This window comes from Pseudomonas abietaniphila, from assembly GCF_900100795.1.
Taxonomy (GTDB): Bacteria; Pseudomonadota; Gammaproteobacteria; order Pseudomonadales; family Pseudomonadaceae; genus Aquipseudomonas; species Aquipseudomonas abietaniphila.
Map to the genome: position 1 here is coordinate 1 of NZ_FNCO01000026.1, position 55,267 is coordinate 55,267.

The window sequence follows — 55,267 nt, forward strand, 5'->3', positions numbered from 1 at the left end:
CCGATGGTAGTGTGGGGTTTCCCCATGTGAGAGTAGGTCATCGTCAAGATTAAATTCCGAAACCCCATTTGCGAAAGCAGATGGGGTTTTGTTTTTGCGCCCGGAAAAATCCCTTCAGCTCGTGCAGATGATTGTTCTATCTAACTGCCTGTCAGTTGCCGAAGCTCCTCGTTCTCATGCCTTTCCATCGTCGAGAGTCGTCGGGGGTGGAGGTTGCCCACATTTCACATCGCTATTTATCACGCCTCCCTTGCTGTTAAAGGTTGCCTTTAGGTTGGTATCTGTCTGTCCTAGGCGCGTACTGCGTGGGTAGATATCATGCATGTCTCTCAACAGGCGAAATAAGAATGCAGATGTTACTGAAGCTTCTGAAAGATGGAGAGTTTCACTCTGGCGAAGACCTGGGAGCGGTCATGGGGGTAAGTCGCAGTGCTGTCTGGAAAAAGCTACAGCAGCTCGAGGCTGAGACGGGACTGGAAATCCACAAGGTGCGCGGTCGCGGCTACCGGCTTGCCGACCCTCTATTCATGTTAGATGCGCAGTGGATCGAGAAAAATCAGGCGGACGCGGATTGGGCTGTTCATGTTTACGACAGCATCGACTCCACTAACGCCCAGGCCATGCGTTTGATTGAAAGCGGGGAGCCGTTACCTCTCCTGGTTCTTGCAGAGCGGCAGACGGCAGGTAGAGGCCGGCGAGGTCGCAAATGGGTGAGTCCGTTTGGCGAAAATCTCTATTACAGCCTGGCAATGCGTGTCGATGGCGGGATGCGTCGTTTGGAGGGTTTGAGTCTCCTTGTTGGTCTGGCTGTTGTCAAAATGCTACGAGAAATGGGAATAAACGGAGCAGGATTAAAGTGGCCTAATGACGTACTAGTGGGCGGTCGCAAGCTGGCTGGCGTCTTGCTGGAGCTGACGGGGGATCCAGCGGATGTTTGCCATGTGGTGATAGGCATTGGTATCAACGTCAACATGCGCGCCTCTGAGGAGGTTGATCAAGCCTGGACGTCTATGTTGCTCGAATATGGTGGCGTTATAGATCGTAACGAAATCGTGGCGCGCCTGAATAAAGAGCTAAGTGCCTATTTGTCTGCTCATCGCGAGGCAGGGTTCGGTGCTTTCCAGGCAGAGTGGGAAGCCAACCATCTTTGGCAGGGGCGGCCCGTGACACTGCTCGCAGGTTCGAGCGCGGTGGAGGGTGTGGTTGTCGGGATTGATGCAGTCGGTGCGTTGCGCCTGAAAGTAGGCGCTGAAATTCAAAGCTTCAGTGGTGGAGAGCTGAGTCTTAGGCTGCGCGCTGCCCCCGAAACGTGATTTGATTTTATTTAAGGGTGGCGAGGCCGTTGTGGCAGCCTTGAGTGCCGTATCGCTGTTGTTTGGGTCGTGATGAGGTTGCTATGCGCTGGTTTTTTTTGCTCTTGGTAATGTTGAATGTCTTTTACTACGTATGGCATCAGCAAGAAGCGCCCTTGAGGCCGAAGGAGGTGGCGCCTCTGTCGCTGTTCAAGGGCGCTCAGCAGAATATCCGTCTGTTGAGTGAGTCTGGCGCCCAGTCCTCCGACTCGTTTCCCCGCCAGGCTGACAACCAATGCCTCTATCTCGGCGGTGGCGTTGCGCAAAGCGAAGCGAAGACAATCGAACAACGCTTGACGAGCCTGGATATCCGTACTCGATTTGGCAGGCGGTCGGATGATCTGGGCGCTATTTATTGGTTAAAAGTTGAACCTGACAGTCGTCGTCTTGTGGACGATGTTTTGCTAGGTGGGTTGAAGCAGGACTTCCCGCAGTTAAAAAGTAAAATAATGTCATGTGAAGGCATTGCAACTGCAGATTAGTTTGCATAGAATGGCGCCCGCTTCGCAGTGCAGGACAAATTGAAATGCACGTGAAGCAAGAGTCAACGTTTGTAACCTCAAGTTTTTATTGAGAAAATGGTTGACAGAAGGGCGGCATGAGATAGAATGTCGCCTCGCTTAGGAGGGGTTCCCGAGCGGCCAAAGGGATCAGACTGTAAATCTGACGTCTACGACTTCGAAGGTTCGAATCCTTCCCCCTCCACCAAATTTCGAGCGTAAGCAACATGCTCGGCGGGTATAGTTTAGTGGTAGAACCTCAGCCTTCCAAGCTGATGATGCGGGTTCGATTCCCGCTACCCGCTCCAAGTTTTGTTGGTTGTGCAATGCGTTTCGCTCTTGTAGCTCAGTTGGTAGAGCACACCCTTGGTAAGGGTGAGGTCAGCGGTTCAAATCCGCTCAAGAGCTCCATTACTAAGGCAGATATGAAAGTATCTGCCTTTGTTTTAGGTGGTTTGTCAGGGGCGGTGTTTCGGCTAGAGGCCTGGTTCTGATTGATCGCTGGCAGTATTCGATGGTGTCGGAAGGTTGGGCTTGTCGAATAGCTGTTGAAATCTTCCTGTCAGGCCAGCATAATGGTCGGCCTGATTTTGCTTTTAGGTCAGTAGCTCAATTGGCAGAGCGACGGTCTCCAAAACCGTAGGTTGGGGGTTCGATTCCCTCCTGACCTGCCAGATTCGCGTAACGTTTCTGGCTTTCTTTTCACAGGATTTTAGTAGATGAATCCAAAGGCTGAAGCCCAAGACTCCCGTTTTGATGTCGTAAAGTGGCTCGTAGTAGTCCTTTTGGTCGTTGTGGGTGTTGTTGGAAATCAATACTACTCGGCGCAGCCAATCCTGTATCGCGTACTTGCTTTGCTCGTAATTGCAGCTGTTGCAGCCTATGTGGCGTTGCAGACAGGCAAGGGCAAGGCTTTCTTCGTGTTGGCCAAGGAAGCTCGCGCCGAGATTCGTAAAGTCGTATGGCCTACTCGTCAAGAAACCACCCAGACTACCCTCATCGTGGTAGCTGTGGTTCTGGTTATGGCGCTGCTGCTGTGGGGTCTAGATTCCCTGCTCGGCTGGCTTGTTTCCTTGATCGTCGGCTAAGGGTGTCCCGTGGCTAAGCGTTGGTACGTAGTGCATGCCTACTCGGGTTACGAGAAGCATGTTATGCGCTCTCTGATCGAGCGTGTAAAGCTGGCAGGCATGGAAGATGGTTTCGGCGAAATTCTGGTCCCTACCGAAGAAGTGGTAGAGATGCGTAACGGCCAGAAACGCAAAAGCGAGCGTAAATTCTTCCCTGGTTATGTGCTGGTCCAGATGGACATGAATGAAGGTACTTGGCACTTGGTCAAGGACACTCCTCGTGTCATGGGCTTCATTGGTGGGACGGCAGACAAACCTGCCCCGATCACCGATAAAGAAGCTGAAGCAATTCTCCGTCGTGTTGCTGATGGCAGCGACAAGCCGAAACCGAAGACGTTGTTCGAGCCGGGTGAAGTGGTTCGCGTTACCGATGGTCCGTTCGCGGACTTCAACGGTACGGTTGAGGAAGTTAACTACGAAAAGAGCCGGATCCAAGTGGCTGTGCTTATTTTCGGACGCTCTACTCCGGTGGAGCTCGAGTTCAGTCAGGTCGAAAAGGCATAACTGAGCTAGAAATCCCATACCCCGCAGCCTTGGGCTGTGGGGTTTTTTCGTCACTGGGATAAACGCGCAAGTAACCGGGGAGCCTTTCGAGGCGTTTGAACCCGTAATTGGAGTGCCTCATGGCCAAGAAGATTACCGCTTACATCAAGCTTCAAGTGAAAGCCGCTCAGGCTAACCCAAGCCCACCTGTTGGTCCGGCTCTGGGTCAGCACGGCGTGAACATCATGGAATTCTGCAAGGCTTTCAACGCCCGTACTCAGGGTCTTGAGCCAGGTCTGCCGACTCCAGTGATCATCACTGTTTACAGCGACCGTAGCTTCACTTTTGAAACCAAAAGTACCCCTGCTTCGGTTCTGTTGAAAAAAGCAGCTGGCCTGACCAGCGGCTCGGCTCGTCCGAACACCGTCAAAGTTGGCACCGTTACCCGTGCTCAGTTGGAAGATATTGCGAAGGTTAAAAACGCTGATCTGACCGCTGCTGACATGGAAGCTGCCGTGCGTACCATCGCCGGTTCTGCTCGTAGCATGGGCCTTAACGTGGAGGGTGTGTAATGGCTAAGCTGACCAAACGCCAAAAGGCAATTGCTTCCAAAGTTGAAGCTGGCAAGTCCTATAGCTTCAATGACGCCGCAGCTCTGCTGACCGAGCTGTCGACCGTTAAATTCAGCGAGTCCGTTGACGTTGCTGTGAACCTCGGTGTTGACCCGCGTAAATCTGACCAGGTTGTTCGTAGCGCTACCGTGCTGCCACACGGCACTGGCAAGACCGTTCGCGTCGCTGTCTTCACTCAGGGCCCAGCTGCTGAAGCTGCTTTGGCTGCCGGTGCTGATCGCGTTGGTATGGACGACCTGGCTGCCGAAATGAAAGGCGGCGACCTGAACTATGACGTCGTTATTGCCTCCCCGGACGCAATGCGTGTTGTAGGTCAGCTGGGTCAGATCCTCGGTCCACGTGGTCTGATGCCAAACCCGAAAGTCGGTACCGTTACTCCAGACGTAGCTAACGCGGTCAAAAACGCTAAAGCGGGTCAGGTTCGTTATCGCACCGACAAAAACGGCATCATCCACACTTCCGTAGGCAAAGTTGGCTTTGATGCCGACAAGCTGCGTGAGAACGTTGAAGCACTGATCGCTGATCTGAAGCGTATCAAGCCAGCTTCCTCGAAAGGTATCTATGTCAAGCGCGTTACCCTGAGCACCACCATGGGTCCAGGCCTGGTCATCGACCAAGGTTCGTTGAACGCGTAAGACCGGCAGGGTGCGGGTAACCGCACCTTTGCAAATATTGGGGTCCCTGCCTGGCGGGGGCTATCCAAGACCGTAGGCGGCGCAAGTCTTAAAACACAAGCCTACGCAGATGGTGCTCCCGGTTCCTTACCGAATCAGACACCAAAACGACATCAGGCTTCGGCCAGATGAAACGGTAACAAGCAGGAGTTAAACCCGTGGCAATTAAACTCGAAGACAAGAAGGCCATCGTCGCTGAAGTCAACGAGGCTGCCAAAGTCGCTCTGTCCGCTGTCGTGGCTGATGCCCGTGGCGTAACAGTAGGCGCGATGACCGGACTCCGTAAAGAGGCTCGTGAAGCTGGCGTTTACGTACGTGTCGTACGTAACACCCTGCTCAAGCGCGCCGTTGCTGACACTGAATACAGTGTCCTCAACGATGCGTTCACCGGCCCGACCTTGATCGCGTTCTCCAACGAACATCCAGGCGCTGCTGCCCGTTTGTTCAAAGAATTCGCTAAGGGTCAGGACAAGTTCGAGATCAAGGCAGCTGCGTTCGAGGGCAAGTTCCTCGCAGCTAATCAGATCGACGTACTGGCAACCTTGCCGACCCGTGACGAAGCAATTTCTCAGCTGATGAGCGTGATTCAAGGCGCTACCAGCAAATTGGCTCGTACGCTGGCGGCAGTTCGCGAACAGAAAGAAGCTGCTGCAGCCTAAGGCCGCACACCTCTTCTCGCGTATTTTTGTTTATTTCGAAGGCCGCCTAGGCCCTCACACAATTCAGGAATTAGAGTCATGTCTATCTCTCAAGACGATATCCTCAACGCCGTAGCTGAAATGTCCGTTCTGCAGGTTGTTGAGCTGATCAAAGCTTTCGAAGAAAAATTCGGCGTTAGCGCTGCTGCTGCCTCGGCTGGTCCAGCTGCTGCTGCCGCTGTTGTTGAAGAGCAAACCGAATTCAACGTCATGCTGACCGAAGCTGGCGAGAAGAAAGTTAACGTTATTAAAGCAGTTCGTGAACTGACCGGTCTGGGCCTGAAAGAAGCCAAGGCAGTCGTTGACGGCGCTCCAGCAATGGTTCTGGAAGCAGTAGCAAAAGACGCTGCTGACAAAGCCAAAGCTGCTCTGGAAGAAGCAGGCGCTAAAGTCGAGCTGAAGTAAGCATCGACCTTGCGTCTCCAGCCCAAGCGTTAAGCGAAAGGCTGATGGCTGGTGGCTTCTGCCACCGGCCTTTTTCCGTTATTGGCGACCGATCAGGTCGGTGCCACTAACGTGCTTCAACCACCTCGAACGGTGGCGCAAACCATGGGGTTTGCAAGATTTTCTGGTCACTCCCGTCGGGAGAGGCCAAACAAGCAGGTGACCAAGCTGGGGAACGCTGATGGCTTACTCATATACTGAGAAAAAACGTATCCGCAAGGACTTTAGCAAGTTGCCGGACGTCATGGATGTGCCTTACCTCCTGGCCATCCAGCTGGATTCGTATCGTGAATTCTTGCAAGCGGGAGCGACTAAAGATCAGTTCCGCGACGTGGGCCTGCATGCGGCCTTCAAATCCGTTTTCCCGATCATCAGCTACTCCGGCAATGCTGCTCTGGAGTACGTTGGTTATCGCCTGGGCGAACCGGCGTTTGATGTCAAGGAATGCGTGCTGCGCGGTGTGACGTACGCCGTACCTTTGCGGGTAAAAGTGCGCCTGATCATTTTCGACAAAGAATCGTCGAACAAAGCGATCAAGGACATCAAAGAGCAAGAAGTCTACATGGGTGAAATCCCCCTGATGACTGAAAACGGTACCTTCGTAATCAACGGTACCGAGCGTGTCATCGTTTCCCAACTGCACCGTTCCCCGGGCGTGTTCTTCGACCACGACCGCGGTAAAACGCACAGCTCGGGCAAGCTGCTGTATTCCGCTCGCATCATTCCTTATCGTGGTTCGTGGCTGGACTTCGAGTTCGATCCTAAGGACTGTGTATTCGTCCGTATCGACCGTCGCCGCAAGCTCCCTGCATCGGTTCTGCTCCGTGCACTGGGCTACACCACTGAAGAGGTGCTGGACGCGTTCTACACCACCAACGTTTTCCACGTTCATGGCGAGTCCCTGAGCCTGGAGTTGGTGCCTCAGCGCCTGCGCGGTGAAATTGCCGTTCTGGACATCCTGGACGACAAGGGCAAGGTCATCGTCGAGCAAGGGCGTCGTATCACTGCGCGCCACATCAACCAGCTCGAGAAAGCCGGCATCAAGGCGCTCGAAGTCCCGCTGGACTACGTATTGGGTCGCACGACCGCCAAGGCGATCGTCCACCCGGCTACTGGCGAGATCATCGCTGAGTGCAACACCGAGCTGAACACTGAGATCCTGGCGAAAATCGCCAAGGCTCAGGTTGTCCGTATCGAAACGTTGTACACCAACGACATCGATTGCGGTCCGTTCATCTCTGACACCCTGAAAATCGATTCGACTGGCAACCAGCTGGAAGCTTTGGTCGAAATCTATCGGATGATGCGTCCTGGCGAGCCGCCAACCAAAGATGCTGCCGAGACCCTGTTCAACAACTTGTTTTTCAGCCCAGAGCGTTACGATCTGTCGGCTGTTGGCCGGATGAAGTTCAACCGTCGTATCGGCCGTACCGAGATCGAAGGTTCGGGTGTTCTCTGCAAGGAAGATATCGTTGCGGTTCTCAAGACCCTCGTCGATATCCGTAACGGCAAAGGCATCGTCGACGACATCGACCACCTCGGTAACCGTCGTGTTCGTTGCGTAGGTGAGATGGCTGAGAACCAGTTCCGTGTAGGTCTGGTGCGTGTTGAGCGTGCGGTCAAAGAGCGTCTGTCGATGGCAGAAAGCGAAGGCCTGATGCCTCAGGACCTGATCAACGCCAAGCCAGTCGCCGCCGCGGTAAAAGAGTTCTTCGGTTCCAGCCAGCTGTCGCAGTTCATGGACCAGAACAACCCGCTGTCCGAGATCACCCACAAGCGTCGCGTTTCCGCACTCGGCCCTGGCGGTCTGACCCGTGAGCGTGCGGGCTTCGAAGTTCGTGACGTACACCCGACGCACTACGGTCGTGTTTGCCCGATCGAAACGCCGGAAGGTCCGAACATTGGTCTGATCAACTCGCTGGCAGCCTATGCCCGCACCAACCAGTATGGCTTCCTGGAAAGCCCGTACCGTGTGGTGAAAGAAGGCCTGGTTACCGACGAGATCGTCTTCCTGTCCGCCATCGAAGAGGCCGATCACGTGATCGCCCAAGCTTCGGCGACCATGAACGACAAAGGTCATCTGATCGATGAGCTGGTAGCTGTTCGTCACCTGAACGAGTTCACCGTCAAGGCGCCGGAAGACGTCACCCTGATGGACGTTTCGCCGAAGCAGGTTGTTTCGGTTGCAGCGTCGTTGATTCCGTTCCTCGAGCACGACGACGCCAACCGTGCGTTGATGGGTTCGAACATGCAGCGTCAGGCTGTACCGACTCTGCGGGCCGACAAGCCGCTGGTGGGTACCGGCATGGAGCGCAACGTTGCGCGTGACTCCGGTGTTTGCGTCGTTGCCCGTCGTGGCGGCGTCATCGACTCCGTCGACGCAAGCCGTATTGTTGTTCGCGTTGCTGATGACGAAGTTGAGCCAGGCGAAGCCGGTGTCGACATCTACAACCTGACCAAGTACACCCGCTCGAACCAGAACACCTGCATCAACCAGCGTCCGCTGGTGAGCAAGGGTGATCGCGTTCAGCGTAGCGACATCATGGCTGACGGTCCGTCCACCGACATGGGTGAACTGGCTCTTGGTCAGAACATGCGCATCGCGTTCATGGCCTGGAACGGCTTCAACTTCGAAGACTCCATCTGCCTGTCCGAGCGTGTTGTTCAAGAAGACCGTTTCACTACGATCCACATCCAGGAACTGACCTGTGTGGCTCGTGATACCAAGCTTGGTCCAGAGGAAATCACCGCTGACATCCCTAACGTGGGTGAAGCAGCGCTGAACAAACTGGATGAAGCCGGTATCGTTTATGTGGGTGCTGAAGTCGGCGCCGGCGACATTCTGGTCGGCAAGGTCACTCCGAAGGGCGAGACCCAACTGACACCAGAAGAGAAGCTGCTGCGTGCGATCTTCGGTGAGAAGGCCAGCGATGTTAAAGATACCTCCCTGCGTGTGCCGACCGGTACCAAGGGTACGGTCATCGACGTACAGGTCTTCACCCGTGACGGCGTAGAGCGTGACGCTCGTGCTCTGTCGATCGAGAAGAGCCAGCTGGACGAGATCCGCAAGGATCTGAACGAAGAGTTCCGTATCGTAGAAGGTGCAACCTTCGAACGTCTGCGTTCCGCGTTGGTTGGTCGTACGGTTGAAGGTGGTGCCGGCCTGAAGAAAGGTCAGGAAATCACCGACGAAGTACTCGACGGTCTTGAGCATGGCCAGTGGTTCAAGCTGCGCATGGTTGAAGACGCGCTGAACGAGCAACTCGAAAAAGCCCAGGCTTACATCGTTGATCGTCGCCGTCTGCTGGACGACAAGTTCGAAGACAAGAAGCGCAAGTTGCAGCAAGGCGATGACCTGGCTCCAGGCGTGCTGAAAATCGTCAAGGTCTACCTTGCCATCCGTCGCCGCATTCAGCCGGGCGACAAAATGGCCGGTCGCCACGGTAACAAAGGTGTGGTCTCCGTGATCATGCCGGTTGAAGACATGCCGCACGATGCCAATGGCACGCCGGTGGATATCGTCCTCAACCCGTTGGGTGTACCTTCGCGTATGAACGTTGGTCAGATTCTCGAAACCCACCTGGGCCTCGCGGCTAAAGGACTGGGCGAGAAGATCAACCGTATGCTCGAAGAGCAGCGTAAAGTCGTTGAGTTGCGCAAGTTCCTGAACGAGATCTATAACGAGATTGGCGGCCGTCAGGAAAGCCTGGACGACCTGTCTGATCAGGAAATTCTGGATCTGGCGAAGAACCTGCGCGGCGGCGTTCCGATGGCAACCCCTGTTTTTGACGGTGCCAAGGAAAGCGAAATCAAGGCGATGCTGCGCCTGGCGGACATGCCGGACAGTGGCCAGATGCAACTGTTCGACGGTCGTACCGGTAACAAATTCGAGCGTCCGGTAACTGTTGGCTACATGTACATGCTGAAGCTGAACCACTTGGTGGACGACAAGATGCACGCGCGTTCCACTGGTTCCTACAGCCTGGTTACCCAGCAGCCGCTGGGTGGTAAGGCGCAGTTCGGTGGTCAGCGTTTCGGGGAGATGGAGGTCTGGGCGCTGGAAGCATACGGCGCGGCATACACTCTGCAAGAAATGCTCACAGTGAAGTCGGACGATGTGAACGGTCGTACCAAGATGTACAAAAACATCGTGGACGGCGATCACCGTATGGAGCCGGGCATGCCCGAGTCCTTCAACGTGTTGATCAAAGAAATCCGTTCGCTCGGTATCGATATCGATCTGGAAACCGAATAACACGTGACGCGAATCGAGGGTGGGTCGGTATGACCACTCTCTGCTCCGCCAGGAGGAAAGGCCTTGAAAGACCTACTGAATTTGCTGAAAAACCAGGGTCAAGTCGAAGAGTTCGACGCCATCCGTATCGGATTGGCATCGCCTGAGATGATCCGTTCGTGGTCGTTCGGTGAAGTTAAAAAGCCGGAAACCATCAACTACCGTACGTTCAAACCTGAGCGTGACGGCCTGTTCTGCGCCAAGATCTTTGGCCCGGTAAAGGATTACGAGTGCCTGTGCGGTAAGTACAAGCGCTTGAAGCATCGTGGCGTGATCTGCGAGAAGTGCGGCGTTGAGGTTGCACTGGCCAAAGTCCGTCGTGAGCGCATGGCTCACATCGAACTGGCGTCCCCGGTTGCCCACATCTGGTTCCTGAAATCGCTGCCGTCCCGTATCGGCTTGCTGATGGACATGACCCTGCGTGATATCGAACGCGTTCTCTATTTCGAGAGCTATGTCGTTATCGATCCAGGCATGACCACCCTTGAGAAAGGTCAGCTGCTGAACGATGAGCAGTACTTCGAAGCCCTCGAAGAGTTCGGTGATGACTTCGACGCCCGCATGGGTGCCGAGGCTGTCCGCGAGCTGCTGCACGCTATCGATCTGGAACACGAGATTGGCCGTCTGCGCGAAGAAATTCCGCAAACCAACTCCGAGACCAAGATCAAGAAGCTGTCCAAGCGCCTGAAGTTGATGGAAGCCTTCCAGGGTTCCGGCAACCTGCCTGAGTGGATGGTGTTGACCGTTCTGCCGGTTCTGCCGCCAGATCTGCGTCCACTGGTTCCACTGGATGGCGGTCGTTTCGCGACGTCTGACCTCAACGATCTGTATCGTCGAGTGATCAACCGTAACAACCGTTTGAAGCGCCTGCTGGACCTGTCCGCTCCGGACATCATCGTGCGCAACGAAAAACGTATGCTGCAGGAAGCTGTGGATGCGCTGCTCGACAACGGTCGCCGCGGTCGTGCCATCACTGGTTCCAACAAGCGTCCTCTGAAATCCCTGGCTGACATGATCAAGGGTAAGCAGGGTCGTTTCCGTCAGAACTTGCTCGGTAAGCGTGTTGACTACTCAGGTCGTTCGGTCATTACCGTAGGCCCGACCCTGCGTCTGCACCAGTGCGGTCTGCCTAAGAAGATGGCGCTCGAGCTGTTCAAGCCGTTTATTTTCGGCAAGCTGGAAATGCGTGGTCTGGCGACCACCATCAAAGCTGCGAAAAAGATGGTCGAGCGCGAACTGCCGGAAGTGTGGGACGTTCTCGCAGAAGTCATCCGCGAACACCCAGTGTTGCTTAACCGTGCGCCAACCCTTCACCGTCTGGGCATCCAGGCGTTTGAACCGGTTCTGATCGAAGGTAAGGCCATCCAGCTTCACCCTCTGGTCTGCGCGGCTTACAACGCCGACTTCGACGGTGACCAGATGGCCGTTCACGTGCCGCTGACGCTGGAAGCCCAGCTGGAAGCGCGCGCGCTGATGATGTCGACCAACAACATTCTGTCGCCAGCCAACGGTGAGCCAATCATCGTTCCGTCGCAGGACGTTGTACTGGGTCTGTACTACATGACCCGTGAAGCGATCAACGCCAAAGGCGAAGGTCGTGTGTTCGCGGATCTGCAGGAAGTCGACCGCGTATTCCGCGCCGGCGAAGCTGCTCTGCACGCCAAGATCAAGGTTCGTATCAACGAAACCGTGAATGATCGTGATGGCGGCAGCGTGACCAATACCCGCATCGTCGACACGACCGTCGGCCGTGCGTTGCTGTTCCAGGTGGTACCGGCTGGCCTGTCGTATGACGTGGTCAATCAGCCTATGAAGAAAAAGGCGATCTCCAAGCTGATCAACCAGTGCTACCGCGTGGTGGGTTTGAAAGAGACCGTCATCTTCGCTGACCAGCTGATGTACACCGGTTTTGCCTACTCGACGATTTCGGGTGTTTCCATTGGTGTTAACGACTTCGTTATCCCGGATGAGAAAGCACGCATCATCGACGCGGCGACCGAAGAAGTTAAAGAGATCGAAAGTCAGTACGCCTCCGGCCTGGTAACCCAGGGCGAGAAGTACAACAAGGTCATCGACCTATGGTCCAAGGCGAACGACGAAGTTTCCAAGGCGATGATGTCGAACCTCTCCAAGGAGAAGGTTGTCGACCGCCACGGCGAAACCGTGGACCAAGAGTCGTTCAACTCGATGTACATGATGGCTGACTCGGGTGCGCGGGGTTCCGCAGCACAGATTCGTCAGCTGGCCGGTATGCGTGGTCTGATGGCCAAGCCGGACGGCTCTATCATCGAGACGCCGATCACCGCGAACTTCCGTGAAGGTTTGAGCGTACTCCAGTACTTCATCTCGACTCACGGTGCTCGTAAAGGTCTGGCGGATACCGCGTTGAAAACCGCGAACTCCGGTTACCTGACTCGTCGTCTGGTTGACGTGGCACAAGACCTGGTTGTGACCGAAGTGGACTGCGGCACCGAACAGGGCCTGGTCATGACGCCGCACATTGAAGGCGGCGACGTGGTAGAGCCTTTGGGCGAACGTGTACTGGGTCGTGTCATCGCCCGTGACGTGTTCAAGCCTGGCACCGAGGACGTCATCGTTCCGGCCGGTACCCTGGTAGACGAGAAGTGGGTCGAATTCATCGAGCTGAACAGCATCGACGAAGTGATCGTACGCTCGCCAATCAGCTGCGAAACCCGTTACGGCATCTGCGCCAAGTGCTACGGTCGCGATCTGGCCCGTGGTCACCAGGTGAACATCGGTGAAGCTGTCGGCGTTATCGCTGCTCAGTCGATCGGTGAGCCGGGTACCCAGCTGACCATGCGTACGTTCCACATCGGTGGTGCGGCAAGCCGTACTTCCGCTGCCGACAGCGTTCAGGTGAAAAACGGCGGTATCGTCCGTCTGCACAACCTGAAGCATGTAGAGCGTCTCGACGGTAACCTGGTCGCTGTATCGCGTTCCGGTGAGCTGGCGATCGCTGACGAGTTCGGTCGTGAGCGTGAGCGTTACAAGCTGCCTTACGGTGCAGTGATCTCGGTGAAGGAAGGCGACAAGGTCGACGCTGGCTCTATCGTAGCCAAGTGGGATCCGCACACTCACCCGATCGTTACCGAAATGAAAGGTACCGTGACCTACGTGGGCATGGAAGAAGGTATTACGATCAAGCGCCAGACCGACGAATTGACCGGTCTGACCAACATCGAAGTACTCGACGCCAAAGACCGTCCTGCTGCAGGTAAGGACATCCGTCCTGCCGTGAAGATGGTTGGTATCGATGGCAAGGATCTGCTGCTGCCGGGTACTGACGTACCGGCTCAGTACTTCCTGCCTGCTAACGCCCTGGTCGGTGTTGCGGACGGCGCTCAAGTGGGCGTGGGTGATGTTATCGCCCGTATTCCGCAAGAGACTTCCAAGACCCGTGACATCACCGGTGGTCTGCCGCGCGTTGCCGACTTGTTCGAAGCGCGTCGCCCGAAAGAAGCGTCGATCCTGGCAGAAGTCAGCGGTACGATCGCCTTCGGTAAAGAGACCAAGGGTAAGCGTCGTCTGGTGATTACACCGAACGACGGTAGCGATCCGTACGAAGAGCTGATTCCTAAGTGGCGTCACCTGAACGTCTTCGAAGGTGAGCAAGTGAACCGCGGTGAGGTTATCTCCGACGGTCCTAGCGATCCGCATGACATCCTGCGTCTGCTGGGTGTCAGCGCTCTGGCGAAATACATCGTCAACGAGATTCAAGACGTTTATCGCCTGCAGGGCGTGAAGATCAACGACAAGCACATCGAAACGATTCTTCGTCAGATGCTGCGTAAGGTCGAGATCTCCGAGTCGGGTGATTCGAGCTTCATCAAGGGCGACCAGATGGAGTTGACGCATGTACTGGTTGAGAACGAGCGCCTTGCGGCGGACGAAAAATTCATCTCGAAGTTCACTCGCGTGTTGCTCGGTATCACCAAGGCATCGTTGTCCACCGAATCGTTCATCTCGGCGGCCTCCTTCCAGGAGACCACTCGCGTACTGACCGAAGCGGCTGTAACCGGCAAGCGCGACTACCTGCGCGGCCTGAAAGAAAACGTGGTCGTGGGTCGTTTGATCCCGGCTGGTACCGGTCTGGCTTATCACAGCGAGCGTAAGCGTCGTCGTGATGCTGACAAGCCGTTGCGTGTGAGTGCGAGCGAAGTTGAAGCCGCGCTGACCGAAGCGTTGAACTCAAGCAGTAATTGAGAGTAGGGCCCTGATCTCAATGTCCGCCCAAAACTGACAGGTTGTTTGCTGTGAGCGGGTGGGCATTGAGGTCGGGGCTTTGCCTTGACTGGGGGCAGGATCCTCTTTAGACTCTTGTACCCCTAAATTTGGCGGGACGTGTGTCCTGCCATTTTGCTTTTCTTGTAAGACAATAGCGTCGCAAGACAACAGTGGAGCTAGTAGATGGCAACTATCAACCAGCTGGTACGTCAGCCGCGTAAGCGTATCGTCGAGAAATCCGACGTACCTGCGCTGCAGAACTGCCCGCAACGTCGTGGCGTGTGCACTCGCGTGTACACCACTACGCCGAAAAAACCTAACTCGGCACTGCGTAAAGTATGCCGTGTGCGTCTGACCAACGGTTTCGAGGTTTCCTCGTACATCGGCGGTGAAGGCCACAACCTGCAAGAGCACAGCGTGGTCCTGATCCGTGGCGGCCGTGTAAAAGACTTGCCAGGTGTTCGTTACCACACCGTTCGCGGCTCCTTGGACACTTCCGGCGTTAAAGGCCGTAACCAGGGTCGTTCGAAGTACGGTACCAAGAAGCCTAAGTAGTAGCGGCTTTTTGTAAAACTGAATCATCTTATTTTCTGAGTCGATAAGAGTAAGGTCGGAGGCGTCCCGTAAGGGCACCGATTCCGAGCGAACCTGAAGACCGTTTGAGGGCTTATCCATGCCAAGAAGACGCGTAGCAGCCAAGCGCGAAGTGCTTGACGATCCAAAATACGGAAGCCAGATCCTGGCGAAGTTCATGAACCACGTGATGGAAAGCGGCAAGAAAGCCGTTGCCGAGCGTATCGTTTATGGCGCGCTGGAGAAGGTTAAAGAACGCAAGAACAGCGACCCCCTGGAAATCTTCGAGAAAGCTCTCGACGCCATCGCTCCGCTGGTCGAAGTAAAGTCGCGCCGTGTAGGCGGTGCTACTTACCAGGTTCCGGTCGAAGTTCGTCCGTCCCGTCGTAATGCTCTGGCAATGCGTTGGCTGGTAGACTTCGCGCGCAAGCGCGGTGAGAAGTCTATGGCTCTGCGTTTGGCTGGCGAACTGCTGGACGCCGCTGAAGGCAAAGGTGCTGCGGTCAAGAAGCGTGAAGACGTGCACCGTATGGCTGAGGCCAACAAGGCTTTCTCGCACTACCGCTTCTAATTTCAGCGTCACTAATTTTGCGAGGGCTTTATGGCTCGTACTACTCCGATTAACCGCTACCGTAACATCGGTATCGTTGCTCACGTGGATGCTGGTAAAACCACCACCACCGAGCGCGTCCTTTTTTACACTGGCAAAAGTCACAAGATGGGCGAGGTGCATGACGGCGCCGCGACCACAGACTGGATGGTTCAGGAGCAGGAGCGTGGTATCACCATTACTTCTGCTGCTATTACCGCCTTCTGGCAGGGCTCTCAGAAGCAGCACAAGGACCAGTACCGTTTCAACGTCATTGACACCCCGGGCCACGTAGACTTCACCATCGAAGTTGAACGTTCCCTGCGTGTGCTTGACGGCGCGGTCGTCGTGTTCTGTGGTACTTCCGGTGTAGAGCCGCAGTCCGAAACCGTATGGCGTCAAGCCAACAAATACGGTGTTCCGCGTATCGTTTACGTGAACAAGATGGACCGTGCTGGCGCCAACTTCCTGCGTGTGATCGCTCAGATCAAGCAGCGTCTGGGCCACACTCCGGTGCCTATCCAGTTGGCTATCGGTGCAGAAGACAACTTCCAGGGTCAGATCGATCTGATGACCATGGAAGCGGTTTACTGGAACGACGCTGACAAAGGCATGGCTCCACGCCGTGAGCCAATTCCTGCAGAACTGCAGGATCTGGCTGATGAGTGGCGCAGCAATATGGTTGAGGCTGCTGCCGAAGCCAGCGAAGAGCTGATGAACAAGTACCTCGAAGGCGAAGAGCTCACCAACGAGGAAATCAAGGCCGCTCTGCGTCAGCGTACTATCGCTGGTGAGATCGTTCTGGCTGTTTGTGGTTCTTCGTTCAAGAACAAGGGTGTTCCCCTGGTTCTCGACGCCGTTATCGACTACTTGCCTGCTCCGACCGACATCCCGGCCATCAAGGGTTCCGATCCTGATGACGAAGAAGTCCAGATGGAGCGTCATGCAGACGACGAAGAGCCGTTCTCGGCTTTGGCGTTCAAGATCGCAACCGACCCATTCGTGGGTACTTTGACCTTCGTCCGCGTTTACTCGGGCGTGTTGGCATCCGGCGACGGCGTGATCAACTCGGTCAAGGGCAAGAAAGAGCGCGTGGGTCGTATGGTGCAAATGCACGCTAACGCCCGTGAAGAGATCAAGGAAGTTCGCGCTGGTGACATCGCGGCCTTGATCGGCATGAAGGACGTCACCACTGGTGAAACCTTGTGCAGCGCCGACAAGCCAATCATCCTCGTGCGGATGGACTTCCCGGAGCCGGTTATTTCGGTTGCGGTTGAGCCAAAAACCAAGGATGACCAGGAAAAAATGGGTATCGCACTGGGCAAACTCGCTCAAGAAGACCCTTCTTTCCGCGTCAAGACTGATGAAGAGACTGGTCAAACGATCATCTCTGGCATGGGCGAATTGCACCTGGACATCCTGGTTGACCGGATGCGCCGTGAGTTCAACGTCGAAGCCAACATCGGTAAGCCTCAGGTTTCGTATCGTGAGCGCATCACGAAAAACTGTGAAATCGAAGGCAAGTTCGTTCGTCAGTCCGGTGGTCGTGGTCAGTTCGGCCACTGCTGGATTCGTTTTGCACCTGCTGACGAAGGTCAGGAAGGTCTGCAATTCGTAAACGAAGTAGTGGGTGGTGTGGTTCCTAAGGAATACATCCCGGCTATCCAGAAGGGTATCGAAGAGCAGATGAAGAACGGCGTAGTTGCCGGCTATCCGCTGATCGGCCTGAAGGCTACCGTGTTTGATGGTTCTTACCACGACGTCGACTCGAACGAGATGGCGTTTAAGGTGGCTGCCTCCATGGCGACCAAGCAACTGGCCCAGAAGGGCGGTGGTGAGTTGCTTGAGCCGATCATGGCGGTAGAGGTTGTTACGCCTGAAGACTATATGGGTGACGTGATGGGCGACCTTAACCGTCGTCGCGGCATGATCCTGGGTATGGAAGACACGGTTTCCGGCAAGGTAATTCGCGCTGAGGTTCCGCTGGGTGAGATGTTCGGTTATGCGACCGATGTCCGCTCCATGTCCCAAGGTCGCGCAAGCTACTCTATGGAATTCAAAAAATACAATACAGCGCCGTCGCACATCGTCGAAACTGTAACCAAAAAACAAGGCTGATTCAGCGCCTTTAGGCTAGGAGTTATTTGTCGTGGCTAAAGAAAAATTTGAACGTAACAAACCGCACGTCAACGTTGGCACTATCGGTCACGTTGACCACGGTAAAACCACTCTGACCGCTGCTCTGACTCGCGTCTGCTCCGAAGTTTTCGGTTCGGCTAAAGTCGACTTCGACAAAATCGACAGCGCGCCAGAAGAAAAAGCTCGTGGTATCACCATCAACACCGCTCACGTTGAATACGATTCGGCCGTTCGCCACTACGCGCACGTTGACTGCCCAGGTCACGCCGACTACGTAAAAAACATGATCACCGGTGCTGCTCAGATGGACGGCGCTATCCTGGTTTGCTCGGCCGCTGATGGTCCGATGCCACAAACCCGTGAGCACATCCTGCTGTCCCGTCAGGTTGGCGTTCCGTACATCGTTGTCTTCCTGAATAAGGCTGACATGGTTGACGACGCTGAGCTGCTGGAACTGGTTGAAATGGAAGTTCGTGATCTGCTGAGCACTTACGATTTCCCAGGCGACGACACTCCGATCATCATCGGTTCGGCTCTGATGGCTCTGAACGGCCAAGACGACAACGAAATGGGTACCTCGGCCGTTAAGAAGCTGGTTGAGACTCTGGACAGCTACATCCCAGAACCAGTTCGTGCTATCGACAAGCCATTCCTGATGCCAATCGAAGACGTATTCTCGATCTCGGGTCGCGGTACTGTTGTAACTGGCCGTGTTGAGCGTGGCATCATCAAGATCCAGGAAGAAGTCGAGATCGTGGGTCTGCGTGACACCACCAAGACTACTTGCACTGGCGTTGAGATGTTCCGCAAGCTGCTGGACGAAGGTCGTGCTGGCGAGAACTGTGGCGTACTGCTGCGTGGCACCAAGCGTGACGACGTTGAGCGTGGTCAGGTTCTGGTTAAGCCGGGTACCGTTAAGCCTCACACTCAGTTCGAAGCTGAAATCTACGTTCTGAGCAAGGAAGAAGGCGGTCGTCACACTCCGTTCTTCAAAGGCTACCGTCCACAGTTCTACTTCCGTACTACCGACGTAACTGGTAGCTGCGAACTGCCGGAAGGCACCGAAATGGTTATGCCAGGTGACAACGTTAAAGTTTCCGTCACTCTGATCAAGCCAATCGCAATGGAAGACGGTCTGCGTTTCGCTATCCGTGAAGGCGGTCGTACCGTCGGCGCTGGCGTCGTAGCCAAAATCATCGCCTAAGCGTTGATTTGAGAAAAAGCCCCCGCTTGCGGGGGCTTTTTTATTGGGTTGACACTCTGTTAGCTCGTCTATAGAATTGCGCCTCCTTTTAACGGGCGTATTGCGCTCGGTGGGAAGTAGCCTGGAGTCTGAAATCCAATGCAAAATCAGCAAATCCGTATCAGGTTGAAGGCCTTTGACCATCGCCTGATCGACCAATCCACCCAGGAAATCGTGGAAACCGCGAAACGTACTGGTGCTCAAGTGCGTGGTCCAATTCCACTGCCTACCCGTAAAGAGCGGTTCACCGTTCTGGTCTCCCCGCACGTCAACAAAGACGCGCGTGACCAGTACGAGATCCGTACTCATAAGCGCGTTCTGGACATCGTCCAGCCAACGGATAAAACCGTTGATGCACTTATGAAGCTTGATCTTGCGGCAGGTGTGGAAGTGCAGATCAGCCTCGGCTAAGACTTGGGTCTTAGTCGTGTAACGCTCTGAAATGGGCGGCCATAGCGGGTGAAAGCCCCGTACACTCATGAGGTTTACAACATGACTATTGGTGTAGTCGGTCGTAAATGCGGTATGACCCGTATTTTCACCGAAGAAGGTGTCTCCATTCCGGTCACGGTCATTGAGATCGAGCCGAATCGCGTCACCCAGTTCAAAACCGAAGAAAGCGATGGCTATCGTGCAGTGCAAGTCACTGTCGGTGAGCGTCGTGCTTCGCGCGTGACTGCTGCTCAGGCAGGTCACTTCGCTAAAGCGAACGTTGCCGCTGGTCGCACTGTTCTGGAATTCCGTCTTGAAGAAGGCGAGTACCAGGCTGGTGATCTGATCAATGCAGAAATCTTCGCCGCTGGTCAACTGGTCGATGTGACTGGTCAGTCCAAGGGTAAGGGTTTCGCAGGTACTATCAAGCGCCACAATTTCCGTGGTCAAGATAATACTCACGGTAACTCCGTTTCCCACCGCGTCCCGGGCTCTATCGGCCAGTGCCAGACTCCTGGTCGTGTATTCAAGGGCAAAAAAATGTCCGGTCATATGGGCGCTGAGCGCGTGACCGTGCAGTCCCTGGAAGTGGTGCGCGTGGACGCTGAACGCAATCTGTTGTTGGTCAAGGGTGCTGTTCCTGGCGCTACTGGCGGCAATGTGGTTGTACGTCCAGCAGCCAAGGCTCGCGGTTAAGGGGAAGCTGACATGCAATTAAATGTAAATGACGCTCAAGCGATCGAAGTTTCCGAACTGACATTCGGTGGCGAGTTCAACGAGACGCTGGTTCACCAAGCAGTCGTTGCCTACATGGCTGGCGGCCGTCAGGGCAGCAAGCAGCAAAAGACCCGTTCCGACGTTTCCGGTGGCGGCAAGCGCCCATGGCGTCAGAAGGGTACTGGCCGTGCTCGTGCCGGTACTATCCGTAGCCCAATCTGGCGTGGCGGTGGTACTACCTTCGCAGCGCGGCCTCAGGATCACTCTCAGAAGCTCAACAAGAAGATGTATCGCGCAGCACTGCGCTCCATCCTTGCTGAACTGGTGCGTACTGATCGTCTGGTCGTGGTTCAGGATTTCGCCGTTGAATCGCCGAAAACCAAAGACCTGCTGGGCAAACTGAACGACATGAGCCTGACCGACGTTCTGATCGTGTCGGACGCTGTCGACCAGAATCTGTACCTGGCTGCTCGTAACCTGCCGCACGTAGATGTACGTGATGTTCAAGGTTCCGATCCAGTTAGTCTGATCGCATACGACAAAGTGTTGATCACTGTGTCGGCCGTGAAGAAATTCGAGGAGCTGCTGGGATGAACCAGGAACGCGTATTTAAAGTTCTGCTTGGCCCGCACGTTTCCGAGAAGGCTACGGTTCTGGCAGACAAAAAAGGTCAGTTCGTTTTCAAGGTTGCTACTGACGCAACCAAGCTGGAAATCAAGAAGGCCGTCGAAAGCCTGTTCAGCGTGAAAGTAGAGCGCGTGACTACCCTGAATGTTCTGGGTAAGACCAAGCGTACTGCTCGCGGCCTGGGCAAGCGTAATGACTGGAAGAAGGCAGTTATCTCCCTTCAGCCAGGCCAAGATCTCGATTTCAGCAGCAGTGCTGAGTAAGGAAGGGGTGCATCATGGCAATCGTTAAATGCAAACCGACTTCCCCTGGCCGCCGTTTTGTGGTCAAGGTGGTCAACCAGGAGCTGCATAAAGGCGCTCCTCACGCACCGCTGCTCGAGAAAAAATCGAAGTCTGGTGGTCGTAACAATAATGGCCGTATTACCACTCGTCACGTTGGTGGTGGTCATAAGCAGCATTATCGTCTGGTCGATTTCCGTCGCAACGACAAAGATGGCATCGCTGCCACTGTCGAGCGTATCGAATACGATCCAAACCGTACTGCTCACATCGCACTGCTGCTGTACGCAGATGGCGAGCGTCGTTACATCATCGCACCTAAGGGTGTGAGTGCTGGCGACCAGCTGATTGCAGGCGCTTTGGCTCCAATCAAGCCGGGTAACGCTCTGCAACTGCGCAACATCCCAGTCGGTTCTACCGTTCACGGTATCGAGCTCAAGCCTGGTAAAGGTGCTCAGATCGCTCGCTCCGCTGGTGCTTCGGCTCAGCTGATCGCTCGTGAAGGTGTCTACGTGACTCTGCGTCTTCGCTCCGGTGAAATGCGTAAAGTCCTGTCCGAATGCCGTGCAACTCTGGGTGAAGTTTCGAACTCCGAGCACAGCCTGCGTTCGCTGGGTAAAGCTGGTGCCAAACGCTGGCGTGGCGTTCGCCCAACCGTTCGTGGTGTTGCCATGAACCCGGTTGACCACCCACATGGTGGTGGTGAAGGTCGTACCTCTGGTGGTCGTCATCCGGTATCGCCGTGGGGCTTCCCGACTAAGGGCGCGAAGACTCGTGGTAATAAGCGTACCGACAAAATGATCGTCCGTCGTCGCAAGTAAATAGAGGGATACGACAGTGCCACGTTCTCTGAAAAAAGGTCCTTTTATTGATCTTCACCTACTGAAGAAGATCGAAGTGGCGGCGGAAAAGAACGATCGCAAACCAGTTAAGACCTGGTCGCGTCGTTCGATGATCCTGCCACAAATGGTCGGTTTGACCATTGCTGTGCATAACGGTCGTCAGCATGTTCCTGTTCTCGTGAACGAAGACATGGTCGGCCACAAACTGGGCGAGTTTGCCGGTACCCGCACTTATCGTGGGCACGTGGCAGACAAGAAAGCCAAGCGTTAAGGGGTAAGGAACGATGGAAGTAGCCGCTAAGTTGTCGGGCGCTCGAATCTCCGCCCAGAAAGCCCGCTTGGTCGCCGACCAGATCCGCGGGAAGAAGGTGGGCGAAGCGCTCAACCTGTTGGCTTTCAGCAGTAAGAAAGCCGCCGAGATCATGAAAAAAGTGCTGGAGTCGGCCGTAGCCAACGCCGAGCATAACGAAGGCGCAGACGTTGATGACCTGAAGGTCTCCACCGTTTTCGTCAACGAAGGGCGTTCGCTGAAGCGCATCATGCCACGTGCCAAAGGCCGTGCTGATCGCATCGTCAAGCGGTCTTGCCATATCACTGTCAAGGTTGCTGACAAGTAACGGAGTCGAAGAGATGGGTCAGAAAGTACATCCCATTGGCATTCGCCTGGGAATCGTCAAGGAGCACACCTCCGTCTGGTACGCAGACGGTCGGACTTATGCGGACTACTTGTTCGCTGATCTGAAGGTGCGTGAGTATCTCCAAGACAAACTAAAAAGCGCGTCCGTAAGCCGTATCGATATCCATCGTCCGGCTCAAACTGCACGTATCACCATCCACACCGCTCGTCCCGGCATCGTGATCGGCAAGAAAGGTGAAGATGTTGAGAAACTGCGTCAGGACCTGACCAAGCAAATGGGTGTGCCTGTGCACATCAATATCGAAGAGATCCGCAAGCCGGAGCTCGACGGTATGCTGGTTGCGCAGAGCGTAGCTCAGCAGCTGGAGCGTCGTGTAATGTTCCGTCGCGCTATGAAGCGCGCAGTACAGAACGCCATGCGCATTGGTGCCAAAGGCATCAAAATCCAAGTGAGCGGTCGTCTCGGCGGTGCTGAAATCGCACGTACTGAATGGTATCGCGAAGGTCGTGTGCCACTGCACACCCTGCGTGCCGACATCGACTATGCCAACTACGAAGCTCACACCACCTACGGTGTGATCGGTGTAAAGGTTTGGATCTTCAAAGGCGAAGTAATCGGTGGTCGCCAAGAAGAGCTGAAGCCACAAGCACCAGCGCCTCGTAAAAAAGCTGCTAAGTAAGGGGTACGCCAAATGTTGCAACCAAAGCGTACGAAGTTCCGCAAGCAGATGACCGGCCACAACCGTGGTCTGGCATTGCGCGGTAGCAAAGTCAGCTTCGGCGAGTATGCGCTGAAGTCTGTTGCTCGTGGTCGTCTCACCGCTCGTCAGATCGAGTCAGCGCGTCGTGCTCTGACCCGTCACGTAAAACGTGGTGGCAAGATCTGGATCCGTGTATTCCCGGACAAGCCTATCTCCAAAAAGCCCCTCGAAGTTCGTATGGGTAAAGGTAAGGGTAACGTCGAATACTGGGTTGCCCAGATTCAGCCAGGCAAAGTCCTGTATGAAATCGAGGGTGTTTCCGAAGAGTTGGCGCGTGAGGCTTTCGCCCTGGCTGCTGCAAAGCTGCCGCTCGCCACCTCCTTTGTTAAGCGGACGGTGATGTGATGAAAGCGAATGAACTTCGTGAAAAATCAGCACAGCAACTGAACGAGCAACTGCTCGGCTTGCTGCGCGACCAGTTCAATCTGCGTATGCAGAAGGCAACTGGCCAGTTGGGGCAGTCTCACCTGCTCTCGCAAGTTAAGCGTGACATCGCTCGCGTGAAGACTGTGCTCAACCAGCAGGCAGGTAAGTAATCATGGCTGAAGCCGAAAAAACCGTCCGTACGCTGACTGGCCGTGTTGTCAGCGACAAGATGGACAAGACCATCACCGTTCTGATCGAGCGTCGCGTTAAGCACCCGATCTACGGTAAATACGTTAAGCGTTCGACTAAGCTGCACGCGCACGACGAAACCAACCAATGCCACATCGGCGACAAGGTCACGATTCGTGAAACTCGTCCGATGGCCAAGACCAAATCTTGGGCGCTGGTTGATGTTCTCGAACGCGCTGTGGAAGTCTAAGGGCTAGGGGTCGGAGAAATTATATGATTCAGACTCAATCCATGCTCGATGTGGCCGATAACAGCGGCGCTCGCCGCGTTATGTGCATCAAGGTGCTTGGTGGCTCTCATCGTCGTTACGCTGGTATCGGTGACATCATCAAAGTAACCGTCAAGGAAGCAATTCCTCGCGGCAAGGTGAAAAAAGGCCAAGTGATGACTGCTGTTGTAGTCCGCACTCGCCACGGTGTTCGTCGTGCAGACGGCTCCATCATCCGCTTCGATGGCAACGCTGCTGTTCTGTTGAACAACAAGCAAGAGCCGATTGGCACCCGTATCTTTGGGCCAGTGACCCGTGAGCTTCGTACTGAGAAGTTCATGAAGATCGTCTCGCTCGCCCCAGAAGTGCTGTAAGGAGATCCGACATGCAAAAGATTCGTCGTGACGACGAGATCATCGTGATCGCCGGCAAAGACAAAGGTAAGCGCGGTAAGGTGCTCAAGGTTCTCGCTGACGACCGTCTGGTCGTTGGTGGGATCAACCTGGTGAAGCGTCATACCAAGCCTAACCCGATGTCGGGCGTACAGGGCGGTATCGTCGAGAAAGAAGCGCCACTGCACGCTTCCAACGTCGCCATTTTCAACGGCGCAACCAACAAGGCTGACCGCGTTGGTTTCAAAGTTGAAGACGGCAAAAAAATTCGTGTCTTCAAGTCGACCCAAAAAGCGGTTGATGCTTGAACACTGCTAGGTAGAAGACCATGGCACGACTGAAAGAGATTTACTGGAAGGAAATCGCACCCAAGCTTAAGGAAGAGCTTAAGCTTGCGAACGTGATGGAAGTTCCACGCGTAACAAAGATCACCCTGAACATGGGTCTGGGCGAAGCGATCGGCGACAAGAAAGTCATCGAGCACGCTGTTGCTGACCTGGAAAAGATCACCGGTCAAAAAGTCGTTGTGACTTACGCTCGGAAATCCATCGCTGGCTTTAAAGTCCGTGAAGGTTGGCCGATCGGCGTCAAAGTGACTCTGCGCCGCGATCGTATGTACGAATTCCTGGATCGTCTGTTGTCGATCTCCCTGCCTCGGGTTCGCGACTTCCGCGGCCTGAATGCCAAGTCCTTCGATGGTCGTGGCAACTACAGCATGGGCGTGAAAGAGCAGATCATTTTCCCGGAAATCGACTACGACAAGATCGATGCTCTCCGCGGTCTGGACATTACCCTGACCACCACTGCCAAGAACGATGACGAAGGCCGCGCTCTGCTGCGTGCTTTCAAATTCCCGTTCCGCAACTGATTGGAGTAGGAAAATGGCCAAGAAGAGCATGAAGAACCGTGAGCTGAAGCGTCAGCTCACCGTTGCCAAGTACGCCACCAAGCGTGCAGCACTGAAAGCAATCATCGTAGATCTGAACGCAAGTCCAGAAGCTCGTTGGGAAGCTACCGTCGCGCTGCAGAAGCAACCACGTGACGCAAGCGCTTCGCGCATGCGTAACCGTTGCCGCCTGACTGGTCGTCCGCACGGCGTTTACCGCAAGTTCGGCCTCGGCCGTAACAAGCTGCGTGAAGCTGCAATGCGTGGTGACGTTCCAGGTCTGGTTAAAGCCAGCTGGTAAGTCGTACTTCTCGTTCTGCGCTGATCGGGCTCTCCGGAAACCGACCAGCGTAGGACCTGAATTCGAATCAAGCCCCTTTTGGGGCTTGATTCGTTTCTGGGGTGCGTCTAGAATTGCCGGCTCGCCAGAGCCCGTGTTTTTACGTGGACGAGTTTTTTGGCGACAAGCAGTAGCCGCAAGGCTAATTATTTTGTATTAGGAGCGTCTAGCCCATGAGTATGCAGGACCCGTTAGCGGACATGCTAACTCGTATCCGTAATGCCCAGATGGCTGAAAAGCCCGTCGTAAGCATGCCATCCTCCACTTTGAAGGTGGCTGTAGCTAAAGTCCTGAAAGACGAAGGCTATATTGCGGGTTATCAGATCAGCAGTGAAACAAAGCCCTTGCTGTCTATCGAGCTGAAATACTTCGAAGGCCGTCCGGTCATCGAAGAAGTCAAGCGCGTTAGCCGTCCAGGTCTGCGTCAGTACAAGTCCGTCGATGATCTGCCAAAAGTTCGTGGCGGTCTCGGTGTGTCTATCGTCTCCACCAACAAAGGTGTGATGACGGATCGTGCTGCGCGCGCTGCCGGTGTCGGCGGCGAAGTGCTTTGCACTGTGTTCTAAGGGGGGATAAGCATGTCACGCGTAGCTAAGAACCCCGTTAAGTTGCCAGCAGGCGTCGAAGTCAAACTCGTCGGCCAGCAGCTTTCGGTGAAGGGTGCCAAGGGTACTCTCGACCTGAACATTCACTCGTCCGTTGAAATTGTTGAAGAAGCTGGTGAGCTGCGTTTCGCTGCTCGCAATGGCGATCAACAAACTCGCGCAATGGCCGGTACCACTCGTGCGTTGGTAAACAACATGGTCCAAGGCGTAAGCCAAGGCTTCGAGCGCAAGCTCCAGCTGGTCGGTGTTGGTTACAAAGCGCAAGCAAAAGGCACGGTGCTGAACCTGGCCCTTGGCTTCTCGCACCCAGTGGACTACGAATTGCCAGCAGGCATCACCGCTGAGACCCCCAACCAAACCGATATCTTCATCCGTGGTATCGACAAGCAGTTGGTTGGTCAAGTGGCCGCTGAGATCCGCGACTTCCGCCGTCCAGAGCCATACAAAGGCAAAGGCGTGCGTTACGCGGACGAAGTCGTCCGTCGTAAAGAAGCCAAGAAGAAGTAGGGCATAGCAAATGACCGTCAAAAAAGTTACCCGACTGCGTCGCGCTCGCAAAGCACGCCTGAAAATGCACGAACTAGAAGTCGTGCGTCTCTGCGTGTACCGCTCTTCGCAGCACATTTATGCCCAGGTCATTTCGGCCGACGGCAGCAAAGTCTTGGCGAACGCCTCGACTTTGGACAAAGAACTGCGTGATGGCGCCACTGGCAACATCGACGCGGCCACTAAAGTTGGCCAGCTGATCGCTGAGCGTGCGAAAGCCGCAGGCGTATCGCAAGTGGCTTTTGATCGTTCTGGCTTCAAGTACCACGGTCGCGTCAAGGCGCTGGCTGATGCTGCTCGTGAAGGCGGGCTGGAGTTCTAAGTTATGGCAAATAACGACCAAAAACGCGACGAAGGCTACATCGAGAAGCTGGTTCAGGTTAATCGCGTAGCAAAAACCGTAAAAGGCGGCCGTATCTTCACTTTCACCGCGTTGACCGTGGTTGGTGATGGTAAGGGCCGTGTTGGCTTCGGCCGTGGCAAGTCACGTGAAGTGCCTGCTGCCATCCAGAAGGCAATGGAAGCTGCTCGCCGCAACATGATCCAGGTTGATCTGAACGGCACCACTCTGCAGTACGCCATGAAGTCCGCCCACGGCGCTTCGAAGGTTTACATGCAGCCTGCTTCTGACGGTACTGGCATCATCGCCGGCGGCGCAATGCGTGCTGTCCTGGAAGTTGCTGGTGTCCAGAACGTTCTGGCCAAATGCTACGGTTCGACCAACCCAGTCAACGTTGTTCACGCGACGTTCAAAGGTTTGAAGGCCATGCAGTCTCCTGAGTCCATCGCTGCCAAACGCGGCCTGAACGTGCAGGAGATCATCTGATCATGGCTACCGTAAAAGTTACTTTGATCAAAAGCATGACCGGCCGTATCCCTAACCACAAACTGTGCGTTAAGGGTCTGGGTCTGCGTCGCATCGGTCACACTGTAGAAGTCGTTGATACCCCGGAAAACCGTGGAATGATCAACAAGGCTTACTACATGCTGCGAGTCGAGGGTTAATCGATGAAACTCAATGATCTGAGTCCAGCGCCGGGTTCCCGTCGCGAGAAGCATCGTCCGGGCCGTGGTATCGGTAGCGGTTTGGGTAAGACCGGTGGCCGCGGCCACAAAGGTCAGACCTCCCGCTCCGGTGGCACCATTGCTCCGGGCTTCGAAGGCGGCCAACAGCCGTTGCACCGTCGTCTGCCTAAGTTCGGCTTCGTCTCTTTGAAAGCGATGGATCGTGCAGAAGTTCGCACCTCCGAGCTGGCTAAAGTTGAAGGCGTTGTAACTGTGCAGTCCCTGAAGGATGCCAACGTGATCAACCAAAACGTACAGCGCGTGAAAATCATGCTGTCCGGTGAGGTTACTCGCGCGGTCACCCTCAAAGGTATCGCAGCCACCAAAGGTGCGCGTGCGGCTATCGAAGCAGCTGGCGGCAAGTTCGAGGAATAAATGGCTAAGCAAGGTGCTCTCTCAGCGCTCAGCAAAAGCGGCGGGTTGTCCGAGCTCTGGGCTCGACTGCGTTTCCTGTTCCTGGCGATTATCGTCTACCGGATCGGTGCGCATATCCCAGTTCCAGGTATCAACCCTGACCGGCTGGCGGACCTGTTTCGACAGAATGAGGGGACCATTCTTAGCTTGTTCAACATGTTTTCCGGTGGTGCGCTGGAGCGCATGAGCATTTTTGCACTGGGGATCATGCCGTACATCTCGGCATCGATCATCATGCAGCTCATGACCGCTGTCAGCCCACAGCTGGAGCAGTTGAAGAAGGAAGGTGAGGCTGGTCGTCGTAAGATCAGCCAATACACCCGCTATGGCACCGTCGTCCTGGCACTGGTTCAAGCTATTGGCATGTCCATTGGTTTGGCCGGTCAGGGCGTTGCTTTCTCTGCAGATATCGGCTTCCACTTCGTGGCGGTCACCACCTTTGTGGCTGGTGCGCTGTTCATGATGTGGCTGGGCGAGCAGATCACTGAGCGCGGTGTTGGTAACGGTATCTCGATGTTGATTTTTTCGGGTATCGTCGCCGGTCTTCCGAGAGCGATCGGGCAGTCTTTCGAGTCTGCACGTCAGGGTGATATCAACATTTTCGCTTTGGTCGCCATCGGTTTGCTGGCAGTAGCGATTATCGGTTTCGTGGTGTTCATTGAGCGTGGTCAGCGTCGTATCGCTGTTCACTACGCCAAGCGTCAGCAGGGCCGTAAGGTCTTCGCTGCGCAGACCAGCCACCTGCCGCTGAAAGTGAACATGGCGGGTGTTATTCCAGCCATTTTCGCAAGCAGCATCTTGCTGTTTCCGGCTTCGTTGGGTGCCTGGTTCGGTCAGTCTGAAGGTATGGGCTGGTTGCAGGACATCTCACAGTCGATCGCTCCTGGTCAGCCGTTGAATATTCTGCTGTTTAGTGCAGGGATTATTTTCTTCTGCTTCTTCTATACGGCGTTGATGTTCAATCCGAAAGACGTAGCGGAAAACCTGAAGAAGTCCGGTGCCTTTATTCCGGGCATTCGTCCTGGTGAGCAGTCGGCGCGCTATATTGATGGCGTTCTGACCCGTCTGACCATGTTCGGTGCTCTATATATGATGGCCGTGTGCTTGCTGCCCCAGTTCCTGGTGGTTGCTGCAAACGTGCCGTTCTACCTTGGCGGGACCTCGTTGCTGATCGTGGTCGTGGTTGTGATGGACTTCATGTCCCAAGTGCAATCTCACCTCGTTTCGCACCAGTATGAATCCCTGATGAAGAAAGCCAACCTGAAGGGCTACGGCAGCGGCATGCTGCGCTGAAGCACCCATAAGGTTCGAGGAGTTGGTGATGAAAGTTCGTGCATCGGTGAAAAAGCTGTGCCGTAACTGCAAGATTATTCGCCGCGAAGGTGTTGTTCGAGTAATTTGCAGCGCGGAACCACGTCACAAGCAGCGCCAAGGCTGAGTGTGATCTGTGCTAAAAGCCCAGCAGCTAGTGCGCTGCTGGGTTGATTATTTGTTATTACAGCGATATTATCTCGCGCCCTATTTCTTGGCTTCCGGGGCGTAGGTAGCTGTCAATTGGAGTCCCACTGAATGGCCCGTATTGCAGGCGTTAACATTCCAGATAACAAGCATACTGTTATCTCGCTGACCTACATCTATGGTGTTGGTCGCACGACTGCACAGAAAATCTGTGCTACCACCGGGGTTAACCCGGCGGCAAAGATCAAAGATCTGAGCGACGAGCAGATTGAACAGCTGCGTGGCGAAGTCGCGAAGTTCACCACTGAAGGTGACCTGCGTCGCGAAATCAACATGAAAATCAAGCGCTTGATGGACCTCGGTTGCTATCGCGGTCTGCGTCATCGTCGTGGTCTTCCAGTACGCGGTCAGCGTACCAAGACTAACGCGCGTACCCGTAAAGGTCCGCGTAAGCCGATCCGCAAGTAATCGCCCCAGCGAATCGACAGGAATTAAATCATGGCAAAACCTGCTGCTCGTCCTCGTAAAAAAGTTAAAAAGACAGTGGTTGATGGCATCGCCCACATCCATGCATCTTTTAACAACACCATCGTGACCATTACCGACCGTCAAGGTAACGCTCTTTCCTGGGCTACCTCCGGTGGTTCGGGTTTCCGCGGTTCCCGCAAGTCCACCCCGTTCGCTGCTCAAGTAGCTGCTGAGCGTGCTGGTCAAGCTGCGCTGGAATACGGCCTGAAAAACCTCGACGTTAACGTCAAGGGTCCAGGTCCAGGTCGTGAATCTGCAGTTCGTGCTTTGAACGGCTGTGGCTACAAGATCGCCAGCATCACCGACGTGACGCCAATCCCGCACAACGGGTGCCGTCCGCCGAAGAAGCGCCGCGTGTAATCCAGGAGATTGTAAAGAATGGCTCGTTACATTGGTCCAAAATGCAAACTCGCTCGTCGCGAAGGCACCGATCTCTTTCTGAAGAGCGGCGTGCGCGCGATCGAATCGAAATGCAACATCGAAGCTGCACCAGGTATCCACGGTCAGCGCCGCGGTCGCCAATCCGACTACGGTACCCAGCTGCGTGAAAAGCAGAAAGTCCGTCGTATCTATGGCGTTCTCGAGCGTCAGTTCAGCGGTTACTACAAAGAAGCTGCCGGCAAGAAAGGCGCTACTGGCGAGAACCTGCTGCAACTGCTCGAATGCCGTCTGGACAACGTCGTATACCGTATGGGCTTCGGTTCTACTCGTGCCGAATCGCGTCAACTGGTATCGCACAAGTCGGTTAGCGTAAACGGCAAAACCGTTAACGTTCCGTCCTACCAGGTTCGTGCTGGTGACGTAGTCGCTATTCGCGAAAAAGCGAAAAACCAACTGCGTATCGTCCAGGCTCTCGATCTGTGTGCCCAACGTGGCCGCGTAGAATGGGTAGAAGTAGACACTGAGAAGAAATCTGGCGTTTTCAAAAGCGTTCCAGCTCGCAGTGATCTGTCCGCCGACATCAACGAAAGCCTGATTGTCGAGCTCTACTCCAAGTAAGGGCTAGAAAATAGGTGCATCCATGCAGATTTCGGTAAATGAGTTCCTGACACCCCGCCACATTGATGTGCAGGTTGTCAGTCCAACCCGCGCCAAAATCACACTCGAGCCTCTCGAGCGTGGTTTCGGCCATACCCTGGGCAACGCGCTGCGCCGCATCCTGTTGTCCTCCATGCCCGGCTGTGCAGTAGTCGAGGCCGAGATTGACGGTGTACTCCACGAGTACAGCGCCATCGAAGGTGTACAGGAAGATGTCATTGAAATCCTGTTGAACCTTAAAGGTCTGGCTATCAAGCTGCACGGTCGAGACGAAGTTACGCTGACCTTGTCGAAGAAGGGTTCGGGGGTGGTTACCGCTGCCGATATTCAGCTGGATCATGATGTCGAGATCGTTAACCCCGATCACGTAATCGCTAACCTGGCGTCTAACGGCGCCCTGAACATGAAGCTCGTTGTAGCTCGTGGTCGCGGTTATGAACCAGCAGACTCGCGTCAGAGCGACGAAGACGAAAGCCGCAGCATCGGTCGCTTGCAGCTTGACTCCTCGTTCAGCCCGGTTCGTCGTATCGCATACGTGGTGGAAAACGCCCGTGTCGAACAACGTACTAACCTGGACAAACTGGTTATTGATCTGGAAACCAACGGTACTCTGGATCCTGAAGAGGCAATCCGTCGCGCTGCAACCATTCTGCAACAGCAGCTGGCTGCGTTCGTCGACCTCAAAGGTGACAGTGAGCCAGTGGTAGTCGAACAGGAAGACGAGATCGATCCGATCCTGCTTCGTCCGGTTGACGATTTGGAACTGACCGTACGTTCGGCCAACTGCCTTAAGGCGGAGAACATTTACTACATCGGCGACCTGATTCAGCGCACCGAAGTAGAACTGTTGAAGACTCCGAACCTGGGCAAGAAATCCTTGACCGAAATCAAGGACGTTCTGGCTTCTCGTGGTCTCTCCCTCGGCATGCGCCTCGACAACTGGCCGCCTGCAAGTCTTAAGAAGGACGACAAGGCGACTGCCTGATCGTCGTAATCACCGAACGTTGTGTTTGGTAAGGAATGAACCATGCGTCATCGTAAAAGTGGACGTCACCTGAGCCGTACCAGCTCTCACCGCAAGGCCATGTTCCAGAACATGGCGGTGTCGCTGTTCGAGCACGAGCTGATCAAAACTACCCTGCCGAAAGCCAAGGAACTGCGCCGCGTTGCCGAGCCGCTGATCACCCTGGCCAAGGTTGATAGCGTCGCCAACCGTCGTCTGGCATTTGACCGCACCCGTTCGAAAGAAATGGTCGGTAAGCTGTTCAACGATTTGGGCAAGCGTTATGCAACTCGTGAGGGTGGCTACCTGCGCATCCTCAAGTGCGGTTTCCGCGCTGGCGACAACGCGCCAATGGCGTACGTCGAACTGGTTGATCGTCCTGTCGGCGGCTCTGTAGAAGCTGCTGAATAAGACGTCACTCGTTACAAAGAACCGGGCCTAGTGCCCGGTTTTTTGTTTTTCGCATTTGACGAAATACAACGCGTTATCAGTTACTTTGCGCAACTATTGCGCTAAGTCTAAGTGATAAACGGAACTCTCCTCATTTAGCCGCGTTTTCAGCACCAAATGTCAGAAATTCACGGTATTTCTTCGTTTTTCTGCCTTTGATCGAGTGACCTGTCCGTGATGTTGGTTCAAACTATCGACTTTCACGAAGGAGATTCACGGCGATGCAAGGCCACCCGGACGTCATCGATTACCTCAACACGCTGCTGACCGGCGAATTGGCTGCGCGCGATCAATACTTCATCCATTCCCGGATGTATGAGGATTGGGGTTTCAGTAAGCTGTACGAGCGTATCAATCACGAGATGGAAGAAGAGGCACAGCACGCTGATGCGTTGATGCGCCGGATTCTGATGCTTGAAGGTACGCCGCGCATGCGCCCGGACGATCTTGACGTCGGCACCACGGTGCCTGAGATGCTCGCCAGCGACCTTCGTCTCGAATATAAGGTTCGTGCGGCGCTGTGCAAGGGTATCGCGCTCTGTGAGCAACACAAGGACTACGTCAGTCGCGACATCCTGCGTGTCCAGCTCGCTGACACCGAAGAGGACCACACCTACTGGCTCGAAAAGCAGATGGGTCTGATCAAGTCCATTGGTTTGGAGAACTACCTGCAATCGCAGTTCTGACGCCTACTCAACAAAAAGCCCCTGTCGTGATCTTCACGGCAGGGGCTTTTTGTTGGTGTTGCGATTTACTGATTACGCGCGATCACGCTCGAGCAACGGCTTCAGGTAGTGGCCTGTGTAGGATTGCTTCATCTGCGCCACTTGCTCTGGTGTCCCCGTCGCGATGATCTGGCCACCTTTGGAGCCGCCTTCCGGGCCAAGGTCTACCAGCCAGTCAGCGGTCTTGATCACGTCCAGGTTGTGCTCGATCACCACCACAGTGTTGCCGTGGTCGCGCAGGCGGTGCAACACGTCCAGAAGCTGCTGGATATCGGCGAAATGCAAACCTGTGGTCGGCTCATCGAGGATATACAGCGTCTTTCCTGTGTCGCGTTTGGAGAGCTCTCGGGAGAGCTTAACCCGTTGTGCTTCGCCGCCTGACAGTGTGGTCGCTGATTGGCCGAGCTTGATGTAGGAAAGCCCCACGTCCATCAAGGTTTGCAATTTGCGCGCGAGGGCAGGCACGGCATCAAAGAAAGCTCGCGCTTCTTCAATGGTCATCTCCAGCACCTCGTGGATGCTCTTGCCCTTGTATTTGATCTCCAGGGTTTCGCGGTTGTAGCGTTTGCTCTTGCACACATCGCACGGAACGTAGATGTCAGGCAGGAAGTGCATCTCTACCTTGATCAGCCCGTCGCCCTGGCACGCTTCACAACGCCCGCCTTTAACATTGAATGAAAAACGCCCGGGGCCGTAACCGCGTGAGCGCGACTCGGGCACACCGGCGAACAGTTCACGGATGGGTGTGAACAGGCCGGTGTAGGTCGCCGGGTTGGAGCGCGGCGTGCGGCCAATCGGGCTCTGGTCGATGTCGACGACTTTGTCCAGGTGCTGCAGCCCGTCGATGCTGTCGTGCGTCGCGGCTTCCAGCGTTGTCGCGCCGTTCAGCGCGGTGGCGCTGAGCGGGAACAGCGTATTGTTGATCAGCGTCGATTTGCCTGAACCCGACACCCCGGTCACACAGGTCAGCAGGCCAATCGGGATTTCCAGATCGACGTTGCGCAGGTTGTTGCCGCGAGCACCCTTGAGTTTTACAGACAGTTTCTTGTTGCGCGGCGTCCGCTTGGCAGGCACTTCGATCTTTACGCGCCCCGAAAGGTATTTGCCCGTCAGCGAGTCTGGATGCGCCATGACATCCTGTGGCGTCCCCTCGGCGACGATGTGACCGCCGTGCACGCCAGCGCCCGGGCCGATGTCTACCACGTAGTCGGCCAGCCGGATAGCGTCTTCGTCATGTTCAACGACAATCACGGTGTTGCCGATGTCGCGCAGGTGGCGAAGGGTGTCCAGGAGTCGGTCGTTGTCACGCTGGTGCAACCCAATGGACGGCTCGTCCAGAATGTACATGACACCGACCAGGCCCGCGCCGATCTGACTGGCCAGACGGATGCGCTGAGCCTCGCCGCCCGAGAGCGTGTCAGCACTGCGATCCAGCGTCAGGTAATCCAGCCCCACGTTGACCAGGAACTGCAAACGCTCGCGGATCTCCTTGAGAATCTTGTCGGCGATTTCGCCGCGACGCCCGGTGAGCTTCAATCCGCCGAAATAATCGGTAGCGTCGCCGATCGGGAGGTTGGTCACGGCAGGCAGCGTTTTCTCACCGACCCAGACATGTCGCGCCTCGCGACGCAGGCGGGTACCGCGGCAGTCCGGGCAGGGCTGGGTGCTGAGAAACTTGGCGAGTTCCTCGCGCACGGTCGCAGATTCTGTCTCGCGATAACGGCGCTCGAGGTTCGGGACGATCCCTTCGAACGGGTGCGCGCGTTTAACGATGTCGCCACGGTCGTTCAGGTAACGGAAATCGACGTTCTGGGAGCCGCTGCCATTGAGCAGGATTTTCTGCTGATCTGCAGGCAATTCCTTGAACGGCACTTCCAGGCTGAAGCCATAGTGCTTCGCCAATGAGCCGAGCATCTGGAAGTAATAAACGTTGCGCCGGTCCCAGCCACGAATGGCACCTTCGGCGAGCGTCAGTTCGGCATTGACCAGCCGCTTGATGTCGAAGAATTGCTTCACGCCCAGACCGTCGCAGGTCGGACACGCACCGGCAGGGTTGTTGAACGAGAAGAGCTTGGGTTCCAGTTCACTGATCGCGTGGCCGCAGATCGGGCAGGCGAAGCGGGCGGAGAAGATCATCTCTTCACCGGGCTCGTCATCCATCGGCGCAACCAGGGCGATGCCGTCGGCCAGCTTCAGTGCGGTCTCGAAGGATTCGGCCAGACGCTGTTGCAGGTCGGCACGCACCTTGAAGCGGTCGACCACCACGTCAATGGAATGCTTCTTCTGTTTGTCGAGCTTCGGCAACTCATCGAGCTCGCACAGCTTGCCGTTGACCCGTGCGCGCACGAAACCCTGGGCGCGCAGTTCTTCGAACACGGCAAGGTGTTCACCTTTACGCTCACGCACCACCGGCGCCAGGAGCATCAGTTTGCTGCCTTCAGGCTCCGCGAGTACCAGGTCGACCATCTGGCTGACCGTCTGCGCTTCCAGGGGAATATCATGGTCCGGGCAACGCGGCTGTCCGACGCGCGCATACAACAGACGCAAATAGTCGTAGATCTCGGTGATGGTGCCGACGGTCGAACGCGGGTTGTGCGATGTCGATTTCTGTTCGATGGAGATCGCAGGCGAAAGGCCTTCGATCGTATCGACGTCAGGTTTCTCCATCATTGAAAGGAACTGACGCGCATAGGCTGACAGCGATTCGACGTAGCGACGCTGACCTTCGGCATACAGCGTGTCGAATGCCAGCGATGACTTGCCTGAACCGGATAGACCGGTAATCACGATCAGCTTGTCGCGTGGCAGGGTCAGGTCGATGTTTTTCAGGTTGTGGGTTCGAGCCCCACGAATCAGGATCTTGTCCAAAGTGGCCTCGCACGGCGGGCGTCAAAACGAAGGAGTATACGGCGAAATACTGGATGGATGCACACTATCGGCTTGCACGTCGCCAGGCATGGGGAAAAGAAAATTCCTGCGATGCGCGGCAAAGCGTCGTATGTGCTGTACATCGATGGGACTGGTAGAATCGCCGCCGGTTCACATGAGGTTCTTCCATGCACGATTCTCACAGCGAGCGCATGAGTGGCAGCGAAACCCGCGCGGCGGGCGGTCTGGCCCTGGTCTTCGCGTTCCGTATGCTCGGCATGTTCATGGTTCTGCCGGTCCTCGCGACCTACGGCATGGATCTGGCTGGCGCGAGCCCGGCACTCATTGGTCTCGCGATTGGCGCATACGGCCTGACGCAAGCGGTGCTGCAAATTCCCTTCGGGATTATTTCCGACCGCATCGGTCGTCGTCCGGTCATTTATCTGGGGTTGGTGGTGTTCGCCCTCGGGAGTGTTCTGGCCGCCCAGTCGACCTCCATCTGGGGCGTGATCGCCGGTCGTATTCTGCAAGGGGCCGGCGCAATTTCCGCCGCAGTCATGGCGCTGTTGTCTGACCTGACCCGCGAGCAACATCGCACCAAGGCAATGGCCATGATCGGCATGACCATCGGCGTCTCGTTTGCCATTGCAATGGTGATCGGACCGATTCTGACCAGCGCGTTTGGTCTGTCGGGATTGTTCCTGGCCACAGGCGCGATGGCGCTCATCGGTATTGTGATTGTTGCGTTCGTCGTCCCCAAATCGACGGTGACGCTGCAGCATCGCGAGTCTGGCCTTGCGAAGCAGGCACTTGGCGCGACCCTCCGCCATCCGGACTTGTTGCGCCTTGATTTAGGTATCTTCGCGTTGCACGCGATGCTGATGTCCAGTTTCGTCGCATTGCCGTTGGCGTTGGTCCAGAAAGCCGGTTTGCCCAAGGAGCAGCACTGGTGGGTCTATCTGACCGCACTGCTGATTTCCTTCTTTGCCATGATCCCTTTCATCATTTACGGCGAGAAGAAGCGTCAGATGAAGCGGGTTTTGCTCGGCGCCGTCCTGGTTCTGATGCTCACTGAGCTATTCTTCTGGGAGTTCGGCGACACGCTTCGGGCGCTGGTCATTGGCACGGTGGTGTTCTTCACCGCGTTCAATCTGCTGGAAGCCTCGCTTCCGTCGCTGATCAGCAAGGTGTCTCCGGCCGGTGGCAAAGGCACGGCGATGGGAATTTATTCCACCAGCCAGTTCCTCGGTTCTGCCGCTGGCGGCATCCTCGGCGGGTGGTTGTTTCAGCACGGAGGGCTGGGCGTGGTGTTCCTTGGCGGTGCCGGTCTGGCCGCCATTTGGCTCGCGTTTGCTGTTACCATGCGCGAACCTCCGTACGTGACCAGCCTTCGCTTGCCGTTGTCGCCCGAGGCTCAACGCGACACAGGCCTGGCCGATCGCGTGTTGGCCGTACGTGGAGTAACAGATGCAGTAGTGGTCGCCGACGAGGCTGCCATCTATATCAAATTTGACAAAGAACTGTTGGATCGGGCGTCTTTCGACGAAGTGGTCAATCCAGCGTCGGAAACGTGTGAAGCCTAGGAGAACGTTATGGCCCGTGGGGTTAACAAAGTCATATTGGTCGGCACATGTGGCCAGGATCCCGAAGTTCGCTACATGCCTAACGGTAATGCTGTGACCAATCTGAGTCTGGCAACTAGCGAGCAATGGACCGACAAGCAAACCGGTCAGAAAGTCGAAAAGACCGAATGGCACCGCGTTTCGATGTTCGGCAAGGTCGCAGAGATCGCCGGCGAGTACCTGCGTAAAGGTTCGCAGGTCTACATTGAAGGCAAGCTGCAAACCCGCGAGTGGGAAAAAGACGGCATCAAGCGTTACACCACCGAAATCATCGTCGACATGCAGGGCACCATGCAGCTGTTGGGCGGCCGTCCGCAAGGCGAAGGCGCTCCACAGGGTCAAGGCGGTGGCGGTTATCAGAATTCCGCACCTCGTCCACAGCAACAATCGCGTCCGCAGGCAGCTCCTCAGCCACAACGCGAATCACGTCCAGCTCCGCAACAGGCGCCACAACCAGCGCCTGATTTCGACAGCTTCGACGACGATATCCCGTTCTAGCCCGGATAAAACCTTGCATTGTAAAGCACGGTTCCATTAGTCATTGCTTTTAAACAAGTTTTGTCCAGAAAAAAACTTCTCGATCTGTAAAGGAACGAGAAGTTTTTTTTTGAGCGTGTAAAGCACCGAAATAAAAACGGACAAACGGCTTTTGACAAGAAAAGGAAACGGGCTAAACCAAATGTAAAGATCGGAGGGGACGTGCCATGCGAATCGAGCAGGTTATTCTTGGTACGGGTGAACGCCTGCCGATGCTTGTGGATGACGACGGTCTGCCGCTGGTGCACGCATGCGAGTGGCTGCTTGCGCGCCGTCTACGCGAATTTGCCACCTTGTCTCGCAATGCAAGCGAGCTTCTGGTTGCTCAGCGTTGGGCAGCGAAGCGTCACCTAGATATTTATGAGCGCATTCGCTTAGGTCGACCGTTCAGTGAGGCCGACCTGACAAGCTTGATTGAACATCTCGGACGCCCTCAGCCTACCAGCCATAAGGTTGCCAAACTTGCTGTCTCTCCTGACACGCACAATAAGCGACTGAGCACTACCCATCGGCATTTGCTTTGGTATATCGACGAATTGATTGCCGACCCGAGCACGTCGAAAGAGCGTGCTGAGCAGCTCGTCGCTCAGCGCGCCAAAATAGATAAGATCTTTTTGAGTGCGTTCAAACGTACTGAAGGAGATCGAAAACACCATAAGCGATTAACGCTTAAGCAGGCACAATTTCTCCAAGATGCGTTAGATCCCGACGGAACCATCCGCTTCGGACGAGATGCGAGGGGTCGACTTCGCAATTTCCTGATGGTTTCCCTGTTGATTTTTCTGGGGCTGCGAACCGGCGAACTGCTCAGCCTCCGCGTCCATGATGTGCATTTTGGCGCCATCACCACTATTACAATCCAGAGGCGCTCGATGAGCAAAATCGATCCGCGCAGACGACCGCCCAGGGTGAAGCGACTCGGGCGTAAGTTACCAATTGATTCGTCGCGTCTTGGGATCTTGCTTGATGACTACATAAATAATGAACGGCAGTGGTGCCTCAAACACGGTAAGGCTCAGGAAACTGGATTCCTGTTTCTCAGCGATGAAGGGATGCCATTGTCGGTCGACCGCCTGCAACAGCTGTTCAAGGATCTTCGTCAACGCTTTCCGAAGGAGCTACCACCGCATCTTACCGCCCATTCTTTACGGTACACATTCACCGATACGATCTACAAAGAATTGCGGAAGCAAGGGGTTGAAGAAAGTCGTATCGAAAAAATTCTTATGTGGCTCCGTGGTGATAGCTCACCAGAGTCTCAGGACGCTTACATCGATTTCGGTGCGATGGCAAACGAAGCGGTCGCAAATTTCCAGTCACTGATGGCAAGCAAGGGGAATGCAAACGATGTCCCTTTTTAGCGCGTGTTTACAGCTGGAGCAACTGGTCTCTGATAATGATTGGGCTGATATCCCCGAGCAGTTTGTGACCCGTGAGGGAAGGCTTGCCATCATCAACGAAGGAGCCTGGTATTTGCCGTGCGAGACGCAGTCAGGTCGAATTAACACCATCCGATTTGGCTCGCCGATCCTGCAATGGGTGGCGACCAAATACATGATCCATCTGGCTCAGACGACCTCATCGATCCACGCACTAAATTCCATAAACCAGACCTTCGCGTTGCTGAATCATCGTAACTTTTTCATGAGGTCGACGTACTGTTTCGATCCAGATCTGCTCAAGCTTGCGTTGATCGAGCAGATGCGGATCATGATTGCTCAGGTGAAAAAGGATCGGAATCTTTGGACTGCCTACAGGCCGGTGCGTTGGTACATCTGGGGGGCTGAGACATACCCCGAATTGGGATTTTGCGAGGAGTATGCGAGCGAGCTGGACGCTATCAAAATTCCTGGAGGGCCAAAGGGCGAAGCCGTTCGCTCTCAGGATCCAGAGCAAGGGCCATTGCATCCCCATCTTGAGATGTCGCTTATTACCAATGCACTGAGAACGGACAAAGGTACTGAGTTTGAACACTACCAGCAGCGCGCTGCGATAGCGCTTTGTAAGTCGTACGGGCGCAATTGTGCAAATTTCATCGCTCTGCGTGAAGAGGATATGTTCGACGCAGTGGAAGACCCTGAGGAACCCGAATGGATGCTGAAGATTCCTCGCATTAAAAAAGGGTTCCGATCCGCTCGCTCAGACTTTCTGCTGGAGCCAATGGATGATGATGTAAGGACGCATGTGCAGGCCCTGATTACACGCAACCAAACCTTCGAAAGTCTGGTGGAGGTCAACGACAAACTTATCCCATGCGCTCGTCCGCTTTTCCGTCGATTGGACGCAAACCATGAGCGGCTTCAAGTTGGTGATTATGAGTCGGCTTATCATATCTACACTACTCACTTCGGTAAGCTGTTGCGAGACTTTGCGACGCGGATGGGGTTATTTTCTCCGATAACTCAACAGCCGATGCTGCTGAGTGCGCGCAGGTTTCGGTACACGGTTGGAACGACCTATGCAGCGATGGGGGTCTCACGCAAGGAGCTTGCTCGGCGACTCGATCATTCTGATCTGCAGCATGTACAGGTTTATTACGACATCCTCGACGTCCTGACGTATGCATTGGATAAGGCAGCCGTCCTGGAATACTCTCGTTTCGTCCGACTATTTTTGGGCGGAAGTGCCGTGCACGATCTTTCAGACATTGAACCACAGCGGCTGATTATCACTGACGCACACTCCCATCCAGGAGACGTTGCTTCAGTTGGTGCTTGCGGACTTGACGCGCTCTGTCACAAATATCCCCCTTGGTCATGCTATCTCTGTCCCAAATTCCACCCATATAAATCACCCATCCATGAGTACATCTTGGAGTTTCTGGTGCGTGCGCACAACGAGCGGCCTGAGTCCCAGACTATAGGGGTGCATCGGGTGGATGTGATTTTGGCCGTGGGACAGGTTGTGAGGATGTGTGAGGAGAGCGCATGAGCCGATCAAAAAACACTTACAAGCGCCGTAAGCGCGGCGCGCTCAAGCGTGTAGATCGGTCGGATCCAACCGGAAATCTTCATGCTCTCGTCGAGCGGTTGAAAGATTGCCTGCCAGGGTTAGGAGTGAGCCATGAATGGGGCGAAAGTGTGTGGAGTCTATGTCCCAAGCTTTTTGCCTTAACCGGCAAACACGTTGAAACGGTGAGCCTCAATTTCGATCAATCGAACGACCCCGTTGGGATGGATAATGGCTGGGGGGATGTCGCTAGAGGGTTGTTTGTTGTTCGGGAAAGCGAAAGTCACAAGTCAATCTCTTCCCATCGCACTTTCGTCGCTGTCATCGCATGCATTAGCTCAGTCGCTCAAGGAAGACATCCGGAGCGATTAACTCCGGCCATTCTCGACGTGGCATGTGAAACCATCGCAAGCAACCACAGCGAGGGCGAGGCCTACAAGCGGCAGAACATGGTTTGCGAGGTTGCTCGGCGGTGCAGCGAGCTGGGGCTGTGCAGGGTTGATCTTACTGGCTACAGGTTTCACGGTCACTCAAGGCCTAATAATTATGGGGGGATTTCCGACCGCAGATTGGACGACCCTTCCATTATCTATGAGCGCCCGCCGAGAACGTTGGCAGAGTCGACATTCAAAGTGTTGGGCCAGTTATTCCAAAATGTGCCTCGCGATCACGCTTATCGTGTTTATCTCCTGATTATTACAGTATTGATCTGCCTCGGGCGGCGGTTGAGTGAAGTCACATTGCTTCCCCGGCAAGGCCTGATCAAAAAGCCATCGGGGTACTATTTTCGCTATCTCAAGCTCAAGGCAGCATACGGCAGCCAGCAGTATCAGATGGTCGAGATGCCAGTCATACCCCTCGTTCTGCCGCTTTTACAGAAGGTGTTGGAGGAGCTGGCCGAATGCAGTCATGAGGTTTATGCCTGCGCGGAGGAGATGTGCCGCACCAACGGGCCTGACCTCCGATTCCTGGAAGGAATAGCTGATGAAGAGCCGCTCTACCTAACTCGCCTAGTGGAAATGGGGTTGCCAACGAGCGTATTTTTTACCACCAGCTGGTTTTCCCAACGTGGGTTGGTCAAGCGAGTCTCCTCTGATCCGGAGCGCTTCCGCATACGCTCATGTCTCTTGAGGAGGGACGTAGAGCTTTACTGCCAATCGCATTACCAAGAGCGCATGACGCGTCCATTGTACGTTGCCGGTGGCCAGCCTTTTTACATTAAAGATATGCTTTTCTTGAAATGGCTGGGTACATCTTCAGGGCACTATGTGCGATGGATATCTGACACCTGCACTCCAACCAATTTCGATAAGTTTCTGCTCCAGCTAGCCTCGCTCTGCGAAAAATACGCATCCAATCAGTTCGATCATAAATTTACCTCACATGACTTCCGGCACACGATGAACGATGCGCTGGATAGAGGAGGGCTGCCAGATGTCATGCAGACGGAGTATTTTGGTCGAAAAAATCCTGTAGATACCAAAGCCTATCAGCACACCTCTCCGGAAAAGAAAGCGTTAGAGATTCGCGAGCTGATCAAGCTTGGACAGGTTGGGGGGAAGGTGGCCGAAAGGTACATGCGGTTGCCTGTTGACCGGAGAGAAGCATTCATTGCCAGCAAGGTCAGGGCGGTTCACGACCTCGGCAATGGAATGTGCTTTCATGCTTGGGAGTCAGGCCCATGTGAGAGACATCTGCAATGTGATGGCGAAGGTGGGTGCGATCTCTTTGCTTGGATGAGGCAGCCGGCAGACCCAGCAGAGACTATGGAGGAGCTGTTACATCAAGCCGCGCACCATTTGATTCAACTTGAGATGGGAGAGAGAGTCTTTCCTGACTCATCAGAGCAGCGCGCAAACTGGGAATACCATATTTGCTTAAAGTTTCAGCATTTGCTGGAACGGGGGGCGGAGATGTTGCCGGGTTTTGACTATGACAAGATTTCTGAGTACATAAATACAGGTGGTTTTGATAAGTATTTAGTACCGCAGTTGCTTGAAAATGTAGGCAAAGGTTACGAGCTCTACATGAAGTGTCGAGAATCTATGTATGAGGATGCTCTGGATTATGAGCGGTTTATATTTAAGGATGCTGCTAAAGCAGTTCCGTATGCTCCTGTTAGAGAACGTCCTAAGCAAAACGGGTGAGCTATGACTTATCGAAAAATGACCGAAGGGGACATAAGGTTGATTTTGGCTTTTGTTCAGAATTTTGAGCCAGAATCTAATGTGTTGCGCTGGCGAGATGTGGAGGCGCATTCTAATTTTACTCGGCAGGCCCTTCAGGCCCATCCCCAGATTAAGTCTGCATTTCTGGCTGCAAAAGAACGTCTGATTCAAAAGCGGCCAGAAAATAAAGAACTTGATAGCTCGAGCGCGTCAGTGCCTTCGTCGGAGAAAGTGAGAGCGCTCACCGAAAAAATAGCGCTATTGGAGCATCAGCAAGAGATTTGGCGAAGACGGTGGTATTGCATTGCTTATCATATTCGTCAGCAAGGTATTCAAATGTTCGATGTTGATAAGCCTGTACCCCTTGGCAGGCAAGCCCTGACTACAAAAGATGTGAGAAAAATCCTAGAGCCATTTGACCAAGACATGCCACCAACTCCCGCTCATCGCGGATAGGACAGCGGTTGATTCCCAAACTCGCTGGGCTCATGGCGAGCCCAGCGCAACGTCCCTATCGATATGAATTGTCTAATCCGAAGCACCACGTTCAGTTCTGGCATTGGAATCTGGCAAAGTCAGAGCTGCCTCGACCTTCGCACGACCCGCATCGTACATTGCAAATGCGTTGAACTCAGATTCAAGGTACGCGTCCGGCGAAGTCACCTAGCCGATCAGGGCTCATGGCTAGGCGCATACCTGAGCGAGCTTGATCAGAAAGGGCTGAGCGGCAGGCGAGCGTTATTGATGGCTAAAGGTCAGTGCCCGTGGTGGCAAAATCACAGGGTGACGATGGGCTTCACGGGAGCGTCAGTTCAGAGGTTTACCTGCCCCAACCGGGATGAATCATTCATTCCTTAGACCCAAACATGTTCACATTAAAGCCTACGTCACTTCCCGTTCTGAGAATCCTGATCCAGTAGCCGTTTCCACATGCGATTCACCACGGTCGCCGAAAATCCCAATTCCCTCGCGATCTCCGCTTGCGTCATCCCCTTATCCCTCAGCTCACGGACAGCCTCGAGCTTGTCTGGATCAGTCGGCTTCCCTCGGCCCCGATGAACGAGTTCCTTGCCAACAAACTGCTCGGCTAATACCTCAAGCCCACCCTCTGCCTCGAACTCGCGGATGTGCTTTTTGGCAGAGTCGAGAAGGGAAGAGCTGGGGACGCCATGGCGCGCTGACATGCACAACACCATTAGCGCCACAGGATCGATCTGCAGACTCTCCGCCAGGCTCTCGAATTTTTCGAGAGTGATACTGGTTTCAGCACGTTCTAGGGCGCTGATTTTTGATCTTCCGCTGGCGTCGGAGAGACTTTCGTAACGGAGGCGTCGGTGCAGGCGTAACGCGCGGAGAACGCCAGCGAGTGCGATTTTAAGCTGCATGGCTCTGCCAAAAGTCAGGATATAGCCACACAGGAGGTATTTCGATAAACATCAATTCGAGGTATTATTGTGTATAGCGGGGATCTGGCCTTAGGGCTGCGCCCATCATGAGCGCTCTCTGCCCCCTAGCATGGTGGCCGAGGCCAAGCGGTCTGCGCGTGTCAATTTCCGAGTAATCGTGAGTAGGGGTTGGGGGAGTGGACGATTCCATGAATGACGGCCTGCTGGGTGATCCAGGTGTAGTAACTGCAGGGTCTGACCTCAGCCTCGAAGACCTCTTGGCACACGCCAAAGCCCGTTACCGCCGGATGCCTTGTTGTGTTGTTGAGGACTGGATCATTTTCGACGTGGTCGTGACCGAGGATGAACTCGCCAAGGTTCATGCCGCAGGCTGCCTGCCCATGATCCTGTACGCGCACAACGTTAGGCACGACGAAAACCGGAGGTTTGAACCTGGCTCCTGGGTTCGGTCGACCATCGCGACGAAGCTAGACGAAGGGTTCCTGTTCGTCACTCGAAACACCGTGTACGTACTGAAGGGCAGCGGCCATCGTAAGTCGGCCTCTTTGAAAGCCATCTACGCAATTCACTAAATCGCTCGCTCCGAAGGGGCGCTTGAGATTGAGACACCACAAATGTTCTGCACGCATGAAAGTGAAAAGGCTGGCTCGGTTGGGATGTTCGGAGACGGGCTGGCTCATTGGCATGGCGTTTCCAGAGCGCTGAAAACCCCTTGGTATCACGTTAGTGTGAAGCGCTGGCAGGACGACCGTTTTGTCTCAGTCGAAGAGTTCGTGAATGACGAAACTCGGCTGTATGAGCTCCTGAGCCAGCAAGACGAGACACTCAAAGTCTCTGAGGTGCAAGTAGTCACTCCGTGGTGGGTGAACGGTGGAGAGTCTTGGAAAATGGAGCGTCTTCGATCTCTGAGCATGGGTTGCGACCCCCATGACGTACCAATCTGCATTTTGGAGGTCGAGAGTGGAGCTGTGTATCACGACTCTCACGATCCGGAGTTCGATGAGGCCGCTCTTCGGAAAGTCCGAGTGATTTACCAAAGCCCGTTGGCTAGCCGCTGAGCGAAGTCGGGCTGACGCCAGATAGACAGGCCGCTCAGGCTTAAAAAACATTGTGAAGGCAAGGAGGCATGCGGTGAGCGTAGAGAACGAGTTGACTGCGGAGTTGCACAGCAGGCGCTTTACGGATTTTGACCGGCGTCGAATCCATAGAGCTCAAAGCCAGATATATGAGCACGAAATTACCGCATATCTGGTCAACTCTCAGATTGTCGGCTCTTCACTGGTGGGCGTGGTTTTTGGCCACATCAATAAAGGCCCTCACGGGCGCTATGCGGACGGACATTTCATCAGAACGTCCTCGCTGACTGAACTAACAAAGGTCGGAAGGTTTTGGGTAGCCACGACCCTGAACTCGCGCTATGTCATCGCGTCTTTCAGGAAGGAAAATGGTCGAGCGGTGCTCCTGGAGCTTTTGAAAAATCGTAAGGCAAACGCTGGCTTCATCCATTGAGCAGATAGGGTACGTCCTACAAAGATGTTCTGAGCTCGCAGAAAGCTACGCCATTGTGGCGTGCCGCATTTGCGGACGGCTGTCGTGAACCAAGCCGCATCACTTCGTGTGCGTCTTGGCCCTAGCGGGCTTCCATCCTCACGCCTATGGCCCTTCGGGCCGGCGCGCTCCGCTTGCTTAAGGCGCCATACGAGGATCCCAGTATTCTTCAATGATCCAGGAGTAGCCTTTGACCAATGATCTTTTACCCTCACTACGCGAGCGATATCCTGAGGTTCTTGAGGATGCTCAGTTGAGAGAGATTGCGTGCCTACCGGGTTGGCTCGATCTGCTGGATAAACTTTGTAAAACTCTAGAATTGCATATGCAGGCGCACCCTGAGATCACGCCACTGAAGGTCGTGCGTATTAAAGAAAAGTGGGGCGGCCTACGCTTTAGCTACAACGGGGGCGACGATTTCTGTCGACAGACAGTTGATGCTGCTCAGGTCGCGTCACTGACTATCTGCGAAATCTGCGGTGCCCCAGGAGTGCTTGGTGGAATCCGATATTTCACTGTCCGTTGTCCTTCGCATGTCGACCTGGCGACGGACGATGCTCGATAGGAGCAGGGCGGTGATGGCTGAGCTCAGGTGGGCGTCACTGGCACCGACTGCGCCACTACTGTTCGCAGGTTTCGATGCATTCACCTTTGCTGAGTTGAAGGTATTGATTAATGGCTTGGCCCGTAAGAGCTGCGACGGCTCTCACTAAAACCTAAAACGCGCGGGAGGTCAAAGTGGCAAGGCTTCTGATCCTAAAAGGGGAGATGCTGTGCATAGCGCATGGCGTCTTCGAAGGATACGACCGGCAAGGGCCGTTTGTTGCCAATGAAGACATTGACGTCAATGCGTTAATGGACGCTGAGATTGGATCGTCCGCTGAACCATTGGATGTTGAAGCAACAATGCGAAACATTGGCGCACGACTGCTGAACCGAGGAGTGATTAGTGAGCTTCCCTGTCGTAATGTCTATCTGGGCTCATTCGGTGAGGTCGGAATCAAGGAGGAGGATCTGCAGAGCTACGGGGAAGATTATTAGGCGGGTCGATCACCAGTAACCTTTATATCCGTATCTTCATGCTGGTTGCTCTCGTCTGCACCTTTCATGTTGACACCGCGATCTCAAACAACTTCTAACGGCATAATTAGGGCGCCCCCTGCGGGGCGGTTGTCGTGAACCAAGCCAAGCCACGCCACTGCGTGCTGTCTTGGCTCTTCGGGCATCCATCCTGGCGCCTGCGCTCAGGACTAAACCAACACCAGAGTTGTGCTCCACCACATACGAAAATTTCCGCCTGACCAAGTTCAGAGCCTAACGTGTGCATATATTTTTGAGTACATGGCTAGGACGACCTGAGGGCCGGCAGTTTACCCCAAGCTGCTTTACTCTGTGTTGTCTGGGCCCTTTAGGTTGTATCTTGCCTATGGACGCCCGCGCTGCTGATCCAATTCTACCGCCTTGATTGTTGTCTATCTTCTCCTCCTTTGAGTGATTGGTAATGCGCAGGCCAGTGTTCCAAGCGCTCGATCTATCTGCCTCAACGATGTGTTCAAACGAGTTGTTACGTCCGATAGCTTTGATGGTTAAACTGATAAGAAGTCATACATGCAAGCGGGAGTCTGGGAATAGCTCCTCCCCTTGACCGGCACTTGCACTATGCATCCATATGCTATGCGTGCTTTCCTAGTCAATGATAGATCTTGTCGTTTATACGGTGAATTCCATCGGATTATGTGTTCCCAAATAGCGCGCTGTCGTAGACCTCAATAACAAGACCGAGGTACGGAGCGCGCCATTTTCTTGCTCCCCTTTATCAGTTCAACCCTTGCCGCTTAAAGGCCCTTGGATTTTTCGTGTGTTTCTCCAGCCTCAGGCAGCCGTCCCGCCGGATGATCTTGACAGATGAATTATTGCGGCTAAGGTAAAGCAAGCGGCCTGACATGGTATCAATAGACCGCTTTCCCGCCTGTAGTTTGATCGTAGGCTCAACCTCCTGCTGCCCTGGTACCATAATCAGAGCTTTTCAGGGAAGATGCCATGCGAGATTCATATCGTGTCCTCGCCAGAGTCTTGTGCCCAGTGGTGGCCATATTATCTACTGTCGTCTCAGTCTCTGCAGCCCCCGCAGGCTCCGGGACATCACTCCGTGTAATTATTCGACTTAATTCTTCTCCTGACGCTACGCCAGACTCAGCTTCCGGATTATCCAAGCCTGCAAGCTACATAAAGAAAGAGTATCCATCCGCGATCTCCGCCAAAGTCAAGTCTCTAGACATACCTGATGTTGTGGTAACTCAAATAGCTAAAGAGGATTTGCAGCTTGTAATAAATGATCCAAACGTTGCCGAGGTCTTTGAAGACACTCTTTCAAAACCTTCAGCAGATATAGGCGCTTCGTTGCCAGAATACGAAAAGCCAGTTCCTCCATATTCCGAATCTAAAGACGGTACAGTGATAGCTATTATTGATACCGGCATTGATACCAAACATCCATATCTAAAAAACAAGATTATAGCTGAAGCGTGTTTTTCCAGCTCTAGCTCGGAGGGGATAAAGTCTCACTCTCTATGCCCTAACGGCAAGGATAAACAAATCACTTCAGGGGCGGCGATTGATTGCGATCTCCATATTTCTGGATGTGGGCATGGAACTAACGTCGCTGGAATTGCGGCTGGCGGGCCTGCGACTTCCGATGGAAAGATATTACAGGGAGTCGCTCCTCGCGCTCAGCTGATTGCTATACAAGTTTATAGCAGATTTGATTCGGCAGATGTATGTGGTAATAAGCTGCCTTGCGCACTCAGTTATGCCTCTGATCAACTCAGTGCTCTAAATTACCTGTATGAGTCTCGAAATAAATTTAAATTGTCAGCCATAAATATGAGCTTAGGGCAAGGAAAGTTCTCGCAGCCCTGTGATAAAGATCTCTTATTTAACACGGTGAAAAAGCTTAGGGAGGCCGGTATTGCCACAGTGGTATCGAGTGGTAATGAAGGTTTAACGGGGTTCTCGCCGTCGCCAGCCTGCATTCCTGGTGTGATCTCCGTAGGCGCAGTTGATGCGTCCAAAAATATCGCCAAATACTCGAATACGTCAGATATGGTCACGATTCTCGCCCCAGGGGAGGACATTATCTCTTCTCAGGAAGAAGGAAAGTACGGCAAACAGAGTGGAACCTCTATGGCGACTCCCCAAGTAAGTGGTGCGTTATCGCTGATACGCGCGCAGTCCCCTAATGCTAAGTTGCAAGATTTGATCGACAATCTAGTGGCTGGAGGCACTCGAGTAGAAAATTTGCGGACGAAGAAGCTGCTCGTATCGCTTGATATCCAGAAAACCATGAGCCTGTTAGCTATTGCGAAAGCTAGTAAGCAGCCGATTAATATTAGTGCAGAGCAGCCGCTGAAGTGGGATGGAGTTTCGCCAACTCGGGTCGTGGTCGTACCCGCTGAAGACAATAATCACGACAACTCGCACAAAGCGACCGCCTATTTGGAATCATCCACTGGAAAAGCTACAGCTGTCATCAATAAAGAGGGGTTCTATGTTATCGAGATGAAAGAGGGAATCAATGAGAATGACAAGGCCGCGATACAGGCAGTGTTTGGCGAAAAGTCGAAAATATCACATGAGACGCTCAGCGCTCCTCAGGAGCGTTAGAGGCAACAATAATCTAACGAGTGATGTAACCCATGAAACCATATTGTCTTTTAATCGTGCCTCTAATTTCCTCAGGATGCTCTAGCTTGGAGTCAGTGCCAGCGGAGTCAGAGAAGCACTCGGACGGGCTTATCTACTTTATGCCCAAGAAGGACTTTTTAGTTAAGATGATCGTTGTCAAAAATAAAGTGACGTCGGTAACTCTAGAAACTACTGCTGCCTACCCAGATAAGTCGAAGGCATACCTATTACGCTATAAGGGGAATTTAGCGGGTAAGAATGTTGGCAATGTTGGTATTGACACTAATGGATTGCTGGTTTCGTCGAAATCAACACTTACGAGTGGCGTGTCCGGGGCTTTTCAAAGCATAGGGGAAATCGCTGGATCCTTTAAATTTAGTAAGCCTGCAGGCTTGGCTGAGCAACAATGCCAAGACGGTACGCATTCGTTTATTTTGGAAACAACGTCAACCCGTTACCAAAATGGTGGTGCTTGTGGTCTCAGCATAGTTATAACAAAAAAAATGCCTACAGCTACAATGCTCATTAGATCTTCTTCAAGTACATCGGGAATATATTATCGGCAGGCAGAACCTTATCAGATTGATGTGAGCGGGGGGTATGATACTTCAGCGATACTCTTTTCGCCTTCCGAGTCTCCCACGGCGTTTCTCCCGATATCAAAAAGTTTTTTTGCAAATAATGATGCTGATTTCGGTTTTACGGATGGTATGCCAACAAAATATGATCAGTCAACTGATGGTGAAGTAGTAGGTCTGTTAACTATTCCGGCAACTGTTCTGGCAGCCTATTTCTCGGCGGTTGGTAAAATATTTGACAGCTTTAAAAGCAATGATGACAAACAATCAGAGGCTCTTTCAGCCTCAACTAAGCTTGAAATGGCGAAGATTAAGTATGCCGCTTGCTCTGACGCTATAACGTCGGGAAAAGACGACTCTACTTTGGAGAAGCTCGGATGCGGGAATTAACAGAAGTGTCGAGATAGTCTCGAGTCGTGGTTATCTAGCCAGTCTATCTTGGTAGTTGCTTCACTTCATCGGCACTCCTTCGCACGTTAGTCGTGATACGTCAGTCCTAAGTATTGTCGATAAAAGCCCTTACGCTCATATTCAGCGTTAGAGAGACACGTGCTGCCGATCATCATACCTTTAGAACGGACGGAAGCATATCCAATGTTGCCCTTTGACAACAAAGCTGCCATCAGGCGTTTTTAGATTCATAAGCTACCCGTTTTCTCCTCAAACCGTTCTGATTCGCCCTGCGTAGTTTGAACAAGCGGCCAAACCGCTACTAGGCTGTATTGCCCTTTGTGAGATTGGTAGAGGCCAAACCGGTCAGCTCGGAGAAAGAAGTCTGGCGGGATTCCTGCCTCTGGAACTGGAGACTGATAGTCACGCGCCAAGGTCAAGTGAGGTCTAAATTCTTTATTTTCCTGATCGTGCCCAAACCGCAACATCGCCTGCTCAAGCGCATACGACAGTCGCATCAGCTCTGGCGGAGCATCGTCTGGGGTAAGCACCAATGCCTTTGATTTTCGCCATACCTCCAGGCGGTCAAGGGCTAGCGTAATCGGCTTCCCTGGCGCCTTAATCTTCGATGCGGCTGCGCAAATGTCTGCGATCTGAGCCTGATCAACTGATCCTAGAAAAAGCAGCGTGAGATGGAAATTAGCAGAGGGAACCGGGCGCCCCGCGCGGAGCGAGAGAAGCGCACGCCATTGGGAGATCGCCTTTCTTAGCGGAGCTGAGCATGTGAGCGCGAAAAACAGTCGCGATTGCGGTTCATTGATCAACGTCATACCTCGCTCCACACCAGGTTACTGTTCCTCTGGGCCTTCATGCTTGACTTCAACGGGCTCAATCAGATGCGGCCCCTGATTACGCACATTGCCGACCTCTGTTCCTACTTTGTACCAGTGGAAATCCGCGACGGGGCGGCAGTGCTCGATTGCGATCTCAGCCGCACGCTCGGATGATGTCTCAGGGTCTACCCATTCTCTCGCATGCTCAGGTGCAAGCACCAACGGCTTGCGATCATGGATGTCGACCATCCCCTGATCGCTCGCAGCAGTGATGATGACGAAGCCGTCGCGCTCATCCGGCTCAAGGCCTTGGTGAACCTCAGCCAACCCCGCAAAAAACATCGGCATCTGTTCTTTTAACGTGATGAAGTAAGGCTGTTTCTTCTTCGGATCGATGGGATCTTTGACCCATTCGTACCATCCGTTGGCCGGTGCCAGAATGCGTCCGTTCGGCCAGAGCTGTTTGAAGAACTTTCCCGTCATGACCGTCTCGACCCTGGCGTTTATCGGATCAGGGCGCTTGCCTTTAGCCCAGAACGGGGCCCATCCCCATTTCACCTTGGCGACACTCAATCCGCCCGCAGTTGGACGGATGATCTCCACGCGTGTTGTCGGCGCGACGTTGTAGCGTTCAATTGGCCAGAGGTCGTATCCATTGATCACCAACTGCTTTGGAGCAAGCTCCTTGAGGTAGTGATCCATCGATTCGTAGATCGAGTAGCGTCCGCACATGATGTCACCTGTCGAATTTTCTCTCTTATGAGATTGACCGCAAGCCGAGTAGAACGTTAACTGTATATACGTACAGTAAACCACGACAAGGCTTGCATCATGAGCATCACAATCCTCGGCCCACTGGAAAATGGCGGCGAAAAGCTGCCTCTATACTCGTTCAAAGTGCCGGCAGGCTTCCCATCGCCAGCTGCTGATCACATCGAGAAGCACATTTCACTGGACGAGCTGTTCGATATCCGTGCACCTCATGTCTATCTGGTGAAGATTGAAGGCGACAGCATGCAAGGCGCTGGAATCTACAACGGCGACATGGTGATCGTTGACCGCAGTTTGTATGCGGAGCACGGGGACATCGTCATCGCAGCCCTCAACAGCGAGCCGGTCTGCAAGCGCCTAGACATGCACGGTAACTCGGTGATCCTGAGATCTGAGAACCCCAAGTACCCACCTCGCCATGTGATGGAAGGCGACGAGTTGGTGATCTGGGGCGTTGTGAAATACAGCATTCGCGATCATGACAACACCTGAGCCTGTCTTTGCGCTGATCGACTGCAACAGCTTCTATGCGAGCTGTGAGCGCGTTTTTAGGCCAGATCTTGCTCGGACTCCCATCGTCGTTCTTTCCAACAACGATCTGAGGGGGGGAAATCGTTAGTAAATCCTGTAGAGTCCGCGCCACCTTCTGAACCCCTCTGGAACAACAGTTTCCAGGCTTCATAAGGCCATCCATTGGAAGTGGTTTAGGGCAGCGGTATGAGGCTGGTATTCGCAACAAAAGACCTAGCATTAGCAGGTCGATCCTTTGAAAGCTTTCCCTGACTACTACATCCGCATCAGGTGGTCGTTTAGTTTGAGACCTTGTGCCTGAGGTATCGGCCATCGCCAAGGCGCTTGATTACCGCTTAAAGCACTGGATAGCGCTGACGCGCTATCTTGATGATGGTGCTGTACCCGTCGACAATAATTGGTGCGAAAACCAGATCCGACCATGGGCCCTTGGACGCTCGTACTGGCTGTTCGCCGGCTCGCTACGCAGCGGCAAACGTGCGGCGGCGATCATGAGCTTTATCCAGTCGGCGCGGATCAACGCGCATGATCCACATGCATATTTGAAGGATGTGCTGACGGGTCTGCCGACACAGTGGGCGAGTGAGGTTACGGAGTTGCTTCTGCATAAGTGGACGCCCGTCTAACCACGCAAGGTGTGTTGGGTGGACGCTTACCGATGTTCAGACCACCCCAGCCATAAAGTAAGAATTTCCAGCTCATTGGCGCAACAGCCTCAAGCCATTGCCAACGACGAGCAAGCTGGCCCCCATGTCCGCGAACACAGCCATCCACATGGTCGCGTGACCCGTGAAGGTGAGCGTCAAAAATACTGCCTTGATGCCAAGGGCCAGCACAATGTTTTGCATCAACACCTGCGCCGTTGCACGCGACAGACGCACGAAAGTCGGAATCTTGCACAGGTTGTCATCCATCAGGGCCACGTCGGCGGTCTCGATGGCGGTATCTGTGCCAGCCGCTCCCATGGCAAAGCCGATGTCCGCACGCGCCAAGGCCGGGGCATCGTTGATGCCATCACCGACCATGCCGACCTTGCCGATTTTGGCCAATTGCTCAACTTCGCTCCGTTTGTCCTCTGGGAGCAGGTTGCCTTGGGCACGGTCGATTCCAGCTTGTGCCGCAATGGCCTGTGCCGTATGGGGGTTGTCGCCAGTCAGCATCATGGTGTTGATGCCCAGTGCATGCAACTCGGCGATGGCGTTCCTGCTGCTGTCCTTGATGGTGTCCGCGACGGCGAATAAGGCATGTACCTCTTTTGCGCCTACCAACATCACGACGGTCTTGCCTACGGTTTCCAGCGCTGCGATGTGCTGTTCCAGCTCTGGCGTGCACTGTCCCAGCTCTTTGAGCATTCGGTGGTTGCCAAGATGGTAGGTCTCACCGTTGATTTGGCCTTGCACACCCCGACCAGGCAGCGCGCTGAACTCGGCCACTTCGAGTAAGACAATCGCATCAGTCTGCGCGGCCTGTGCCACCGCTTTGGATACAGGATGGTCGGAGCGGGCGGCCAAACTAGCAGCGATGCTGCGGCTGTCTACGGCGAGTGCATTGCCCCATGTGACAAAATCGGTCTGAGCCGGCTTGCCGTGCGTGATCGTGCCGGTCTTATCCAGAGCCAGCCAACGTAGCTTGTGGCCCTCTTCCAGATAGACCCCGCCCTTGATGAGAATGCCGTGGCGGGCGGCAGCGGCTAAGCCGCTGACAATGCTGACTGGCGTAGAAATCACCAGTGCGCACGGGCAGGCGACTACCAGCAGAACCAATGCTCGGTAAATCCAGTCGAGCCATGCCGCCCCCATGAACAGCGGCGGTAACAATG

The 55,267-nt window shown here is 54.3% G+C and carries 61 protein-coding genes, 4 tRNA genes and 2 pseudogenes (1 of these 67 cut by a window edge); 62 read left to right on the forward strand and 5 right to left on the reverse strand.

Annotated elements, in window-relative coordinates; all coding sequences use genetic code 11:
• Window positions 1–347 precede the first annotated feature (347 nt).
• The 47 genes from birA (at window position 348) to bfr (ending at window position 33,524) form a co-directional block, all read left to right on the forward strand.
• Window positions 348–1,313, forward strand: coding sequence for a bifunctional biotin--[acetyl-CoA-carboxylase] ligase/biotin operon repressor BirA (gene birA, locus BLS87_RS31080; RefSeq protein ID WP_074758946.1), 966 nt, complete (start codon window positions 348–350; stop codon window positions 1,311–1,313).
• 83 nt (window positions 1,314–1,396) lie between these two features.
• A complete protein-coding gene (locus tag BLS87_RS31085; RefSeq protein WP_074758948.1) occupies window positions 1,397–1,834 on the forward strand; it encodes a hypothetical protein in 438 nt (145 codons plus the stop codon).
• Window positions 1,835–1,975: 141 nt separating this feature from the next.
• A tRNA-Tyr gene (locus BLS87_RS31090) sits at window positions 1,976–2,060 on the forward strand.
• Between the two features lie 26 nt (window positions 2,061–2,086).
• Window positions 2,087–2,160: transfer RNA gene (locus BLS87_RS31095), tRNA-Gly, on the forward strand.
• A gap of 27 nt (window positions 2,161–2,187) precedes the next feature.
• Window positions 2,188–2,263, forward strand: a tRNA-Thr gene (locus BLS87_RS31100).
• A gap of 187 nt (window positions 2,264–2,450) precedes the next feature.
• Window positions 2,451–2,526, forward strand: a tRNA-Trp gene (locus tag BLS87_RS31105).
• A 45-nt stretch (window positions 2,527–2,571) separates the two neighbouring features.
• Window positions 2,572–2,940, forward strand: a complete 369-nt coding sequence (gene secE / locus BLS87_RS31110) for a preprotein translocase subunit SecE (RefSeq protein ID WP_074758950.1) — start codon at window positions 2,572–2,574, stop codon at window positions 2,938–2,940.
• Between the two features lie 9 nt (window positions 2,941–2,949).
• The gene (gene nusG / locus BLS87_RS31115; RefSeq protein WP_002555501.1) at window positions 2,950–3,483 is read left to right on the forward strand and encodes a transcription termination/antitermination protein NusG; all 534 of its coding nucleotides are present in this window, start codon (window positions 2,950–2,952) and stop codon (window positions 3,481–3,483) included.
• Window positions 3,484–3,602: 119 nt separating this feature from the next.
• Window positions 3,603–4,034: a 50S ribosomal protein L11 gene (gene rplK, locus BLS87_RS31120; protein WP_062384456.1), complete on the forward strand. Its 432-nt coding sequence runs from the start codon at window positions 3,603–3,605 to the stop codon at window positions 4,032–4,034.
• A complete protein-coding gene (rplA, locus tag BLS87_RS31125) occupies window positions 4,034–4,729 on the forward strand; it encodes a 50S ribosomal protein L1 (protein ID WP_062384458.1) in 696 nt (231 codons plus the stop codon). Before rplK ends, rplA begins: the two co-directional genes overlap by 1 nt.
• 197 nt (window positions 4,730–4,926) lie before the next feature.
• Window positions 4,927–5,427 carry a 50S ribosomal protein L10 gene (gene rplJ / locus BLS87_RS31130; RefSeq protein ID WP_062384462.1) on the forward strand — a complete coding sequence of 167 codons (501 nt, stop codon included), beginning with the start codon at window positions 4,927–4,929 and terminating at the stop codon, window positions 5,425–5,427.
• A 78-nt stretch (window positions 5,428–5,505) separates the two neighbouring features.
• On the forward strand, window positions 5,506–5,871 hold the full coding sequence (gene rplL / locus BLS87_RS31135) for a 50S ribosomal protein L7/L12 (protein ID WP_027617682.1): 366 nt from the start codon (window positions 5,506–5,508) through the stop codon (window positions 5,869–5,871).
• Between the two features lie 220 nt (window positions 5,872–6,091).
• Window positions 6,092–10,165 carry a DNA-directed RNA polymerase subunit beta gene (rpoB, locus tag BLS87_RS31140; RefSeq protein WP_074758952.1) on the forward strand — a complete coding sequence of 1,358 codons (4,074 nt, stop codon included), beginning with the start codon at window positions 6,092–6,094 and terminating at the stop codon, window positions 10,163–10,165.
• Between the two features lie 63 nt (window positions 10,166–10,228).
• Entirely contained in the window at window positions 10,229–14,428 is a 4,200-nt protein-coding gene (rpoC, locus tag BLS87_RS31145) for a DNA-directed RNA polymerase subunit beta' (RefSeq protein WP_074758954.1), read from the forward strand.
• A gap of 204 nt (window positions 14,429–14,632) precedes the next feature.
• Window positions 14,633–15,004: a 30S ribosomal protein S12 gene (rpsL, locus tag BLS87_RS31150; RefSeq protein ID WP_002555494.1), complete on the forward strand. Its 372-nt coding sequence runs from the start codon at window positions 14,633–14,635 to the stop codon at window positions 15,002–15,004.
• A gap of 118 nt (window positions 15,005–15,122) precedes the next feature.
• A complete protein-coding gene (gene rpsG / locus BLS87_RS31155; protein ID WP_002555493.1) occupies window positions 15,123–15,593 on the forward strand; it encodes a 30S ribosomal protein S7 in 471 nt (156 codons plus the stop codon).
• A 30-nt stretch (window positions 15,594–15,623) separates the two neighbouring features.
• The gene (fusA, locus tag BLS87_RS31160) at window positions 15,624–17,729 is read left to right on the forward strand and encodes an elongation factor G (RefSeq protein WP_074758956.1); all 2,106 of its coding nucleotides are present in this window, start codon (window positions 15,624–15,626) and stop codon (window positions 17,727–17,729) included.
• A gap of 31 nt (window positions 17,730–17,760) precedes the next feature.
• Window positions 17,761–18,954 carry an elongation factor Tu gene (gene tuf / locus BLS87_RS31165; RefSeq protein ID WP_074758958.1) on the forward strand — a complete coding sequence of 398 codons (1,194 nt, stop codon included), beginning with the start codon at window positions 17,761–17,763 and terminating at the stop codon, window positions 18,952–18,954.
• A 138-nt stretch (window positions 18,955–19,092) separates the two neighbouring features.
• A complete protein-coding gene (gene rpsJ, locus BLS87_RS31170) occupies window positions 19,093–19,404 on the forward strand; it encodes a 30S ribosomal protein S10 (RefSeq protein ID WP_003186070.1) in 312 nt (103 codons plus the stop codon).
• Window positions 19,405–19,485: 81 nt separating this feature from the next.
• Window positions 19,486–20,121, forward strand: a complete 636-nt coding sequence (gene rplC, locus BLS87_RS31175; protein ID WP_074758960.1) for a 50S ribosomal protein L3 — start codon at window positions 19,486–19,488, stop codon at window positions 20,119–20,121.
• Window positions 20,122–20,133: 12 nt separating this feature from the next.
• The gene (gene rplD, locus BLS87_RS31180; protein WP_037017717.1) at window positions 20,134–20,736 is read left to right on the forward strand and encodes a 50S ribosomal protein L4; all 603 of its coding nucleotides are present in this window, start codon (window positions 20,134–20,136) and stop codon (window positions 20,734–20,736) included.
• The gene (rplW, locus tag BLS87_RS31185; RefSeq protein WP_008374165.1) at window positions 20,733–21,032 is read left to right on the forward strand and encodes a 50S ribosomal protein L23; all 300 of its coding nucleotides are present in this window, start codon (window positions 20,733–20,735) and stop codon (window positions 21,030–21,032) included. Before rplD ends, rplW begins: the two co-directional genes overlap by 4 nt.
• Window positions 21,033–21,046: 14 nt before the next feature.
• Entirely contained in the window at window positions 21,047–21,871 is an 825-nt protein-coding gene (gene rplB / locus BLS87_RS31190) for a 50S ribosomal protein L2 (RefSeq protein WP_062384485.1), read from the forward strand.
• A gap of 16 nt (window positions 21,872–21,887) precedes the next feature.
• On the forward strand, window positions 21,888–22,163 hold the full coding sequence (gene rpsS / locus BLS87_RS31195) for a 30S ribosomal protein S19 (RefSeq protein ID WP_002555486.1): 276 nt from the start codon (window positions 21,888–21,890) through the stop codon (window positions 22,161–22,163).
• 13 nt (window positions 22,164–22,176) lie between these two features.
• Window positions 22,177–22,509 carry a 50S ribosomal protein L22 gene (rplV, locus tag BLS87_RS31200; RefSeq protein ID WP_003103908.1) on the forward strand — a complete coding sequence of 111 codons (333 nt, stop codon included), beginning with the start codon at window positions 22,177–22,179 and terminating at the stop codon, window positions 22,507–22,509.
• Between the two features lie 13 nt (window positions 22,510–22,522).
• Window positions 22,523–23,209 carry a 30S ribosomal protein S3 gene (gene rpsC, locus BLS87_RS31205; RefSeq protein WP_003176422.1) on the forward strand — a complete coding sequence of 229 codons (687 nt, stop codon included), beginning with the start codon at window positions 22,523–22,525 and terminating at the stop codon, window positions 23,207–23,209.
• Window positions 23,210–23,221: 12 nt separating this feature from the next.
• Window positions 23,222–23,635, forward strand: coding sequence for a 50S ribosomal protein L16 (gene rplP, locus BLS87_RS31210; RefSeq protein ID WP_019409905.1), 414 nt, complete (start codon window positions 23,222–23,224; stop codon window positions 23,633–23,635).
• On the forward strand, window positions 23,635–23,826 hold the full coding sequence (gene rpmC, locus BLS87_RS31215) for a 50S ribosomal protein L29 (protein WP_002555481.1): 192 nt from the start codon (window positions 23,635–23,637) through the stop codon (window positions 23,824–23,826). Before rplP ends, rpmC begins: the two co-directional genes overlap by 1 nt.
• A 2-nt stretch (window positions 23,827–23,828) precedes the next feature.
• Complete coding sequence (rpsQ, locus tag BLS87_RS31220; RefSeq protein ID WP_003194644.1) at window positions 23,829–24,095, forward strand: 30S ribosomal protein S17; 267 nt, start codon at window positions 23,829–23,831, stop codon at window positions 24,093–24,095.
• 23 nt (window positions 24,096–24,118) lie between these two features.
• Window positions 24,119–24,487: a 50S ribosomal protein L14 gene (gene rplN, locus BLS87_RS31225; RefSeq protein ID WP_002555479.1), complete on the forward strand. Its 369-nt coding sequence runs from the start codon at window positions 24,119–24,121 to the stop codon at window positions 24,485–24,487.
• Between the two features lie 11 nt (window positions 24,488–24,498).
• On the forward strand, window positions 24,499–24,813 hold the full coding sequence (gene rplX, locus BLS87_RS31230; protein ID WP_002555478.1) for a 50S ribosomal protein L24: 315 nt from the start codon (window positions 24,499–24,501) through the stop codon (window positions 24,811–24,813).
• A gap of 20 nt (window positions 24,814–24,833) precedes the next feature.
• Window positions 24,834–25,373, forward strand: a complete 540-nt coding sequence (gene rplE / locus BLS87_RS31235; protein WP_074758962.1) for a 50S ribosomal protein L5 — start codon at window positions 24,834–24,836, stop codon at window positions 25,371–25,373.
• A gap of 13 nt (window positions 25,374–25,386) precedes the next feature.
• Window positions 25,387–25,692 (forward strand): 30S ribosomal protein S14, encoded by a 306-nt coding sequence (gene rpsN, locus BLS87_RS31240; RefSeq protein WP_003228726.1) that lies wholly within the window; start codon window positions 25,387–25,389, stop codon window positions 25,690–25,692.
• Window positions 25,693–25,904: 212 nt separating this feature from the next.
• Window positions 25,905–26,297: a 30S ribosomal protein S8 gene (gene rpsH / locus BLS87_RS31245; RefSeq protein WP_020290698.1), complete on the forward strand. Its 393-nt coding sequence runs from the start codon at window positions 25,905–25,907 to the stop codon at window positions 26,295–26,297.
• A 12-nt stretch (window positions 26,298–26,309) separates the two neighbouring features.
• Window positions 26,310–26,843, forward strand: a complete 534-nt coding sequence (gene rplF, locus BLS87_RS31250) for a 50S ribosomal protein L6 (RefSeq protein ID WP_074758964.1) — start codon at window positions 26,310–26,312, stop codon at window positions 26,841–26,843.
• 10 nt (window positions 26,844–26,853) lie between these two features.
• Window positions 26,854–27,204 carry a 50S ribosomal protein L18 gene (gene rplR / locus BLS87_RS31255; RefSeq protein WP_037017727.1) on the forward strand — a complete coding sequence of 117 codons (351 nt, stop codon included), beginning with the start codon at window positions 26,854–26,856 and terminating at the stop codon, window positions 27,202–27,204.
• A gap of 3 nt (window positions 27,205–27,207) precedes the next feature.
• On the forward strand, window positions 27,208–27,708 hold the full coding sequence (gene rpsE / locus BLS87_RS31260; protein ID WP_074758966.1) for a 30S ribosomal protein S5: 501 nt from the start codon (window positions 27,208–27,210) through the stop codon (window positions 27,706–27,708).
• Window positions 27,709–27,710: 2 nt separating this feature from the next.
• Window positions 27,711–27,887 carry a 50S ribosomal protein L30 gene (rpmD, locus tag BLS87_RS31265; protein ID WP_028621547.1) on the forward strand — a complete coding sequence of 59 codons (177 nt, stop codon included), beginning with the start codon at window positions 27,711–27,713 and terminating at the stop codon, window positions 27,885–27,887.
• Window positions 27,888–27,890: 3 nt separating this feature from the next.
• Window positions 27,891–28,322, forward strand: coding sequence for a 50S ribosomal protein L15 (gene rplO, locus BLS87_RS31270; protein ID WP_037017733.1), 432 nt, complete (start codon window positions 27,891–27,893; stop codon window positions 28,320–28,322).
• Window positions 28,323–29,654 (forward strand): preprotein translocase subunit SecY, encoded by a 1,332-nt coding sequence (gene secY / locus BLS87_RS31275; RefSeq protein WP_062384496.1) that lies wholly within the window; start codon window positions 28,323–28,325, stop codon window positions 29,652–29,654.
• A 28-nt stretch (window positions 29,655–29,682) separates the two neighbouring features.
• Window positions 29,683–29,799: a 50S ribosomal protein L36 gene (gene rpmJ / locus BLS87_RS31280; RefSeq protein ID WP_002555468.1), complete on the forward strand. Its 117-nt coding sequence runs from the start codon at window positions 29,683–29,685 to the stop codon at window positions 29,797–29,799.
• 131 nt (window positions 29,800–29,930) lie between these two features.
• The gene (rpsM, locus tag BLS87_RS31285; protein ID WP_004883692.1) at window positions 29,931–30,287 is read left to right on the forward strand and encodes a 30S ribosomal protein S13; all 357 of its coding nucleotides are present in this window, start codon (window positions 29,931–29,933) and stop codon (window positions 30,285–30,287) included.
• A gap of 30 nt (window positions 30,288–30,317) precedes the next feature.
• Window positions 30,318–30,707, forward strand: a complete 390-nt coding sequence (rpsK, locus tag BLS87_RS31290; protein WP_002555466.1) for a 30S ribosomal protein S11 — start codon at window positions 30,318–30,320, stop codon at window positions 30,705–30,707.
• An 18-nt stretch (window positions 30,708–30,725) separates the two neighbouring features.
• A complete protein-coding gene (rpsD, locus tag BLS87_RS31295; RefSeq protein WP_037017742.1) occupies window positions 30,726–31,346 on the forward strand; it encodes a 30S ribosomal protein S4 in 621 nt (206 codons plus the stop codon).
• 22 nt (window positions 31,347–31,368) lie between these two features.
• A complete protein-coding gene (locus BLS87_RS31300; RefSeq protein ID WP_007970428.1) occupies window positions 31,369–32,370 on the forward strand; it encodes a DNA-directed RNA polymerase subunit alpha in 1,002 nt (333 codons plus the stop codon).
• Between the two features lie 42 nt (window positions 32,371–32,412).
• The gene (gene rplQ, locus BLS87_RS31305) at window positions 32,413–32,799 is read left to right on the forward strand and encodes a 50S ribosomal protein L17 (protein ID WP_062384499.1); all 387 of its coding nucleotides are present in this window, start codon (window positions 32,413–32,415) and stop codon (window positions 32,797–32,799) included.
• Window positions 32,800–33,059: 260 nt separating this feature from the next.
• Window positions 33,060–33,524: a bacterioferritin gene (gene bfr / locus BLS87_RS31310; RefSeq protein ID WP_062384501.1), complete on the forward strand. Its 465-nt coding sequence runs from the start codon at window positions 33,060–33,062 to the stop codon at window positions 33,522–33,524.
• A gap of 72 nt (window positions 33,525–33,596) precedes the next feature.
• On the opposite strand, the gene uvrA is transcribed toward bfr, so the two are convergent.
• Entirely contained in the window at window positions 33,597–36,431 is a 2,835-nt protein-coding gene (gene uvrA, locus BLS87_RS31315; protein WP_074758968.1) for an excinuclease ABC subunit UvrA, read from the reverse strand.
• A gap of 188 nt (window positions 36,432–36,619) precedes the next feature.
• Here uvrA and BLS87_RS31320 point away from each other — a divergent pair, with 188 nt between their 5' ends.
• The 6 genes from BLS87_RS31320 to BLS87_RS31345 all read left to right on the forward strand — a co-directional run bounded on the left by BLS87_RS31320 (window position 36,620) and on the right by BLS87_RS31345 (window position 44,163).
• A complete protein-coding gene (locus tag BLS87_RS31320; protein ID WP_074758970.1) occupies window positions 36,620–38,014 on the forward strand; it encodes an MFS transporter in 1,395 nt (464 codons plus the stop codon).
• 9 nt (window positions 38,015–38,023) lie between these two features.
• Entirely contained in the window at window positions 38,024–38,551 is a 528-nt protein-coding gene (locus BLS87_RS31325) for a single-stranded DNA-binding protein (protein WP_074758972.1), read from the forward strand.
• Between the two features lie 206 nt (window positions 38,552–38,757).
• Window positions 38,758–39,951 (forward strand): site-specific integrase, encoded by a 1,194-nt coding sequence (locus BLS87_RS31330; protein ID WP_062384512.1) that lies wholly within the window; start codon window positions 38,758–38,760, stop codon window positions 39,949–39,951.
• Window positions 39,938–41,521 carry a hypothetical protein gene (locus tag BLS87_RS31335; RefSeq protein WP_062384515.1) on the forward strand — a complete coding sequence of 528 codons (1,584 nt, stop codon included), beginning with the start codon at window positions 39,938–39,940 and terminating at the stop codon, window positions 41,519–41,521. The genes BLS87_RS31330 and BLS87_RS31335 overlap by 14 nt, the downstream gene beginning before the upstream one ends.
• Window positions 41,518–43,686, forward strand: a complete 2,169-nt coding sequence (locus BLS87_RS31340) for a hypothetical protein (protein WP_062384517.1) — start codon at window positions 41,518–41,520, stop codon at window positions 43,684–43,686. The genes BLS87_RS31335 and BLS87_RS31340 overlap by 4 nt, the downstream gene beginning before the upstream one ends.
• Window positions 43,687–43,689: 3 nt before the next feature.
• Complete coding sequence (locus BLS87_RS31345; RefSeq protein ID WP_074758974.1) at window positions 43,690–44,163, forward strand: hypothetical protein; 474 nt, start codon at window positions 43,690–43,692, stop codon at window positions 44,161–44,163.
• Between the two features lie 431 nt (window positions 44,164–44,594).
• Here BLS87_RS31345 and BLS87_RS31355 read toward each other — a convergent pair whose 3' ends face one another.
• The gene (locus tag BLS87_RS31355; protein ID WP_062384530.1) at window positions 44,595–45,092 is read right to left on the reverse strand and encodes a helix-turn-helix domain-containing protein; all 498 of its coding nucleotides are present in this window, start codon (window positions 45,090–45,092) and stop codon (window positions 44,595–44,597) included.
• 209 nt (window positions 45,093–45,301) lie between these two features.
• Here BLS87_RS31355 and BLS87_RS31360 point away from each other — a divergent pair, with 209 nt between their 5' ends.
• The 6 genes from BLS87_RS31360 to BLS87_RS31390 all read left to right on the forward strand — a co-directional run bounded on the left by BLS87_RS31360 (window position 45,302) and on the right by BLS87_RS31390 (window position 51,313).
• Complete coding sequence (locus BLS87_RS31360; RefSeq protein WP_062384535.1) at window positions 45,302–45,685, forward strand: DUF6957 family protein; 384 nt, start codon at window positions 45,302–45,304, stop codon at window positions 45,683–45,685.
• 559 nt (window positions 45,686–46,244) lie between these two features.
• Window positions 46,245–46,622, forward strand: coding sequence for a hypothetical protein (locus BLS87_RS31370; protein ID WP_062384541.1), 378 nt, complete (start codon window positions 46,245–46,247; stop codon window positions 46,620–46,622).
• A 229-nt stretch (window positions 46,623–46,851) separates the two neighbouring features.
• Window positions 46,852–47,226, forward strand: a complete 375-nt coding sequence (locus tag BLS87_RS31375; protein WP_062389422.1) for a hypothetical protein — start codon at window positions 46,852–46,854, stop codon at window positions 47,224–47,226.
• A 173-nt stretch (window positions 47,227–47,399) separates the two neighbouring features.
• On the forward strand, window positions 47,400–47,702 hold the full coding sequence (locus BLS87_RS31380) for a hypothetical protein (protein WP_062384546.1): 303 nt from the start codon (window positions 47,400–47,402) through the stop codon (window positions 47,700–47,702).
• 999 nt (window positions 47,703–48,701) lie between these two features.
• The gene (locus tag BLS87_RS31385; protein WP_082060883.1) at window positions 48,702–50,324 is read left to right on the forward strand and encodes a S8 family peptidase; all 1,623 of its coding nucleotides are present in this window, start codon (window positions 48,702–48,704) and stop codon (window positions 50,322–50,324) included.
• 167 nt (window positions 50,325–50,491) lie between these two features.
• Complete coding sequence (locus BLS87_RS31390; RefSeq protein WP_143024532.1) at window positions 50,492–51,313, forward strand: hypothetical protein; 822 nt, start codon at window positions 50,492–50,494, stop codon at window positions 51,311–51,313.
• 248 nt (window positions 51,314–51,561) lie between these two features.
• Here BLS87_RS31390 and thpR read toward each other — a convergent pair whose 3' ends face one another.
• On the reverse strand, window positions 51,562–52,143 hold the full coding sequence (gene thpR, locus BLS87_RS31395) for an RNA 2',3'-cyclic phosphodiesterase (RefSeq protein ID WP_062384554.1): 582 nt from the start codon (window positions 52,141–52,143) through the stop codon (window positions 51,562–51,564).
• 18 nt (window positions 52,144–52,161) lie between these two features.
• Window positions 52,162–52,878 carry an SOS response-associated peptidase gene (locus tag BLS87_RS31400; RefSeq protein WP_062384557.1) on the reverse strand — a complete coding sequence of 239 codons (717 nt, stop codon included), beginning with the start codon at window positions 52,876–52,878 and terminating at the stop codon, window positions 52,162–52,164.
• A 99-nt stretch (window positions 52,879–52,977) separates the two neighbouring features.
• On the opposite strand from BLS87_RS31400, the gene BLS87_RS31405 reads away from it, so the two are divergent.
• From BLS87_RS31405 to BLS87_RS31415, 3 genes and pseudogenes are all read left to right on the forward strand, one after another.
• The gene (locus tag BLS87_RS31405) at window positions 52,978–53,409 is read left to right on the forward strand and encodes a LexA family protein (RefSeq protein WP_062384560.1); all 432 of its coding nucleotides are present in this window, start codon (window positions 52,978–52,980) and stop codon (window positions 53,407–53,409) included.
• Window positions 53,396–53,515, forward strand: a pseudogene (locus BLS87_RS31410) (Y-family DNA polymerase); the annotation flags it as partial. The gene BLS87_RS31405 and the pseudogene BLS87_RS31410, both read left to right, overlap by 14 nt.
• A gap of 223 nt (window positions 53,516–53,738) precedes the next feature.
• Window positions 53,739–54,074: pseudogene (locus BLS87_RS31415) on the forward strand (IS66 family transposase); the annotation flags it as partial.
• A gap of 72 nt (window positions 54,075–54,146) precedes the next feature.
• On the opposite strand, the gene BLS87_RS31420 reads toward BLS87_RS31415, so the two are convergent.
• Window positions 54,147–55,267 carry the 3' portion of a cation-translocating P-type ATPase gene (locus BLS87_RS31420; RefSeq protein ID WP_074758982.1) on the reverse strand. 1,285 nt of this gene lie beyond the right edge of the window, so the window shows 1,121 of its 2,406 coding nt (coding positions 1,286–2,406); the start codon falls outside the window, past its right edge; the stop codon is at window positions 54,147–54,149.

Excerpts from the sequence above, each read along its gene's own strand:
- birA (WP_074758946.1), top strand. The coding sequence starts at position 348 with ATGCAGATGTTACTGAAGCTTCTGAAAGATGGAGAGTTTCACTCTGGC.
- BLS87_RS31085 (WP_074758948.1), top strand. The coding sequence starts at position 1,397 with ATGCGCTGGTTTTTTTTGCTCTTGGTAATGTTGAATGTCTTTTACTAC.
- secE (WP_074758950.1), top strand. The coding sequence starts at position 2,572 with ATGAATCCAAAGGCTGAAGCCCAAGACTCCCGTTTTGATGTCGTAAAG.
- rplK (WP_062384456.1), top strand. The coding sequence starts at position 3,603 with ATGGCCAAGAAGATTACCGCTTACATCAAGCTTCAAGTGAAAGCCGCT.
- rplA (WP_062384458.1), top strand. The coding sequence starts at position 4,034 with ATGGCTAAGCTGACCAAACGCCAAAAGGCAATTGCTTCCAAAGTTGAA.
- rplL (WP_027617682.1), top strand. The coding sequence starts at position 5,506 with ATGTCTATCTCTCAAGACGATATCCTCAACGCCGTAGCTGAAATGTCC.
- rpoB (WP_074758952.1), top strand. The coding sequence starts at position 6,092 with ATGGCTTACTCATATACTGAGAAAAAACGTATCCGCAAGGACTTTAGC.
- rpsL (WP_002555494.1), top strand. The coding sequence starts at position 14,633 with ATGGCAACTATCAACCAGCTGGTACGTCAGCCGCGTAAGCGTATCGTC.
- rpsG (WP_002555493.1), top strand. The coding sequence starts at position 15,123 with ATGCCAAGAAGACGCGTAGCAGCCAAGCGCGAAGTGCTTGACGATCCA.
- fusA (WP_074758956.1), top strand. The coding sequence starts at position 15,624 with ATGGCTCGTACTACTCCGATTAACCGCTACCGTAACATCGGTATCGTT.
- rpsJ (WP_003186070.1), top strand. The coding sequence starts at position 19,093 with ATGCAAAATCAGCAAATCCGTATCAGGTTGAAGGCCTTTGACCATCGC.
- rplC (WP_074758960.1), top strand. The coding sequence starts at position 19,486 with ATGACTATTGGTGTAGTCGGTCGTAAATGCGGTATGACCCGTATTTTC.
- rplD (WP_037017717.1), top strand. The coding sequence starts at position 20,134 with ATGCAATTAAATGTAAATGACGCTCAAGCGATCGAAGTTTCCGAACTG.
- rplW (WP_008374165.1), top strand. The coding sequence starts at position 20,733 with ATGAACCAGGAACGCGTATTTAAAGTTCTGCTTGGCCCGCACGTTTCC.
- rplB (WP_062384485.1), top strand. The coding sequence starts at position 21,047 with ATGGCAATCGTTAAATGCAAACCGACTTCCCCTGGCCGCCGTTTTGTG.
- rplV (WP_003103908.1), top strand. The coding sequence starts at position 22,177 with ATGGAAGTAGCCGCTAAGTTGTCGGGCGCTCGAATCTCCGCCCAGAAA.
- rpsC (WP_003176422.1), top strand. The coding sequence starts at position 22,523 with ATGGGTCAGAAAGTACATCCCATTGGCATTCGCCTGGGAATCGTCAAG.
- rplP (WP_019409905.1), top strand. The coding sequence starts at position 23,222 with ATGTTGCAACCAAAGCGTACGAAGTTCCGCAAGCAGATGACCGGCCAC.
- rpmC (WP_002555481.1), top strand. The coding sequence starts at position 23,635 with ATGAAAGCGAATGAACTTCGTGAAAAATCAGCACAGCAACTGAACGAG.
- rpsQ (WP_003194644.1), top strand. The coding sequence starts at position 23,829 with ATGGCTGAAGCCGAAAAAACCGTCCGTACGCTGACTGGCCGTGTTGTC.
- rplN (WP_002555479.1), top strand. The coding sequence starts at position 24,119 with ATGATTCAGACTCAATCCATGCTCGATGTGGCCGATAACAGCGGCGCT.
- rplX (WP_002555478.1), top strand. The coding sequence starts at position 24,499 with ATGCAAAAGATTCGTCGTGACGACGAGATCATCGTGATCGCCGGCAAA.
- rplE (WP_074758962.1), top strand. The coding sequence starts at position 24,834 with ATGGCACGACTGAAAGAGATTTACTGGAAGGAAATCGCACCCAAGCTT.
- rpsN (WP_003228726.1), top strand. The coding sequence starts at position 25,387 with ATGGCCAAGAAGAGCATGAAGAACCGTGAGCTGAAGCGTCAGCTCACC.
- rpsH (WP_020290698.1), top strand. The coding sequence starts at position 25,905 with ATGAGTATGCAGGACCCGTTAGCGGACATGCTAACTCGTATCCGTAAT.
- rplF (WP_074758964.1), top strand. The coding sequence starts at position 26,310 with ATGTCACGCGTAGCTAAGAACCCCGTTAAGTTGCCAGCAGGCGTCGAA.
- rplR (WP_037017727.1), top strand. The coding sequence starts at position 26,854 with ATGACCGTCAAAAAAGTTACCCGACTGCGTCGCGCTCGCAAAGCACGC.
- rpsE (WP_074758966.1), top strand. The coding sequence starts at position 27,208 with ATGGCAAATAACGACCAAAAACGCGACGAAGGCTACATCGAGAAGCTG.
- rpmD (WP_028621547.1), top strand. The coding sequence starts at position 27,711 with ATGGCTACCGTAAAAGTTACTTTGATCAAAAGCATGACCGGCCGTATC.
- rplO (WP_037017733.1), top strand. The coding sequence starts at position 27,891 with ATGAAACTCAATGATCTGAGTCCAGCGCCGGGTTCCCGTCGCGAGAAG.
- secY (WP_062384496.1), top strand. The coding sequence starts at position 28,323 with ATGGCTAAGCAAGGTGCTCTCTCAGCGCTCAGCAAAAGCGGCGGGTTG.
- rpmJ (WP_002555468.1), top strand. The coding sequence starts at position 29,683 with ATGAAAGTTCGTGCATCGGTGAAAAAGCTGTGCCGTAACTGCAAGATT.
- rpsM (WP_004883692.1), top strand. The coding sequence starts at position 29,931 with ATGGCCCGTATTGCAGGCGTTAACATTCCAGATAACAAGCATACTGTT.
- rpsK (WP_002555466.1), top strand. The coding sequence starts at position 30,318 with ATGGCAAAACCTGCTGCTCGTCCTCGTAAAAAAGTTAAAAAGACAGTG.
- rpsD (WP_037017742.1), top strand. The coding sequence starts at position 30,726 with ATGGCTCGTTACATTGGTCCAAAATGCAAACTCGCTCGTCGCGAAGGC.
- BLS87_RS31300 (WP_007970428.1), top strand. The coding sequence starts at position 31,369 with ATGCAGATTTCGGTAAATGAGTTCCTGACACCCCGCCACATTGATGTG.
- rplQ (WP_062384499.1), top strand. The coding sequence starts at position 32,413 with ATGCGTCATCGTAAAAGTGGACGTCACCTGAGCCGTACCAGCTCTCAC.
- bfr (WP_062384501.1), top strand. The coding sequence starts at position 33,060 with ATGCAAGGCCACCCGGACGTCATCGATTACCTCAACACGCTGCTGACC.
- BLS87_RS31320 (WP_074758970.1), top strand. The coding sequence starts at position 36,620 with ATGCACGATTCTCACAGCGAGCGCATGAGTGGCAGCGAAACCCGCGCG.
- BLS87_RS31325 (WP_074758972.1), top strand. The coding sequence starts at position 38,024 with ATGGCCCGTGGGGTTAACAAAGTCATATTGGTCGGCACATGTGGCCAG.
- BLS87_RS31330 (WP_062384512.1), top strand. The coding sequence starts at position 38,758 with ATGCGAATCGAGCAGGTTATTCTTGGTACGGGTGAACGCCTGCCGATG.
- BLS87_RS31335 (WP_062384515.1), top strand. The coding sequence starts at position 39,938 with ATGTCCCTTTTTAGCGCGTGTTTACAGCTGGAGCAACTGGTCTCTGAT.
- BLS87_RS31340 (WP_062384517.1), top strand. The coding sequence starts at position 41,518 with ATGAGCCGATCAAAAAACACTTACAAGCGCCGTAAGCGCGGCGCGCTC.
- BLS87_RS31345 (WP_074758974.1), top strand. The coding sequence starts at position 43,690 with ATGACTTATCGAAAAATGACCGAAGGGGACATAAGGTTGATTTTGGCT.
- BLS87_RS31355 (WP_062384530.1), bottom strand. The coding sequence starts at position 45,092 with ATGCAGCTTAAAATCGCACTCGCTGGCGTTCTCCGCGCGTTACGCCTG.
- BLS87_RS31360 (WP_062384535.1), top strand. The coding sequence starts at position 45,302 with ATGAATGACGGCCTGCTGGGTGATCCAGGTGTAGTAACTGCAGGGTCT.
- BLS87_RS31385 (WP_082060883.1), top strand. The coding sequence starts at position 48,702 with ATGCGAGATTCATATCGTGTCCTCGCCAGAGTCTTGTGCCCAGTGGTG.
- BLS87_RS31390 (WP_143024532.1), top strand. The coding sequence starts at position 50,492 with ATGATCGTTGTCAAAAATAAAGTGACGTCGGTAACTCTAGAAACTACT.
- thpR (WP_062384554.1), bottom strand. The coding sequence starts at position 52,143 with ATGACGTTGATCAATGAACCGCAATCGCGACTGTTTTTCGCGCTCACA.
- BLS87_RS31400 (WP_062384557.1), bottom strand. The coding sequence starts at position 52,878 with ATGTGCGGACGCTACTCGATCTACGAATCGATGGATCACTACCTCAAG.
- BLS87_RS31405 (WP_062384560.1), top strand. The coding sequence starts at position 52,978 with ATGAGCATCACAATCCTCGGCCCACTGGAAAATGGCGGCGAAAAGCTG.